Below are 56,762 nucleotides of genomic sequence, written 5' to 3' on the forward strand. Positions count from 1 at the left end.
GGGCTCTCCGACGGGTTCGTGGCGGCGTGCCACGGGGTGCTGGCCCGGCTCGCCCCGGCCGTGCGGGTGATCGACGTGACGCACCTGATCCCACCGGCCGACGTCCGCCGGGGCGCGGCGGTGCTCGCGCAGACGGTGCCGTATCTGCCGTGGGGCGTGCACGTCGCGGTGGTCGACCCGGGTGTCGGCACCACGCGGCGCGGGATCGCGCTCGCCGCGCCCGGCGGGCTGCTCGTGGGGCCGGACAACGGGCTGCTGGTCCCGGCCGCGGAGGCGCTCGGCGGGGTGACCGCCGCGGTGGAGCTGACCAACCCGGACTGGCTCGGCCCGGTCGTGTCCCGCACGTTCCACGGGCGGGACGTGTTCGCGCCGGTGGCCGCCCGGCTGGCGCTCGGCGCGCCGCCCGCCGAGGCGGGACCGGCAGTGGACCCGGGCGCGCTGGTCCGGCTGCCGGAACCGGTGGTACGCGCCGAGCCCGGCGGCCTCAGCGCCGAGGTGCTGACCGTCGACCACTTCGGCAACGTCCAGCTCGCCGCGCCGGGCGCGCTGCTCGACGGCCTGCCGGCCCGGGTGCTGGTGAACGGACACGAGGCGGTGCACGGCCGCACGTTCGGCGACGCCGTACCCGGCGCCCTGGTGGTCTACGTCGACTCGGCCGGCCTGGTGGCCGTGGCGGTCAACACCGGCCGAGCCGCCGACACCCTCCGAGCCACCCCAGGCGACGCAGTCACGATCACCCACCCCTGACCCCGCGATCTTGCAGTCGTGGCCCCGGCATAGGGAACAAATGCCCCCGGCGCAGGGCCGAAACCGCAAGATCGCGGAGGAGAGCGGGGAGGGGCGGGACGGAGGACGGCGTCGTCAGCAGCGGGGGACTGTGCCGCCGTAGATCGAGGACAGGTACGCGTGGCTGACGTAGTTGCCGCCGACCAGGCGGTACCACCTCGTCGTGGTGCGGTACGTTCCGGCGATCTTCTGCCCGGTCACGTAGCACTGCACCGGCACGTGGGCGTACGTGGCAGCCAGCCCTCGGCTCGCGTACGAGGTGCTCGCCCCGGCGCGCAGGTTCAGCGGCCCGGAGCCGACCACGGCCCGCGCCCCGCCACCGGTCCACAGCAGCGTCACGTCCACCCACGCGTTGTCGGTGAGCCGCAGCCCGTCCCAGAACGTCCCGTCGGCCAGGTCCAGTCCGGCCGGGTTGCGCACGGTACGGCCGAACTGGTCCCGCCCGCCGTTGTAGCCGTTCTGGTACGCCGCCTGCGCCTCGGGCAATCCGCGCGGCAGGTCCTTCCAGTTCTCCCGGACCGACGCCGGGTTCCACCAGTCGTCCCGGGTGTTCCACGGGCCGACGTCCCAGACCGGGGCGTACTCGCAGCGGCTGCCGCTCGTGGTGCAGACCTTGACCGTGTAGTCGCCGGTGCCGCGCGGGGACAGGCCGCGCCGGGTGGGCAGCGCCGCGAAGTGGTCCCGGGTCCGCACCGTGTGCCCGTTGGCGGTGATGCCGCCGACCAGGCCGATCCGGGTCGCGTACACCCGGTACTTGAGCGCGGCGGCCGGCTGGACCGCCGTGGTGGCGACCGAGTCGGCGGCGAGCGTCAGCCCGGTGACGGTGGCCTCCGACGCGGAGTCGCTGGTGGTCAGCACCACGCGCGCCTGGACCCGGCTGACCGGCTGGTCGAACACCGCCTCGGTGGCGTCGCGCCACTCGGTCCAGCCGCGGGCACGCCAGCCGCGTACCTGGGCCACCGCCGTACCCCCGTCGCCGGTGCGGGCGGCGAGCTGTGCGCGTACCCGGGTCGCGGGTCGGTCCAGGGCGCGCGGCGCGGAGAGCAGGATGCCCTCGGCGACCGGTCCGGCGACGGCGGCCGGGCGGGTGCGGGCGGTGGGCCGTGGGTCGGCCAGCCGCAGGCGGCCGGACCGCCAGGCGACGTTGACGTCGTCGCCGCCGGCGACGGCGAGGTCGACGGACCAGCGTTCGGAGCCGGGCGCGGCGGCGCGTGCCGGTGCGGCGGTGGGCGGGGGCGCGGCCTGCGCGGGCGTGCCGGGCAGTCCGGCGGCCACGGTGAGCAGGGCGGTCAGGGCGACGACGGTACGACGTCGTAGATGTGCCATCAGCATTCTCCTCAGAACCCCCTGATCGTTGCGTTTCCGCAGATCAAGTGGAACCTCAGTACAAATAGCGACACATGCGAATTCCTTTCGGTAGGGGACAATGGCGGGGTGCCCGAAGGCGACACCGTCTGGAACACCGCGCGCGTCCTGCAACGCGCGCTGGCCGGGGCCCGGCTCACCGGGTCCGACTTCCGCGTGCCACAGCTCGCCACCACCGACCTGACCGGCTGGACGGTGCGCGAGTCGGCGAGCCGGGGCAAGCATCTGCTGCTGCGCCTGACCGGCACCCACGCCGAGCCCTGGACGCTGCACTCGCACCTGCGGATGGACGGCGCCTGGCGGGCGTACGCCCCGGGTGAGCGCTGGACCGCGCGTCCGGCGCACCTGATCCGGGTGGTGCTGCGCTCCCCCGCCGCGGTGGCCGTCGGCTACCACCTGCACGAGCTGACGCTGGTGCCGACCGCCGAGGAGGAGTCGCTCGTCGGCCACCTCGGCCCGGACCTGCTCGGCCCGGACTGGGACGCCGACGAGGCGGTCCGCCGGCTCGCCGCCGACCCGGAGCGCACCATCGGCGAGGCGCTGCTCGACCAGCGCAACCTGGCCGGCGTGGGCAACCTCTACAAGTGCGAGGTGCTGTTCCTGCGCGGCGTGTCGCCGTGGACGCCGGTCGGCGCGGTGCCGGACCTGCCCGGCACCGTCGCGCTGGCCCAGCGGCTGCTGGCGGCCAACCGGGGTCGCTGGACGCAGAGCACCACGGGGGTGCTGCACCGGGGCGGCACGAGTTACGTCTACGGACGCCGGGCGCAGCCCTGCCGCCGCTGCGGGACCGCCATCCGCAAGGAGGAACTGGGCGAACGGGTCACCTACTGGTGTCCGGCCTGCCAGCCCGGCGTGGAACTTCCACGAAACGCCCAAGATCGGCCAAGATAGGGACGATTGGGTACTTCCGCCTCACCCCTGTGACGTCGCATGCTGCGGTGGACCGCTCACGGATCGTCAGCAGCGCGTACGACCGCCACGCCGGGGTGTCGGCCGGCGCGCCCCGACCCGGGGAGAGCCATGGTGCTGTTCCGCAGAGCCCGGCCCGGACGGCCGGACCGGGCCGCAGTCGCCGAGGAGACCGCGTCCGCCGATTCCGCCGTGCGGGGCGTTCCCGCCGCGCGGGCCGGTGACGAGGAGCCCGGCGGCGGCCCGGCCCCGGCGAGCCTGGACCCGGCCGCCGTCCCCCGCCTGTTCGGCCCGGTGCCGAACACCGCCGCCAGCCCGCTGCCCGCGCTCGACCCGGACGGCCGCCCGGTCCCCGGCACCGGCATCCGCAAGTTCGTCGACCCGCTGCCCCTGCCCGGGCAGCCGGCCACCACCGGGCTCGGCGCCCGCCTGCCCGTCGCCGTCCCCGACACCATCACCTGGCCGGGCTGCGACTACTACGAGATCGGCCTCCAGGAGTACGCGCAGCGCCTGCACCGCGACCTGCCGGCCACCCGGCTGCGCGGCTACCGCCAGCTCAACCTGGGCACCGACGCCTCCGGGCACAACACGGTCAGCCCGCCCGGCCGCCCCTGGCACCTCGGCCCGATGATCGTGGCCCGGCGGGGCCGCCCGGTACGGATCAAGTTCATCAACCAGCTCCCCACCGGACGGGCCGGTGAGCTGTTCCTGCCCGTGGACGAGACGGTCGACGGCGCCGGGGCCGGGCCGCTCGACGGTCCCGCGCCCTACCCGCAGAACCGGGCCGTGCCGCACCTGTCCGGCGCGCAGACCGGCTGGATCAGCGCCGGCAACCCGTGGCAGTGGGTGACCCCGGCCGGTGAGATCACGCCGTACCCGGTGGGTGCGGGTCTGACGCCGGTGCCGGACATGCCGCCGCCCGGCGCGGGCGCCACCACGCTGTACTTCCCGAACGAGCAGAGCGCCCGGCTCATGTGGCTGCACGACAACACGCTCGGCCTGTCCCGGCTCACCGTCTACTCCGGGCAGATCGCGCTCTACCTGCTCACCGACCCGGCCGAGGAACGGCTCGTCGACGACGGCGTGCTGCCCGCCGACCAGTTCCCGCTGGTGATCGAGGACAAGACGTTCGTACCCGACGACGCGCAGCTCGCCGCCCAGGACCCCACCTGGGACCGGGACCGCTGGGGCGCCAAGGGCAGCCTCTGGCACCCGCACGTCTACCAGCCGCGGCAGAACCCGTACCGGCTCACCGGCACCAACCCGACCGGGCGCTGGGACTACGGGCCGTGGACCCACGACCCGGACGGCGGCGCCAGCCCGTGGGTCGCCCCGGTGCCGAACCCGCACCACGACCCCGACACCGAACCGGACGAACCGCCGCTGGTCCCGGGCGTGCCGCACCCGTCGGCGGTCCCCGACGCGTACGGCGACACCCCGCTGGTCAACGGCGTGGCCTACCCGTACCTGGAGGTCGCGCCGCGGGCGTACCGGTTCCGGATCCTCAACGCCTGCGCGGACCGGGCGCTCAACCTCCAGCTCTACCGGGCCGCATCCGACGCGCCGATGTGGGCGGCCGACGGCACCCCGGCCGACCCGGACGCCGGTGAGGTGCCCATGGTCGAGGCGGTACGCGCGCCGGGACGGCCCGCGTACTGGCCGGCGGACGGGCGCGACGGCGGCGTGCCCGACCCGGCCGCCGCCGGACCCGAGATGATCCAGATCGGCAACGAGGGGGGCCTGCTCCCCGCCCCGGTGGTGCTGACCAACCGGCCGGTGGACTACCGGTACGACAGGCAGGACCCGACGGTGCTCAACGTGGACGGGCACGCGCTGCTGCTCGCCCCCGGCGAACGGGCCGACGTGGTGGTGGACTTCTCCACAGTGGTTCCGGGCAGCACGCTCATCCTCTACAACGACTGCCCCGCGCCGCTGCCCCGGTTCGACCCGCGCCACGACCACCACACCGGCGCGCCCGACCGGACCGCCGCCGGTGGCCTGCCGCCGACCCGCCCCGGGTACGGCCCGAACACCCGCACCCTGCTCCAGATCCGGGTCACCGGCACCCCGGCCGAGCCGTACGACACGCGGCGGCTCGCCGAGCGGCTACCAGGGGCGTACGCGCGCAGCCAGCCGCCGCCGATCGTGCCGCAACCCGCGTACGACACCGCCATCGGCACCTCCACCCCGCGTCCGACGCTGGTTCCCGCGCGGGCCACCTCGATCACGTTCACCCCGGCGGGCGCCACCGCCCCGGTCACGCTGCCGCTCGCGGTGAAGTCGGTCGGGCAGGTGTTCGAGGCCCGGCACGGCCGCGCGGTGGGACGGCTCGGCGTCGGCCACCCGGTCGCCGGGCCACTCGCCCCGGCCACCCTGCCGCTGGGACCGGCCGACCCCGCCACCGAGGTGCTGCACGCCACCGACCCGGCCGTGGCGGTCGGCGCGCCCGGCGACGGCACGCAGCTCTGGCGGATCGTCGGCGACGCCCCGCGTACCCACCCGGTCCACATCGAGGGCTGCGACGTGCAACTGGTCAACCGGGTCGGCTGGGACGGCACGGTCCGCCCGCCGGACCCGGGCGAGCTGGGCTGGAAGGACACCGTCCGGGTCAACCCCCGGGAGGACGTCGTGGTGGCGCTGCGTCCCGTACCGCCCGCCCTGCCGTTCAAGATCGGCGACAGCGTACGGCTGCTCGACCCGACCCGCCCGGCCGGCGCACGGCTGGACGCCGGCCCGGTCAGCCCGGTGGACGGCCGTCCCGCGGTCGTGGTCAACCAGCTGGTCAACCTGGGCTGGGAGTACCGCTGGCAGACCCGCTCGGCCGGACTGCGCGACCAGGGCATGAGCCGCCCGCTGGTCCTGCGCGTGGCACCCAAGGCGCCGACCGGGCTCACCGCCACCCCGGCGCCCGGCAGCGCCACCGCACTACCCGCCATCGCGCTGACCTGGACGGGCAACGGCAGCCGGCCCGTACCCACCAGCCACCGGCTGCAACGCGCCACCGACAGCACCTTCACCGCCGGGCTGACCGAGATCACGGTGGCCGCCACCGCCACCCGCTACACCGACGCCACAGTCACACCCGGCGTCACCTACCACTACCGGATCCGGGCCGAGAACGCGGTGAGCTGCTCGCCCTGGTCCAACGCCGTACCGGCGGCGGTGCACCTGGCCGCGCCGACCCGGCTGACCGCGGTGCTGCCGCCGACCGCGCCGCTGCGGGTGGCGTTGCGCTGGGCCAACCACTCCTTCGCCACCGGAGTGGACGTGCAGCGGGCCACGAACCCGACGTTCACCAGTGGTCCGGGCACCACGGCCATCGCCGTGGGCGAGGCCCACGTGGACCCGGCCGTCGCGCCGGACACCACGTACTACTACCGGGTACGCACGACGTACCTGGGCGCCGCCTCCCCCTGGTCCACGGTGGCCGCGGTGACCACCCCGGCCCGGCCGGCCGCGCCGACCGGGGTGAACGTCACCGCGAGCGTGTCCGGGCCGGACACCGCGACCGTGACGGTGAGCTGGTCGGCGCCGACGCCGGCCGGGCCGGGTGCCGGGTTCGTCGTGCAGCGCGCCACCGACGCCGCTTTCACCCGCGACCCGGCGACGTTCCACGTAACCGGCCGCGGCTTCACCAACACAGGCCTGGCCCGCGGTGCGACCTACCACTACCGGGTACGCGCCACAAACGTCGTAGGCACCTCCCCCTGGACCCCTACCACCCCCACGACCACCCCCACCTAACCCGCCCCGCCCCCGCCGCCCCCTCCCCCTCGGCGTTGGGCCCCGCCCTCGCCCCGGTGATCAAGGAGTTCGTGTCCTGTAGCGAGTCCGATCCGGACACAAACTCCTTGATCACCGCTGAGAGCGGACAGCGCGGAGAGCGGAGAGCCCGGCGCGGGAGCGGGGCTAGGGGCGCGAGGGGGCAGGATGCCGGACGGAGCGCCACTACGCCGTGCTGGAATCCCGGTGATCATGAGGTTGGCGGCAGGAATGGAGATCAAAAGTGCCGTCAACCTCATGATCGCGCAGGTCGGGCGGGTCGATCCAGGGCGCCCGGGGTCGGTGATCAGGGAGCAGGGCTGGGAGCAGGGCCGGGGAGACGGCGGGAGACAGCGGGGACTGTCAGGGGGCGCGCAGCGGGGTGCGCAGTTCGGCCAGGGCCGAGGCTACGCCGTGCAGCAGGTCGGTGGCCTCGGTCAGGCGCGCGGCGGCCGGGTGCTCGGTGTTCGGGCGCGCGTCCTCGGCCACGTAACCGGCGGCGGCCACCACCAGCCGCTCGTACGCGGCCACCCCGTCCTCCAACTGGGTCACCAGCGTGGCGTGCACCTCGTTCAGCGGGCTCTGCGGGGTCAGCTTCGCCGCGCGTTCCACGCCCGCCACCCGGGTCGCCAGCTCGCGCAGGGAACGGTCGGCCTCGGCCGCCTCCCGGACCGCCGGCTCGGCCAGCCCGGTGAGCCGACCGGCCAGCCCGGCCAGGGTGAGCGCGGCCCGGTCCAGCCGGGCCCACGGTTCGGCCGCGGCGGTGCCGCGCAGCGCGAGGCGGGAACGGACCCGGCGTACCTCGGCCACGACACCCGGGCCGACGGGCAGCCGCTCCACGGCGGCGACCAGCCGGGCGCGGGAACGGGCGGCGGCTTCCGCCGGGTCCAGCGCGGGCGGTGGCGGCACGGCGGCGAGCGCGCGGTGGTCGACCCAGCGCCAGGCGGCCACCGCGATCGCGCTGCCCGCGGCGCCGGCCCAGGCCGCGTCCGCCAGACCGAGTCCGGCGTACGGGGTCAGCACCGCGGCGGCGCCGCCGAGCCCTCCGGCCAGCACGCTCCACCGCCGCGCCGAGTTGCGCAGTCTGCGCAGCCTCCGGAAGTGCCGGGCCCGTTCGTCCGCCATCGTGTCCGCCCCTCCGTCAGCCGGTCGTGGTCTCCCCGGTGCCGCGTTCCCGGCTCATGCTGGCCCGGATCTCGTCGAGCCGGGCGGCGGCGGCCGGGTCGGCCGGCTGCCCCACGGCGGGCGTCTCGGACCGGCTGCCGAGCTGCTCGCCGGCCATGCTCGACCGGATCTGCTCCAGTCTCGCCGATCCGGCCGAGTCGAGCGTGGCCTTCTGGATCTCCAGCATCCGGCCCTCGACCGAGTTGCCGGCCAGTTCGGCCCGGCCCATGGCGGTGGCGTAGCGGCGTTCGATCCGGTCGCGTACCTCGTCCAGCGAGGGGGTGTTGGCGGGCGCGGTGAGCGACGACATCGACTCCAGCGAGCGGGCCACGCTCTCCTGCATCTTGGCCTGCTCCAGCTGGCTGAGCAGCTTGGTGCGCTCGGCCAGCTTCTGCTGGAGGATCATCGAGTTGTTCTCGACCGCCTTGCGGGCCTGTGCGGCCGCGCCGAGCGCCTGGTCGTGCAGTGTCTTGAGGTCTTCCAGCGCCTGCTCGGCGGAGACCAGCTGGGTTGCGAGCATCTGGGCCGTCTGCTCGTAGCGCCCGGCCTCGGCCTCGTCGCCCCGGCCCCGGGCCTGGTCGGCCACTGCGAGCGCCTGCCGCGCGTTGCCCTGGAGCTGTTCCACCTCGGTCATCTGCCGGGACAGCTTCATCTCCAGCTGGCGCTGGTTGCCGATCACCGCGGCCGCCTGCTGCACCAGCGCCTGGTGCTGGCGCTGTGCCTCCTCGACGGCCTGCTGGATCTGCACCTTCGGATCGGCGTGCTCGTCGATCTTCGCGCCGAAGAGCGCCATCAGGTACTTCCAACCCTTGACGAACGGGTTCGCCATCTCCGCCTCGTCCCCTCAGTAGCGTCGCGCCTACATCGTCCCAGCCGGACGCCACTCCGGCACCCGTACGCTCCTGATCAACAGTACGACGCGAACGCCAGCACCGCCCACGCCGCGACGGGCCGGGTCAGGCGGCGCAGACCACATCCCGCTCGGCGGGGCGTACGCGGGTGCTGCGCAGCGTGGCCTTGAGCGGCGAGTCCTGCCGGACCTGGACGGCGACCCCGCCGTCGGAGGTGACCTGGCGGACACCCCTGTTGGTCGCCTTGCGCACGGCGGCCGGCGCCACGGGGCCCGGCTCGTCGGCCACCGGAACCAGCACGCCGGGCATCTGCTCGGCCAGGGCGACGGTGTCGCTCACCTCGCGGAGCAGCTCGGACAGGCGGGCACCGAGCGCGTCGCAGATCGCGGCCAGCAACTCGCTGGAGGGTTCCTTCTGGCCGCGTTCGATCTCGGAGAGGTAGCCGAGGCTGACGTTGGCGGCGGAGGAGACCTCGCGGAGGGTGCGGTGCTGCCCCTGCCTGCGTGCCCGCAGCGCGTCACCGATCACCCGGCGTAGCAGGACCATCGCACCTCCCCCTGAACGGGACCACCATCCCCGGCCGTCCGCGTCGCGCCGGACGCGGCGGACCGCTCCGGCGCCGACGGCGACCGCCGGAGCCTTCCCGCAACCGTACCCGTTGGTCGCCACGACGACATCCCACCCCGCCTCTGAAAATCCGGGCGGATCGGCCGTCCGGCGGCCCCGCCACCGGGCGTGTCGGCGTGGCGGCGGCTCACCGGCGTCCGGCCCCGGCCGGATCGGCGGCATCGGCGTCCTGGGGGAGCTGGATGCGGTCGGCGAGCAGGCGCAGCGCCTCGATCACCGCGGCCGAACGGATGTGGTCGCGACCGCCGTCGAGGTCGAGCCGGCGCACCTGCGTGCCGTCCGGCCCGGCGACCGCCACGTAGACCAGGCCGACCGGCTTGCCGTCCTGCGGCTCCGGCCCGGCCACGCCGGTGGTGGCCAGGCCCCAGTCCGCGCCGCACCGCTCGCGTCCGCCCTCGGCCAGCGCGGCCGCCACGTCCGGGTCGACCGGGCCGCGGTCGGCCAGCAGGTCCTCCGGTACGCCGGCGAGCGTCGCCTTGAGTTCGGTGGCGTAGACCACCATCCCGCCCCGGTAGATCGAGCTGACCCCGGCGATCTCCACGATCGCTGCGGCGAGCAGGCCGCCGGTCAGCGACTCGACGGTGGCCAGTGTCTCGCCGCACTCGTGCAGCCGGTGCACCACGGCGGCCGCCGGGCTGCCGGCGGGCCGGTGGTCTTTCGCGTCGGTGTCCATGCCCGCCCCCATTTCCCGCACCACGCCGGCTTACTCGTCCGCCGCTCGGACCGGCGGCTGCGCCGCCTGGCTCAACGGGCCGGGCGGCGCAGCCGCAACGCCTGGGCGATGTAGTCGAACCCGGTGACCACGGTGACCACCACGGCCGCCCCCATGATCCACGGCCCGATCGCGGCGAGCGCCTCCGGCATCGGCCAGAGGTACCAGGTGATGGCCAGGATCTGCAGCGCGGTCTTGACCTTGCCGCCCCGGCTGGCGGCGATCACCCCGTGCCGGATCACCCAGAAGCGCAGCCCGGTGATGCCCAGCTCGCGGACCAGGATCACCACCGTCACCCACCAGGGCAACCGGTCGTAGAAGGAGAGCAGCACCAGGGCGGCGCCGGTGAGCGCCTTGTCGGCGATCGGGTCGGCGACCTTGCCCAGCGAGGTGACCAGTTCGTACCGGCGGGCGATCCAGCCGTCGACCAGGTCGGTCGCGGAGGCCACCACGAAGATCACGCAGGCGGCCGTACGCCAGCCCGCGTGGCTCATGCCGGAGGCGATCACGGTGGCTGCGAAGACCGGCACCAGCACCAGGCGCGCGCCGGTGAGCACGTTCGCCGCGTTGAGCAGCGGTACGGGGGCAGCCGCCGTCGGCTCCGCTCCCGTCATGTCCCGCATCGCCCCACGTGGCTTCCCCGCTCCGTCCGGGCCCGCCGTCACCGTACCGCGCCGGGCGCCGCCGAGATCATCTCATCCGGTACGGCGACCAGGTCCACGCCCTCGGTCGCCGTCACGGTGGCCCGGACCAGGTCACCGGGGCGCAGCGCGGCCAGATCCACCCCGCCGCCGACGGGCGCGACGAGCGTGGTCGAGCCGTCGACCTCGGGCGCCTGGTGGGCGGCCCGCCCTTCCACCACGCCGTCGGCGGTCGAGTCCACGAGCACCTCCACCGTCGCGCCGAGGCGTTCCTCGGCGCGCTGCGAGCAGAGTTCGTCGGCCAGCGCGCTGAGCTTGTCGTACCGCCGCTTGATCGTGACGGCGGAGACCTTGCCGGTCAGGCCGGCGGCCTCGGTGCCGTCCTCGTCGCTGTAGTCGAACATGCCGATGGCGTCCAGCCGCGCCTCGGTGAGGAACCGGACCAGCTCGGCCACGTCCTGCTTCGTCTCGCCGGGGAAACCGACGATGAAGTTGCTGCGCGCGCCCGCGTCCGGCGCCAGCTCGCGGGCCGACGCCAGCAGCTCCAGGAACCGGTCGGTGGAACCGAAGCGCCGCATCCGGCGCAGCACCGGCTCGCTGGAGTGCTGGAACGACAGGTCGAAGTACGCGGCCACGCCCGGCGTGGTGGCGATCACCTCGACCAGGCCGGGCCGGGTCTCGGCGGGCTGGAGGTAGCTGGCGCGTACCCGCACGATCCCGTCGATCGCGGCGAGCTGCGGCAGCAGCTTCTCCAGCGCGCGCGGGTCGCCCAGGTCCTTGCCGTACGAGGTGGAGTTCTCGCTGACCAGCACCAGCTCCCGGACGCCGGTCTTGGCCAGCCACTCGGCCTCGGCGAGCAGTTCGTCCGGGGTACGCGAGACGAACGCGCCGCGGAACGCCGGGATGGCGCAGAACGCGCACCGCCGGTCGCAGCCGCTGGCGAGCTTCAGCGAGGCCACCGGCCCGGTGTCGAGCCGGTGCCGCAGCACCTGCCGCAGGTGGGCCGGGGTGTGCGCGTCGGTGTCCGGTGCGACCCGGGCCGGCGTGCCGTGCCCGGGCAGCGACACCGCCGCGTCGCGGCGCTTCACCGGGGTCAGCGGCAGCAGTTCCCGCCGGTCGCGGGGGGTGTGCGCGCCGATCGCCTCGCCGGCCAGCACCGAGTCGAGGCGGGCGGCGATGTCCGGGTAGTCGTCGAAGCTGAGCACGGCCTGCGCCTCGGGGAGACTGTCGGCCAGCTCACGCCCGTACCGCTCGGCCATGCACCCGGCGGCGACGACCTTGGCGCCGGTGTCGGCGGCGGCCAGCAGCGTCTGGATCGAGTCCTGCTTGGCCTTCTCGACGAACCCGCAGGTGTTCACCACCACCACGTCGGCGCCCTCGCCGTCGGTGGTGACCTGCCATCCGTCGGCGTGCAGCCGGGCGGCCAGCTCCTCCGAGTCGACCTCGTTGCGGGCGCAGCCGAGGGTCAGCAGGGCGACGCGGCGCCCGTCGGATCGCGGGGTGGAGGAGGAGGCAGACACCATCCGAGGGTACCGGGCCGGTTCCGGAGCGCCGCGCACCCGTCCGGCCGGTTCAGCGGGCGGACACGGCCACCCGGGCCAGCCGGTCGAGGAGGAACACCTCCGTGCCGGCCAGGCCGGTGGAGCAGAAGACCGAGATCTGGTCCGCGCCGGTCCGGCCGGGAACCGCGCCGGCCAGCACCGCGCCCAGGTCGCGCAACCGCCCGGCGTACGGCTCGACGGCGGCGAGCATCGGCGGGACGTACGCGGTGGCCTGCCCGGGTGAGTCGGTGACCAGCAGGTCGGCGGCGTCGAGCAGGTCGGTGCCGAACTCGTGCCGGTCGGTCTGCTTGAAGCCGACCGTGTTGACGTGGGTGCCGGGGGCCAGGTCGGCGGCGTCGAGCACCGGGGTGGTGCTGGTGGTGGCGAGCACCACGACGTCCCGGTCGCGTACCGCGGCGGCGGCCGAGCCGACGGCGCGGGCCGGCACGTCCAGCTCGGCGCGGACCCGCGCGGCGAACGCCTCCCGCCGGGCCGCCGACCGGCTGTACACGGTCACCTCGCGCAGCGGCCGGACCGCCGCCGCGGCCCACACCTGGGTCCACGCCTGCCGGCCGGACCCCACCACGCCGAGGGTGGCGGCGTCGGCGCGGGCCAGGGCGTCCACCGCCACGCCACCGAGTCCTCCGGTACGCCGGGAGCCGAGTTCCTCGCCGACGGCGATGGCGCGCACCGCGCCGGTGGTCGCGTCGTGCAGCACGACGAGCTGACCGCTCTCCGGGTGGCCGAACGTGTCGTACGAGCGGAAGCCGTACCACTGCCCGGTGAGATGCCCGGCGGTGAGCACCATCCGGCCCCCGCCCAGCGGCGCGGACGCCCGGGGCGGGGCGATGAGCCGCCCGGCGTACGCGGCCAGCAGCGCGTCCCGCATGGCCGCGACGGTGAGCGGGGCGTCCACGGCGGCCGCGACGTCGTCGTCGGAGAAGAGCAGGGTCATGGCGTCCATCCTGCAACTTGAAGTTGACGTCAACTCCACCCATGGTGGCGTTTCTCACCACGCCGCCGGTCCGGCCCGCCCGGTGCTACCGTCGGCCACGACGGTCCGTGGGCCGTCCCGGACGAGTGGTGGGCGTACCCGGTCAGGCCAAGACGCCCCGCGTGACCCGACCGTCGCCCGGCCCGCTCCGCGCCGGGCCCGCCCGTCAGAGGTGATACCCATGGCCTGGATCGTGCTGGTGATCTCCGGACTGCTGGAGACCGCGTGGGCGATCGCGCTGGACCGCAGCACCGGCTTCACCCGCCCCCTCCCCTCCGCCGTCTTCGCCGTCACGCTGGTGGCGAGCATGGCCGGTCTGGCGTACGCGCTGCGCGACATCCCGGTCGGCACCGGCTACGCGGTGTGGGTGGGCATCGGCGCGCTCGGTACCGCGCTGGTCGGCATGCTCGCGCTCGGCGAACCGGTCAACCTGCCACGGGTGGCCTGCCTGCTGCTGGTGGTGGCCGGCGTGATCGGGCTGAAGCTGTTCAGCTGATCGGTGCGTCATCCGGTTTGGACGGTGCGGCGCCCGGGGTACCGGATCCTCCGTAGCCACAGCGAGACCACTCACGGAGGAACCCCATGGCCGACATCCACGCCGGCGCCCGTCCGCGCAGCAACGCCGCCCGCATCTGCACGATCGTCGCGTTCGTCTTCGCGGCCCTCGCGCTCTTCGTGTCCCCGCTCATCTTCGGCATTCTCGGGGTCGTCCTCGGCATCGTCGGCGCCGTCCTCGGTGACAAGCCGCTGGGCTGGTACGCCGCCGCTGCGAGCGCGGTCGCCGCGGTGCTCGGCACCGTGCTCTTCGCCGCGCTGCTCAACTGACCCGGAACCGCCGACGGCGGCTCCCACCTGATGGTGGGGGCCGCCGTCGTCGTTGTGGGGCCGCCGTCGTCCGTGGCGAGGGCCGTCAGTCCTCGCCGCCGCGCAGGCCGGCCAGGACCTCCTCCAGCTCGTCCGGCTTGACCAGCACGTCGCGGGCCTTGGAGCCCTCGGACGGGCCGACCACGCCCCGGGTCTCCATCAGGTCCATCAGCCGGCCCGCCTTGGCGAAGCCGACCCGCAGCTTGCGCTGGAGCATCGAGGTCGACCCGAACTGCGAGGTGACCACCAGCTCGACCGCCTGCACGAGCAGGTCCAGGTCGTCGCCGATGTCCTCGTCGATCTTCTTCTTGCTGTCCTGCGCCGGGGCGAGCACGTCCGGGCGGAACTCCGGCTCGCGCTGGTCCTTGCAGAACTTGACCACGTCGGAGATCTCGCGCTCGGTGACCCAGGCGCCCTGGATGCGCTGCGGCTTCGACGCGCCCATCGGCAGGAACAGGCCGTCGCCGCGGCCGAGCAGCTTCTCCGCGCCGGGCTGGTCCAGGATGACCCGGGAGTCGGCGAGCGAGGAGGTGGCGAACGCGAGCCGGGAGGGCACGTTCGCCTTGATCAGGCCGGTGACCACGTCGACCGAGGGCCGCTGGGTGGCGAGGACCAGGTGGATGCCGGCGGCGCGGGCGAGCTGGGTGATCCGGACGATGGAGTCCTCCACGTCACGCGGCGCGACCATCATCAGGTCGGCCAGCTCGTCCACGATCACCAGCAGGTACGGGTACGGCCGCATCTCCCGCTCGCTGCCCGGCGGGGCCTTGATCTCGCCGTTGCGCACCTTGCGGTTGAAGTCGTCGATGTGCCGGACCCCGTTGGCGGCGAGGTCGTCGTAGCGCATGTCCATCTCGCGGACGACCCACTCCAGCGAGTCGGCCGCCTTCTTCGGGTTGGTCACGATCGGCGTGACCAGGTGCGGGATGCCCTCGTAGCCGGTCATCTCGACCCGCTTCGGGTCGATCAGCAGCAGCCGCACCTCGTCCGGCGTGGCCCGGGTCAGGATGGACACCAGCAGCGAGTTGAGGCAGGACGACTTGCCCGCGCCGGTCGCGCCCGCGATCAGGATGTGCGGCATCTTCGCCAGGTTGGCCACCACGTAGCCGCCCTCGATGTCCTTGCCGAGCGCCACCACCATCGGATGGTGGTCGCTGGTCGCCTCACGGGAGCGCAGCACGTCGCCGAGCGACACGTTCTCCGGGTCGGTGTTCGGGATCTCCACGCCGACCGCGCTCTTGCCCGGGATCGGGCTGAGGATGCGGACGTCCGGCGACTTCACCGCGTACGCGATGTTGCGGGAGAGCTGGGTGATCCGCTCGACCTTGACGCCCGGACCCAGCTCCACCTCGTACCGGGTGACTGTCGGGCCGCGGGTGAAGCCGGTGACGGCGGCGTCCACGTCGAACTGCTCGAAGACGCCGGTCAGCGCCGCGATCACCTCGTCGTTGGCCTTGCTCCGGCTCTTCGGCTTGGCGCCGCTGCCGAGCAGGTTCGCCGGCGGCAGCGTGTAGTCGCCGGCCAGCCCGGTGAGCGCGAGCTGCTCGGCGCGGGTGGGCAGCGGCGAGTGCTCCGGCGGCTCGACCGGCTTGCGGTTCGCCGGCACCTTCGGCGGCTTGCGCGGCAGCACCAGCGTCTCCTGGAGGTCGACGCCCGCCAGCTCGTCGTCCGGGTCCAGCGGCTCCAGCGGCGGTGGCATCCGCTTCGCCGGGCGCTTACGGGCCGGTTTCGCCGGCGCCTCGTCCTCGGCGAACTCCTCGTCGACGTCCGGCCCGGCCGGGTCGGCGCGCAGGCCGAGCCGCTCCGGGATCTTGTTGATCGGCGTCGCGGTGACCACCAGCAGGCCGAACACCAGCAGCAGGAGCAGCAGCGGCATGGCCACCCAGGCGGTCACCGCCGACTTCAGCAGGTCGCCCACGCCCGCGCCGATCAGGCCGCCGGCGAAGTCACGCTGGACCTCGTCGACCGGGTTCTGCCCGATGTGCAGCATCGCGGCGGTCGCCAGCATCATCGAGCCCCAGCCGACCAGGCCGCGACCGCGATGCTCGGGATCGGCCGGGCTCCGCATCAGCCGCCACGCGCCGACCATGAACAGCACCGGGAGGATTATCGAGATGGCGCCGATGAACAGCCGTACGGTGTCGGCCAGGTGCCGGCCCACCGGCCCGGCGCCGCCGCCCCAGATGCCCACCGCGCTGAGGATGGCCAGGCCGAACAGGAGCAGCCCGCCGCCGTCGCGGCGGTGCTCCGGATCCAGTTCCCGGGTGGACGCGGCCTGCCGCCCGGCCGCCCGGAACGCCCAGCCCACCGAGTGCGCCAGTCCCATCCAGACCGCGCCCACGGCCCGGCCGACGAACGCGGCAGGGCTCGGCCCGGGGGCCGGGCGCCGCCGCGCCGGTTTCCGCGCCGCCGCCTTCTTCGCCGGTTGCCGGGCGCGGTTGTTCGTGGTGCCACGCGGCGACGCGCCGCGCCGCCGGCTCGCCTGAGAGGTACGGCCCGCCATAGAGTCACGGTAACGGCGGCACCCGGTGGATCGCCGCTTTTCCGGGTCGTGTCCGCGCGTCGCAGCACGGGTCGGACCGTCGTTTGTGTTATTCGCCTCAGAAGGGATGCCCGATGGCGTCGCCGGAGATCGAGGACGGTCCGGACGGTCCGCTGGCCGGACACCCGCAGGAACTGCGCCCGCTGACCGGCGAGCTGATCGCCGCCGTGCTCGGCCACCGGGGGTACGCGGTGGTCGAGGAACCCGACGGCGCGCTGGTGGGCCGCTGGGAGCGGAACCTGATCTGGTTCCACCGCCGTGGCGAGGCCGGTGAGCTGCTCCAGGTACGCACCGTCGTCGCGCACCACTTCGGCATCGAGCGCGTGCCCGAGCTGCACGCCTTCTGCAACACGTGGAACCACGACCGGCTCTGGCCGAAGGCGTACGTGCACGTCGCCGACGACGGGTCGGCACAGGTGTGCGGGGAGGTCACCACCGACCTGGAACGCGGGGTGACGCCGCACCAGCTCGACCGGCTCGTCGACTGTGGCGTGACCACCGGGTGCCAGCTCGCCGCCGCCGTCGACGAGCTGGCCGGCGGGACGCTCCGGTGACCACGGCACGCGACCGGGGGCCGGCCGCCGCGCTCGCCGACGCCCGGGACCGGCCCGACGGCCCGGAGCGCTGCGCCGAGCTGGAGCGGATCGCGTCGCGGGCGGACGCCACCGGTGACCCGCGTACCGCCCTGTCGGCACGGTTCGCGCTGGTCGAGGCGTACCTGCACCGGGGCGAGCGGTGGCGCGCGGTGGAGCCGGTCCGGCGGATGCGGGCCACGCTCGCCCGGCACCCCGGCCTGCTGGACGCCCGCCCCGACGAGCTGACCCGGTTGCGCCGGCACCAGCGGCAGGCGGTGGAGGCGTCGTTCGGCACGCCCCGGGTGGGTCTGGACCAGGCGCGGTCCCTGTTGGACGCGCTCGCCGCCGAGCTGGGTGAGGACGCCGCGCCGGTGGCGGAGCTGCGCTGCCGGCTCGCCGACCACCTCGGCGACGAGCCGGCCGCCCGGCGGGCGTACGAGCGCTGGTCGGCGGCGGACGCCACGGACCCGGTGGGCGGCTGCCCGGGGTGCGCCCCGGCCCGGCGGGCCGACCTGCTGGCCGGCTGGGGCGAACCGGAGGCGGCACTGGCGGCGCTCGCGCCCGCGCTGACCGCCTGGGTCGAGCCGCAGGTCGCGACGGCCGGCAGTGGCAGGTCGCGGGCGGGAACAGACGGCTCCCGAGCGTCGCGGACCGAGCGGGGTGAGCCGCCGGCCGGACCGGCCGGCGGGGACGAGCCGCAGGTGGCGCCGAGCGCGGTGGACTGCACGGACCAGCCGGAACGGGCGCTCGCGGTGGGGCTGCTGCCGTGGCTGCGTACCGGCGCGGTGACGCGGGCGGCCCGGGCGCACGTGCGCGCGTACCGCCGGCACCGCGGCGAGCGGACCGCGTTCCCGCTGCTCGCCGCGCACCTGCGCTTCTGTGCGCTGGGCGGCTACCTGCACCGTGGGCTGGAGATCCTGACCGAACAACTGCCCGAGCTGGACCGCCCGGCCGACGACCTGTCCGCGATGGAGTTCGCCGCGGCGGGCTCGCTGCTGTGCGGCCTGGCCGCCGAGGCCGGGCTGGGCGGGCGGCGCATCCACCGCCCGGGGCACGGTTCCCGGCCCGCCGCCGAGGTGGACGTGGCGACCCTGGGTACGCAGTTGCAGGCGCTGGCGACAGCGCTCGCCGGCAGCTTCGACGCCCGCAACGGCACCGGGCACCAGTCCGGCCGGATCGCCTCCTGGCTGGCCGAGCGGCCGCTCGCCGCACCGGTGTCGCTGGCCGCCGAGAGCGAGTTCGACGAGGAGCCGGACGCCGATGATCCGGCCGAACCCGGGCCGCCCGGACCGGAGGAGCCGGCGCCGCTGGACGCCGCGCTGCTCGCCGCCGCGCTCGACGCCCGGGGCGAGCCGTACACGTCTGAGCCGGACGGCTCGCTCGCCGGGCGGTGGGGCGACGCCACGATCCAGTTCCGCCTGCTCGGCCGGCACGGCGACGTGCTGCACGCCCGGGTGGTGGCGCAGCGGCGGCTGCCGGCCGGTCGGCGCGCCGAGGCGTACGCGTTCTGCAACGCCTGGAACCACGACCGGCTGCTGCCCGCCGCGTACGTGCACGAGCCCGGCGACGGGACGCTTGTGCTGGCCGCGGGCGTCTCCACCGACCTGTCCTGCGGGGTGGCCCCGGCGCAGCTCGCGGTGCTGGTGGCCGCCGCGGTCCGCACCGGCACCGCGTACGCCGAAGCGGTCGCCGCGCTGCCCTGAGCCGCCGACGCGGCGCGGCCCCCGACCACCGGGCGGTGGTGATCGGGGGCCGCGGGTCTGGGTGCGGCGCTCAGCGGGCGGAGAACGCCAGCGTGTACTCGCCGGAGCCGGACAACCCGACGACGCGGTACCGGTAGGCGCCGGCCGAGGTCTGGGCGGTCAGCCGGGCCGTGCCGTCGGCGGTGGCCGCGCGGGCCACGGTGCGGAACGCGCCGCCGGTGAAGCGTTGCAGTTCCAGCACCACGCGGGCGCCGTCCGGCGCGGACAGGCACGCCTCCTGGGTGCCGTCGGGCACCCGGAAGAAGCGCCCGTCCGGCTGGACCTGGGTCCGTCCGGCGGCGATCCGGCCGGTCCGGCTCACCTGGCCGGAGCACTCGGTGTCGCCGGCCGGCGGGGTCGGCTCGGCGGTCGCGGGCGGGGTGGTCTCGCCGCCGCCCGCCGGAGGCTGGGTGGGCGCCGGCTGGTCGCCGGCGGTCACCAGCGTCAGGTTGTTGCGCTGGAGGATCTCGTTGACCGGCTGGAAGAACGTGGTGCCGCCCCGGGTGCAGTCGCCGGAGCCGCCGGAGGTGACGCCCTGCGCCTGGTCGCCGGAGAGCCACGCGCCGCCGGAGTCGCCCGGCTCGGCGCAGACGTTCGTCCGGGTCAGCCCGGTGACCGTCCCCTCCGGGTAGTTGACAGTGGCGTTCTTCGCCTGGATCAGGCCGCACCGGGTGCCGGTGGTGGAGCCGGACCGGCAGATCGAGGCACCGACCGGCGCCTCGGTGGAGCCGTTCACGGCCACCGTGCCGCCGTCGTTGAAGTCGGTCACCACGCCCTGCGGCGTCCAGTCGGCGTTGACCCGCACGAACGCCCAGTCGTCGCCGGGGAACGAGGAGGCGGCGAACGTGCCCTGGGCGACCCGGTTGGATCCGGTGGTGCGGTCCCCCGGCCGGCCGCAGTGCCCGGCGGTGACGAACCCGCCGACGACGGAGAAGCCGACCGAGCAGCGGCCGGCGTTGTTGATCAGGTAGGCGTCGCCGCCCCGCACGTCGAACAGCGGACGGGGGGCCTCGTCGGCGGTCCGCACCCGGACCATGGTGGCCTTCGACCCGGCGGCGGCGGCGAACCGGCGGCCGTCGGCCTCCGCGCCCGGCCGGGCGATCACGACCACCGCGTTGTCGGCCACGTCGACGTACCAGCCGGCGACGTCCGGGCTGGCGTCGGCACCCGCCGCGTCCAGCCGGCTCTTGACCGCGTCCAGCTCGCCGACGCCCCGGGCGACCCGCTTCGGGACCGCGCCCGCCGCGCGTACCCGCGCCTCGCCGGCCGGGTCGGCCACCGCCACGGTGAGCGTGGCACCGTCCTCGCTGAGCCAGCTCCCGCCGTAGCCCGCGCCGAGTTCGCCGCGCAGCCGGGTGACGGTGCCGGCCGCCCACCGCTCGGTCCGCAGCCGCTTCACCGCCTGGTCGCGGGTCAGCGCGAGGTCGCGGCCCATCGCGTCCAGGACCTCCGGGGCGACGCCGTCGGCCGCCGGCGCGGCCCGCCGGGGTTCCTCACCGGCGAACGACGGTACGGTCACCGCCGCCGTCAACCCGGCCGCCGCCACCAGTACGCCGATGGCTGTCATCCGTCTGCGGTCCATCCGCCACGCTCCTCCCGACCGGCGCAGGGGCACGCCGGCCGTCGGGAGGTACGGAGACGGGCGCCGATCGGATGAGTACGGGCGGCATGTTTCGACGCGCCGTGTCGGGGCGTACCCGGAAAGCGACGGCGCCGGCCCACCGCGGACGGTGGACCGGCGCGCGGCGCGGTCGGGTCAGACCTCGACGACGGTCGGGACGATCATGGGCCGACGGCGGTACGCGTCGTTGACCCAGCGGCCCACCGTGCGGCGGACGATCTGCTGGAGCTGGTGCGGGTCGGTGATGCCGTCCGCAGCGGCCCGGTTCAGCGCCTCGGTGACCAGCGGAACCACCGGGTTGAACGCGGCCGGGTCCTCGGAGAAGCCCTTCGCCGAGACGGTCGGCCCGGCGACCACCTTGCCGGTGACCGAGTCGACGACGACTGTCGCGGCGATGAAACCGCCGTCGCCGAGGATCCGGCGCTCGGTGAGCAGCGACTCGCTGACGTCGCCGACGGCGAGACCGTCGACGTAGACGTACCGGCTCTTGACCCGGCCGACCAGGCTGGCGCGGCCCTCGACCAGGTCGACCACGTCGCCGTCCTCGCAGAGCACGACCCGGTCCGGTGCGACGCCGGACTCGATGCCGAGCCGGGCGTGCGCCCGCAGGTGCCGCCACTCGCCGTGCACCGGCATGAGGTTGCTCGGGCGTACGACGTTGAGCAGGTAGAGCAGCTCGCCGGCCGGCGCGTGGCCGGAGACGTGCACCTTGGCGACGTCCTTGTGCACCACCACGGCGCCGGCCCGGGCCAGCCGGTTGATCACCCGGTAGACCGAGGTCTCGTTGCCGGGCACCAGCGACGACGCCAGCACCACAGTGTCGCCGGGCGCGATGGTGATGTGCCGGTGGTCGCCGCTGGCCATCCGGCCCAGCGCGCTCATCGGCTCGCCCTGCGAACCGGTGGACATCAGCACGATCTGCTCGGGCGGCAGGTTCGTGGCCTCCTCGATCCCGACCACCAGGCCGGGCGGGATGTTGAGCAGGCCCAGGTCGCGGGCGATGCCCATGTTGCGGACCATGGACCGGCCGATCAGCGCCACCTTGCGGCCGTGCTCGACGGCCGAGTCGAAGACCTGCTGCACCCGGTGCACGTGCGAGGCGAACGAGGCGACGATGATCCGCCCCTTGGCCTTCGCGAAGATCGAGTCGAGGACCGGGCCGATCTCCCGCTCCGGCGTGACGAACCCGGGGATCTCCGCGTTCGTCGAGTCGGACAGCAGCAGGTCGACGCCCTCGGCGCCGAGCCGGGCGAACCCGGCCAGGTCGGTGATCCGCCCGTCGAGCGGAAGCTGGTCCATCTTGAAGTCGCCGGTGTGCAGCACCAGGCCGGCCGGGGTACGGATGGCCACGGCCAGCGCGTCGGGGATCGAGTGGTTCACCGCGAAGAACTCGCACTCGAACGGGCCCAGCCGTTCCCGGCCGCCCTCCCGCACGGTCAGCGTGTACGGCTGGATCCGCCGCTCGGCCAGCTTCGCCTCGACGAGCGCGAGCGTGAACTGGGAACCGACGAGCGGAATGTCCGGCTTGTGGGCGAGCAGGTACGGCACCGCGCCGATGTGGTCCTCGTGGCCGTGCGTGAGCACGATCGCCTGCACGTCGGCCAGCCGGTCCAGGATCGGGCCGAAGTCGGGCAGGATCAGGTCCACGCCCGGCTGCTCGACGTCGGGGAACAGCACCCCGCAGTCGACGATGAGCAGCTTGCCGTCGTACTCGAAGACGGTCATGTTCCGGCCGATGGCGCCGAGTCCGCCGAGCGGGATGATCCGCAGGCCGCCCTCGGGCAGCGGCGGGGGCAGTTCACCCTCGATGTGCGCCTCGGTCACGCGTCACCTCATTCTGCGACGCCGTCGCGCGGCGTCCGTCGTGTCGTTGATTCATTCGGGCAGGGGCAGGCCCGCCGCGGCGCAGTCGGCGCGCAGCTGGGCCAGTTCGTCACCGGTGGCGTCGACGAGCGGCAGCCGCACCGGACCGGCCGGGCGACCCTGCGCCCCCAGGCCGGCCTTGACCAGGATCGTGCCCTGGGTGCGGAAGATGCCGGTGTAGAGCGGCAGCAACTGCCGGTGCAGGGCGAGCGCCCGGGCGTTGTCGCCCGCCTCGAACGCCTCGATCATCTGCTTGGTCAGCGCGCCGGTGAAGTGGGTGGAGGTGCCGACCACGCCCACCGCGCCGATGGACAGCATCGGCAGGGTGAGCGCGTCCTCGCCGCTGTAGTAGGCCAGGTCGGTGCGGCTGAGCACCTCCGAGGTGGCGAACAGGTCGCCCTTGGCGTCCTTCACCGCGACGATCCGGCCGTGCTCGGCCAGCTTCACCAGCGTCTCGGTGGCGATCGCGACCCCGGACCGGTGCGGGATGTCGTAGAGCATGACCGGCAGACCGGTAGCGTCCGCGACGGTGGTGAAGTGACGCAGCAGCCCGGCCTGCGGCGGCTTGTTGTAGTACGGCGTGACCACCAGCAGGCCGTGCGCGCCGGCCTTCTCGGCCTGCGTGGCCAGCTCGACGGTGTGCCGGGTGTCGTTGGTGCCCACACCGGCGACGATCCGGGCCCGGTCGCCGACCGCCTCGGCCACGGCACGGATCAGCGACTCCTTCTCCGCCTCCGTGGTGGTCGGGGACTCGCCGGTGGTGCCGTTGAGCACCAGCGCGTCGTTGCCCTGCTGGTCGACGAGATATTCGGCCAGCGCGGCGGCGCCGTCGAGGTCCAGGCCGCCGTCCGGCGTGAACGGGGTCACCATGGCCGTCATCACTCGCCCGAACGGGCGCGACGCGCCCCGGCTCGGGGCGGCGGAGTGGTCGTGCGTCATGCTCACAACCTAGCGGACGGCCGCCGGTGGCCCGGCGGCGAAGGGCGACGAGTCACTCGGCGTGCGGCGACGCTGCCACCTCGGTGCCGTCGGGCAGCGTGGAGATCTCGAAGTCGGCGAAGACGTTCGGCGCGACACCCTTGAGCTGGCGCAGGCACTCCACCGCCAGCTCGCGGATCTCCACGTCGGCGTGCTCGGTGGCGCGCATCTTGACGAAGTGCCGCCAGGCCCGGTAGTTGCCGGTCACCACGATCCGTGTCTCGGTGGCGTTCGGCAGCACCGCCCGGGCCGCCTGGCGGGCCTGCTTGCGGCGCAGCGTCGGGTTGGGCTCGTCGGTGAAGCGGGCCTCCAGCCCCTCCAGCAACTCGGTGTACGCCCGCACCGCCGCGTCGGTGGCCTCGACGAACTTCTTGTGCAGCTCCGGGTCGTCGGCGATCACCGACGGCTCGACCATCGCCGCGTCCCGCTCCGGCACGTAGCGCTGGGAGAGCTGCGAGTAGGAGAAGTGCCGGTGCCGGATCAGCTCGTGCGTGAACGAGCGGGAGACGCCGCTGAAGTAGAAGCTCACCGAGCCGTGCTCCAGCACGCTCAGGTGGCCGACCTCCAGGATGTGCGACAGGTAACCGGCGTTGGTGGCGGTGGCCGGGTTCGGCTTCTTCCAGCTCTGGTAGCAGGCCCGGCCGGCGAACTCGGCGAGCGCCTGCCCGCCGTCGGCGTCGGTGGACCAGGGCACCTCTTCGGGCGCCTGGAACTGGGTCCACGCGATCAACTTGACCTGGGGCTGAACCATCTCCGGCATTCCTGCGACTGTAGTGGCCGCGCCGTCGCCGTGGAAATCGGGCACGCAGCCGCAGCCGTCGGCGGTCCGGCCTGCCGCGAGGAGATCTTGGTAGGAAAGCGCCCCTCTGGGGGCCGTTTCGTACCAAGATCTCGCGAGGGCTCGCCTCCGGTCAGACGTAGAGCGAGGTGAAGGGGGCCCAGGGAAGATTTCGGGCCACTGAGAAGACCGCCCAGGCAGCCAGGAACATGCCGACGACCTTGGGGCTGAACTGGATCTCGGGCAGCTTCCAGCCGAACGCCCGGTTGCCGGCCCAGGCCACGAAGAGCCAGGCCAGGAACGGCAGCGCGAAGACGAACAGGAAGTGGTGACGGGCCGCGGCGGGCAGGTCGGCGTGCAGCACGTACCAGAGCGCGCGGGTGCCGCCGCAACCCGGGCAGTCCAGCCCGGTCGTGAGCTTGAGCAGGCAGGTCGGCGCGGCGTCCGGGTCGCTCCGGGTCGGGTCGCTGACCAGCGCGTACGCGACGCCGATGCCGACGCAGCCGAGCGCGGCCAGCGGCACCGCCCAGCGCGGGGCGCGGGCGTGCAGGCGCATCACCGTCCGGGTGAACCGGTCGGCCTCGACCGGCTGGTACGTCGCCGGGTAACCCCCCGGCCACGGCGCTCCGGCGGGAGCGTGCGGACCGGCGTGCGCGTGCGTCTCGGCGTGCGACGGCTGCCCGGCGTACGCGTAAGCGTGCGCCTCGCCCTGCGGCCCGGCCTCCGGCTGCGCGTGCCCGTGCGGGTGCGGCTCGGGGTGCGGGTCGGGCGCGGTGGCAGGCCGGTCAACGCTCGTCACGCGCTCACCGTACACCGGCCACGCCCACCAGCGCGGCGGCCAGCGGCCCCGCCAGGTCGCCCGCGGCGGGCGGGGCGACCGCGTCCAGGCCGAGCCAGCCGGCGAGCCGGTACAGCTCGGCGGCGAGCGCCACGGCGGTCTCCCCCGGGTCCGCGCCCGGCTCGACCCAGGCGGCCGGCACCAGCAGCGCCCCGGCCTTCCGGTCGGCCTTCAGGTCGACGCGGGCGGTGAACCGCTCGCCCTGGCGGAACGGCAGCACGTAGTAGCCGTAGACCCGCTGGGGCGCGGGCACGTAGATCTCGATCCGGTAGGTGAAGCCGAACAGCCGCTCGGTGCGCGCCCGCTCCCAGACCAGCGGGTCGAACGGGCTGACCAGCGTGTTGCCGCGTACCCAGCGGGGCAGGCGGGCGTCGGCGTGCAGGTAGGCGGGGTGCCGCCAGCCCTGCACCGTGACCGGGGTCAGCTCGCCCGCCTCGACCAGCTCGGCCACCGCCCGCCGCGCCCCGGCGACCGGCAGCCGGAAGTAGTCGCGCAGCTCCGGTTCGGCGGCCACGCCGAGGCAGCGGGCGGCGATCGACACGAGCGACCGGTGCGCCTCGGCGTCGCTCGGGGTGGGCGCGTCCAGCACGGCGGCCGGGAGCACCCGCTCGGGCAGGTCGTAGCGGCGGGCGAACGAGTTGGTGCGGTCGGCGGCGGTGACCTCGCCGGCCCAGAACAGGAATTCCAGGGCCCGCTTCACGGCCGACCAGTTCCAGCCCCAGTTGCCGGTCTCCCGTGGCGCGTCGTGCTCGATCTCGGCCGCGGTCAGCGGCCCTCGCGCGGCCACCTCGTCGCGGACCCAGGCGACCAGCTCGGGCTGCTCCTCGGCGATCCGGCGCATCCCGCCCCACGCCTCGTCGCGGGCCTTGGCCATCCGCCAGCGCAACGCCGGGTGCAGCCCCACCGGCACCAGCGACGCCTCGTGCGCCCAGTATTCGAACAGCTCACGCGGGCGGCGGTAGGCGGCGGTGTCCAGCAGCGCGGTCGGGTACGGCCCGAGGCGGCTGTAGAGCGGCAGGTAGTGCGCCCGCTGGAGCACGTTCACCGAGTCCATCTGGATCAGCCCGACCCGGTCGAGCACCCGGCGCAGGTGCCGCCGGGTGGGCACGCCGGTGGGCGCCGGGTCGGCGAAGCCCTGGGCGGCCAGGGCGATCCGGCGGGCCTGGGCGAGGGAGAGCGATTCCGGTACGGCCATCGTCGGCGACCCTAATCCAGCGGTACGACATCACGTGGACGCGCCGGGCCGGGAGCGGCGGCTGGACCGATCGCCCGCCGGGGCATAGAACGGACAGGTGCTCACCATTCGCCGGGAGGAACCGGACGACGCCGAGGCGATCGCCCGGGTGCACGTCCACGGCTGGCAGGCCGGTTACGCCGGGATCATGCCCGAGGAGGTGCTGAGCCGGCTGAACCCGCGCGCCTGGGCGCAGCGCCGCCGCGACCTCGGCACCGCCGACCCGGAACACCCGTTCACCACGCTCGTCGCCGAGGACGGCGGCACGATCGTCGGGTTCACCACGTTCGGGCCGTACCGGAACAACCAGGACCGCGGCGACCTCGACCCGGCGCACGGCGAGTTGCTGGCGATCTACCTGGAGCCGGCGCACTGGGGCTCGGGCGCCGCCCGGACGCTGCTCGCGGCGGCCCGCGACGGCCTGGCCGAGCGGGGCTGGACGGGGTACCGGCTCTGGGTGCTCGCCGACAACGCCCGCGCCCGCCGCTTCTACGAGCGGGCCGGGCACTCACCGGACGGCGAGGAGTCCACCTACGCGGTGCCGCTGTCCGGCGGCCTCGCCCCGATCCTGCTCCGCGAGCTGCGGTACACCGCCGGAAGCTGACCCGGCCGGAGCGTCCCCGTCGCGCCGCTCACCGCCGGCGGGCGTGAGCCGGCGGCGGATCGGCAACCCGAGCAGCAACGCCAGGCTGATCCACACGTACGTGTTGCTGCCGAGGAAACCGTCCACGCCGGTGAAGTCCTTCTCCCAGGACCAGACGATCCGGCTGCACAGCAGCGCGTACCCGATCAACGCGGCGGCCAGCAGCAGACGACGCCGGCGGCTGCGGGCGGGCGCCGCCATGCCGTTGTCGACGAGCAGGATCAGCCCGGGCAGCAGCCAGACCAGGTGGTGCACCCAGGTCACCGGGCTGACCAGGCACATCACGGCGCCGGTGAGGGCCAGGCCGGTGGCCTCGTCGCCGGCGGCCACCGCCGCCCGCGACCGCCACCCCCACACCACGAGCGTCAGGAGTACGAGCACCAGCCAGGCGATCGTGCTCGGGTGCTGCGGGTCGAGCCGGGCCACCACCCCGCGCAGCGACTGGTTGGAGACGAACGCCAGCTCACCGACCCGGTCGGTGTTCCACAGCGCCTCGGTCCAGAACTCCCGGGAGGCGTCCGGGAAGAGACCGGCGGCCACCAGCGTGGCGACGGCGGCCGTGCCGACAGTGGTCAGCGCGGCCCGCCAGCGGCCGGTGACCAGCAGGTAGACGATGAAGATGCCCGGCGTCAGCTTGATCGCGGTGGCCAGGCCGATGCCCACGCCCGCCCAGCGGCTACGCGCCGGCAGCAGCCACAGCAGGTCCATCGCCACCAGGAACAGCAGCAGCATGTTGACCTGGCCGAAGTTGACCGTCTCGCGCATCGGCTCGTACGCGGCGGCCAGGCAGAGCGCGACCGCGAGCGCGAACCAGCGGGTCCAGCCGGACCGGCGGGCCACCGGGTCCAGCAGACGCCAGATCACCACGGCGCTCGCCAGCACCGTCGCGGTCACGCTCACCACGATCGCCGCGCTCCACGGCAGGTACGCCATCGGCAGCATCACCAGCGCGGCGAACGGCGGGTAGGTGAAGCCGTACTGCGTGCCGGGGCGCAGGAAGTCGTAGATCTCGCCGCCGTCACGCGCCCAGTACGTCAGCGCGCCGTAGTAGACCTGGAGGTCGAAGAAGCCGTGCCGCACCGCCGCCACGGAGAGGAACACGGTGACCGCCGCGGCGAGCGCCGCCACGGCGACGACCTGCGTGATCGTCCGCCCGGCACCCTGCGCCACCGTCACCCTCCTCGCCCTGCGTAGGCTCACGTGCCATGGCTGCAGGCTACGTCCGGCCCGCGCGTCCCGAGGACGCCGGCGAGATCGCACGCATCCAGCTCGCGACCTGGCGGGTCGCGTACCGCCGGATCCTGCCACGGCACGTGCTCGACAACCTCGACGAGGCGTACCTCGCGCGGCGGTGGGGCGCGGCGGTGCAGGAGCCGCCCTCGGGCGCGCACCGGGTGCTGGTCGCCGTCGAACAGGCGGCGCAATCCTATCTGGTGGGGTTCGTCGCCTCCGGTCCGGCCGATGCCGACGCGCTCGCCCCCGACGAGCCGGCCGAGGCGCTCGGCTCGGACGTCGCGGCGGTCACGGATCTGCTGGTCGAGCCCCGGTGGGGGCGGCGCGGGCACGGCAGCCGGCTGCTCGCCGCGGCTGTCGACCACTGGCGCGCCGACGGTCTGACCCGGGCGGTGGCGTGGGCGTTCGACGCCGACGCGGCGACCCGGAAGTTCCTCGGCTCGACCGGCTGGGAGCCGGACGGGGCGGCCCGCGCGCTGGACGTGGACGACATGCTGGTCCCCCAGGTCCGCCTCCACGTGGCGGTCCCGGAGACCGCAGAGGAGATTTCCTCAGCCGACCGATGAGTTCCAGCCCCGCCGCCGGTCCACCCTCGCGTGGGTGGGCCGGCGGTCCCGGCACGGGGCAGGACCGCCACCCCACCCCGCCGGTCAGGCGGGGCGGAGTTCGGCTACCAACTCGTCGTCCTCCATGGCGCCGGTGGGGTGGAAACCCAGAGACGTGTAGAGGGCGGCGGCGGGCTTGTTGTCGGGGTGGTAGCTCAGGCGGATCGGCTCGCCCGCCTCGGCGAGCCAGTCCGCGAGCGTCCGTACGGTGGCGCGGCCCAGTCCCCGGCCCTGCTCGGCGGCGTCGATCACCATGCCGCCGATCCAGCGTGAACCGTCGTCGTCCACTCCCCACATGACGTGTCCGACGACCGTCTCGCCGGCGTAGACCGCCAGCGAGTTCCAGACGTCCGAGCGCTCGGTGAGAAGCAGGTAGCGGGCGGCCAGCGCGGCCACGAAGGCACGCTGGTCGTCGTGCGGCGCGACGTCGGCCACCGCCCGCCAGTTGTCGTCGTCCACCGGGCGCAGCGTCACCCGGCGGCCGGTGCGGTCGGAATGTCCGGAATCGATCATGAAAGAAGCCTAGGTCTACGCTGCCGACCAGGCAAAACGGTTTCCGGCGGCGGGCCGGAGAAGCCCGCGCGAGGGTCAGTCGAGCAGGGCGTCCAGGCCGACGGTGAGACCGGGCCGGCGACCCACCTCGCGGACCGCGAGCAGCACGCCGGGCATGAACGACACCCGGTCGTACGAGTCGTGCCGGATGGTGAGCGTCTCACCGGTGGTGCCGAACAGCACCTCCTGGTGGGCGACCAGGCCGGTGGCGCGTACCGCGTGCACGCGTACCCCGTCGATGTCGGCGCCGCGGGCGCCGGCCACCTCGTCGCGGGTGGCGTCCGGCGCGGGCCCCAGGCCGGCGTCGGCGCGGGCCGCGGCGATCAGGCGGGCGGTGTGGGTGGCGGTGCCGCTCGGCGCGTCCAGCTTGCGCGGGTGGTGCTGCTCGACGATCTCGACCGACTCGAAGTACCGGGCGGCGCGCGCCGCGAACTGCATCATCAGCACCGCGCCGATGCCGAAGTTGGGGGCGATCACCACGCCCACGCCGGGCCGGTCGGCGAGCCGGTCCCGCACCTCGGCGAGCCGCTGCTCGGTGAAGCCGGTGGTGCCGACCACCGCGTGCACGCCGTTCTCGACGCACCAGCGCAGGTTGTCCATGACCGCGTCGGGGGTGGTGAAGTCGACGACCACACCGGCACCCGCCTGCGCCACCGCGTCCAGGTCGTCGCCCTGGTCGACGGCAGCGACCAGCTCCAGGTCGGCGGCGGAGTCGACCGCCTTGCAGACCTCCATGCCCATCCGGCCCCGGGCGCCCAGCACACCGACCCGGGCCACCGTGTTCTGCTGCTCAGTCACGGGCCACAACCTATCCCAGCCCGCACGGCGCGGTCCGGCGGACCGCACCGCCGCCCGGCGTCCGGCTGACCGGACCGCCGCTCAGCGGCCGACGGTGAAGCTGCCCTCGTCGAACGGACCGACCACGGCGAGCGACATCGGCCGGCCGAGCAGCTCGGCGGCGAGCGTGTTCACGTCCGCGAGCGTCACCGCGTCCACCCGGGCCAGCAGGTCGTCCACCGGCATCAGGTTGCCGTAGAGCAGCTCGCCCTTGGCGAGCCGGCTCATCCGCGAGCCGGTGTCCTCCAGCCCGAGCACGAACGAGCCCTTGCTCATCCCCTTGCCCCGGGCCAGCTCGGCCTCGGTGATTCCCTCGGCGGCGACCCGCGCCAGCTCCGCGCGGGTCAGGTCCAGCACCTCGTCCACCTTGCCCGGCGCGCAGCCCGCGTAGACGGCGAACACGCCGCTGTCGGCGTACTGGCTGGCGTAGGAGTAGACCGAGTACGCCAGGCCGCGCTGCTCCCGGATCTCCTGGAACAGCCGGCTGGACATGCCGCCGCCGAGCACGTTGTTCAGCACGCCGAGGGCGAACCGCCGGTCGTCGGTGCGGTCGATCCCCGGGCAGCCGAGGATGACGTGCGCCTGCTCGGTCTCCTTCGGCTCGACGAGCGTGGTGGCCGGCTTCGTGCGTACCGTCGGGGTGGCCCGGCGGTGCGGCGCCGGCGACGCCGGGTCGGTGTCCAGCGGGGTGCCGCGCAGCGCCTGCCGGACCAGCTTGACCACGGCGGTGTGGTCGAGGTTCCCGGCGGCGGCGATCACGATCTGCGGCGCCGTGTAGCGGCGGCGGTAGAAGCCCTGGATCTGCCGCCGGGTCATCGGCGTGACGGTCTCCTCGGTGCCGGAGATGAGCCGGCCCAGCGGGTGGTCGCCGTAGACGGCGCGGGCGAACAGGTCGTGCACCTCGTCGCCGGGCTCGTCGTCGTGCATGGCGATCTCTTCGAGGATGACGCCGCGTTCGGTCTCCACGTCGGCGGCGGCCAGCACCGAGTCGGCGACCAGGTCGCACATGACGTCGATGGCGAGCGGCAGGTCCTCGTCCAGCACCCGCGCGTAGTAACAGGTGTATTCCTTCGTGGTGAAGGCGTTGGTCTCGCCGCCCACGGCCTCGATCTGCGCCGAGATCTCCAGCGCGCTGCGCTTGTTGGTGCCCTTGAACAGCAGGTGCTCCAGGAAGTGCGCGGCGCCGGCCTGCGAGCCGGTCTCGTCGCGCGAGCCGACCGCCACCCAGATGCCGAACGACACGCTGCGCATCGCCGGGATCGCCTCGGTGAGCACGCGCAGCCCGCTGGGCAGCACGGTACGGCGGACGGTACCGCCGAGCGGGTCGTCGCTGAGCGTCCGGGTGACCGCGCGGGCCGCCGAACCGGTCGACGCCACCCCCCGTCCCGTCGAGGCGACTGACGAACTCACGAGAACCTGCTCTCCGGATGACGAGGAACGGCGGGACGTACGACGGCTCCAGTTCGCGCAGGCGACCTGGAGCCGTGGGCCGGCCCGGGTGACGCGGACGTCACCCGGGCCGGTCGGTGGATCAGCTGTGCCGGGTCCGGCGGCGCGGACGGGACTCGCCGCCGCCCTCGCCACCCTCGGAGCGGCGCTCGCCACCCTCGGAGCGGCGCTCGCCACGGTCACCCCGGTCACGCGGGCCACGGTCGCCGCCGCGGTCCCGGCCCGACGGACGGTCGCCGCCGCCGGCCCCGCCCTCGGCCGGCGCCTCGGCACCCTCCGGACGGATCTTGTCCAGGTAGATCTTGCCGCGGGCGTCGATGTCCGCGATCTCCACCTCGACCTTGTCGCCGACGTTGAGGAAGTCCTCGACCTTCTCGACCCGCTTGCCGTCGCCCACCTTGGAGATGTGCAGCAGGCCGTCGCGGCCCGGCAGCAGCGAGATGAAGGCGCCGAACGCGGCGGTCTTCACCACGGTGCCGAGGAACCGCTCCCCGACCTTGGGCAGCGTCGGGTTGGCGATCCCGTTGATCCGGTCCACCGCGGCCTGGGCCGCCGGCCCGTTGGTCGCGCCGACGTAGATCGTGCCGTCGTCCTCGATGGAGATCTCGGCGCCGGTCTCGTCCTGGATCGCGTTGATGGTCTGGCCCTTCGGGCCGATCACCATGCCGATCTTGTCGACCGGGATCTTCACAGTGGTCACCCGCGGCGCGTAGTCCGACATCTCGGCCGGCGCCTCGATCGCCCGCTGCATCACGTCGAGGATGGTCTGCCGGGCCTCGTGCGCCTGCTGGAGCGCGGCGGCCAGCACGTCCGACGGGATGCCGTCCAGCTTGGTGTCGAGCTGGAGCGCGGTGACGAAGTCACGGGTGCCGGCGACCTTGAAGTCCATGTCGCCGAACGCGTCCTCGGCGCCGAGGATGTCGGTCAGCGTCACGTACTGGGTCTTGCCGTCGACCTCGTCGGAGATGAGGCCCATGGCGATGCCGGCGACCGGCGCCTTCAGCGGCACACCGGCCGAGAGCAGGCCCAGCGTCGAGGCGCAGACCGAACCCATCGAGGTGGAGCCGTTGGAGCCGAGCGCCTCGGAGACCTGCCGGATGGCGTACGGGAACTCCTCGCGCGAGGGCAGCACCGGGATCAGCGCCCGCTCGGCGAGCGCGCCGTGACCGATCTCGCGCCGCTTCGGCGAGCCGACCCGGCCGGTCTCACCGGTCGAGTACGGCGGGAAGTTGTAGTTGTGCATGTAGCGCTTGCGGTTCTCCGGGGACAGCGTGTCCACCATCTGCTCCATGCGCAGCATGTTCAGCGTGGTGACGCCCAGGATCTGGGTCTCGCCGCGCTCGAACAGCGCCGAGCCGTGCACCCGCGGCAGCACGCCGACCTCGGCGGTCAGCGGGCGGATGTCACGCGGGCCGCGGCCGTCGATGCGGACCTGCTCACGCAGCACCCGGTTGCGGACCTCGGACTTGGTCAGCGAACGGAACGCGGCGGAGAGCTCCTTCTCGCGGCCCTCGAACCGGCCGGTCAGCTCCTCGGCGACCTTGGCCTTGATCCGGTCCAGGGCCTCCTCGCGGTCGGCCTTGCCGGCGATCTTCAGCGCCTCGGCGACGTCGGCGCGGGCCACCTCGGCCACCGCGTCGTACGCGTCGTCCTGGTAGTCCAGGAAGATCGGGAACTCGGCGACCGGCTTGGCGGCCACCTCGGCCAGCTCGCTCTGCGCCCGGCACAGCTCGCGGATGGCCGGCTTGGCGGCCTCCAGACCGCTGGCCACGATCTCCTCGGTCGGCGCCGTGGCGCCGCCCGAGATCAGGGTCACCGCGTTCGGGGTGGCCTCGGCCTCGACCATCATGATCGCGACCTCGCCGTCCGGCAGGGTGCGGCCGGCCACGACCATGTCGAAGGTGGCCCGCTCCAGCTCCTCCAGGGTCGGGAAGGCCACCCACTGGCCGTCGACGTGCGCGACCCGGGTCGCGCCGATCGGGCCGGAGAACGGCAGGCCGGAGAGCTTGGTCGACATCGACGCGGCGTTGATCGCCACCACGTCGTACGGGTGCTGCGGGTCGAGCGCCAGCACGGTCTCGACGACCTGGACCTCGTTGCGCAGGCCCTTGACGAACGACGGGCGCAGCGGCCGGTCGATCAGCCGGCAGGTGAGGATGGCGTCCTCGCTGGGCCGGCCCTCGCGGCGGAAGAACGAGCCGGGGATCCGGCCCGCGGCGTACATCCGCTCCTCGACGTCCACCGTCAGCGGGAAGAAGTCGAACGACTCGCGCGGCTGCTTGCCGGCGGTGGTGGCGGAGAGGACGACCGTCTCGCCGAGCTGGGCGACGACGGAGCCGGCGGCCTGACGGGCCAGGCGGCCGGTGGAGAAGGTGATCTCGCGGGTGCCGAAGGCCCCGTTGTCGATCACCGCGGTGCGGGATTCGGTGCCGAGGTTGGTCTCGGTCATGTGCTGTGGTGCTCCTTCGCGTCGTCGGCCGACGACACGGGAACTGCTCAGGCGGCCGGTCTTCGATCGAAGCGCCCGGGATGGCCGGCGTCGTGCCGGGATTCCCGGGGGCCACTACCGGAGACCGGTGCTGACCGGCTCCCTCTCGGGTGTCGCGCGGCCGGGTTCTTCGGTGGTACTGCAACGGGGGAGCGGCCAGGCGGCCACTCCCCCGTCAGGTCATCGGCGCAGGCCGAGCCGCTCGATGAGCGACCGGTAGCGGTTGATGTCCTTCTTCTGGACGTAGTTGAGCAGCCGGCGGCGCCGGCCGACCAGCAGCAGCAGCCCACGGCGGCTGTGGTGGTCGTGCTTGTGCACCTTCAGGTGCTCGGTGAGCTCCGCGATCCGCTTGGTCAGGACCGCGACCTGCACCTCGGGCGAGCCGGTGTCGCCCTCGGCGGTCGCGTACTCCTGGCGGATCTTGGCCTTGGCTTCCTGGTCGAGCGCCATGTTCTCCCTGTTTCGTGGGTCATTCGATGAGGTCCGGAGCGGTCGTGGTGACCGGTGCAACGGACCGGTTCCTCGCACCCGCGGCGTCGTGCAGGCACGCGAGGCCCCCGTCGGTCAGCCGACGTCTTCGTCAGCCTACCAGCCCTCGGGCCGGACGGCCGGTCAAGGTCGCCCCGCGCGGGTCAGAGCACCGCCCGGCGGGTGCGCTCCACGTCCTCGGCGATCTGGGCCACCAGCGGTTCGATCGCGTCGTATGTCCGCTGCTCACGCAGGTGCGCCACGAAGTCCAGGGCGAGTCGCTCGCCGTACAGGTCGCCGGTGAAGTCCAGCGCGTACGCCTCCACCCGCCGCTCCCGGCCGGAGAACGTCGGGTTGGTGCCGATCGACACGGCCGCCGCCAGCGGTTCGCCGTCGCGGCGTACCAGGCGGGCCGCGTAGACGCCGTCGGCCGGCACCGCCGCGTACCTGTGGGTCAGCAGGTTGGCGGTGGGGTAACCCAGCTCACGTCCGCGCTGGTCGCCGCGGACCACCACGCCCTCGACCCGGTGCGGGCGGCCGAGCGCCGCCGCCGCCGCGCCCACGTCGCCCGCGTCGACGCAGGACCGGATGTACGTGGAGGAGAAGACCGTCCCCGCCTCGGCGACCAGCGGCGCGCCCTCGACCGCGAACCCGAAGGTACGGCCCAGCCGCTCCAGCAGCGGCACGTCACCGGCCGCCCGGTGCCCGAAGCGGAAGTTGTCGCCGACCACCACCAGCGCGGCGTGCAGGTGCGCGACCAGCACGTCGTGCACGAACGCCTCGGGTGGCAGCCGGGAGAACTCGACAGTGAACGGCACCACGCAGAGCACGTCCACGCCGAGCGCCTCGATCAGCTCGGCCTTGCGCGCCGGCTCGGTCAGCACCGCCGGGTGCGAGCCGGGGCGCACCACCTCGGCCGGGTGCGGGTCGAACGTCACCACCACCGACTTGACGCCCAGCTCCCGGGCGCGCGCCACGGCGTGCCCGATGGTGGCCTGGTGCCCCCGGTGCACGCCGTCGAAGACGCCGATGGTGACCACCGAGCGTCCCCAGCCGCCGGGTGCCGCCTCGTACCCCCGCCACCGCTGCATGCCGTTCCTCCCCTGTCCGCCCGCGCGCCGTTCAGGCCGGGGCGAGCACGATCTCCGCGCGGGCCCGACCGTCCCGCTCGCTGACGATAGCGATCAGCCCGCCCGCCGGGTCGAAGACGGCGTACGGCCCGGTGATCCCGGCCGGGGTCAGCGGCCCGCCGTGGGACAGCACCCGGGTCTCGTCGGCGGTGGCGTCCCGGCGCGGGAAGAACCGCGCGGCGGCGGCGTCCAGCGGCAGGTTCACCACGTCCGGCGCGCGCTCCTCGAGCTGGTCGAGCGTGGCCGCCTCGGCCAGCGTGAACCCGCCCACCGCGGTGCGGCGCAGCGCGGTGAGGTGACCGCCGACGCCGAGGGCCGCGCCCGCGTCGCGGGCCAGCGCCCGGATGTACGTCCCGGACGAGCAGGTCACGTCCACGTCCACGTCCACCACGTCCGGGACGTCCCGGCGGATCGCGCGCACGTCCAGCCGCGACACGGTGACCCGCCGGGCGGGCAGTTCGACCGTCTCGCCGTCGCGGACCCGCTTGTACGCCCGCTGTCCGTCGATCTTGATGGCGCTGACCGCGCTCGGCACCTGGTCGATCTCGCCGGTGAGGGCGGCCAGCGCGGCGCGTACCCCGTCGTCGGTGACCGCGCCGGCCGGTGTGGTCGCGACCACCTCGCCCTCGGCGTCGTCCGTGACCGTCGACTGTCCCAGCCGGATCGTCGCGGCGTAGCTCTTGCCGGCGCCGATCACGTACGTGAGCAGCCGGGTCGCCCGGCCGACCCCGATCACCAGGACGCCGGTGGCCATCGGGTCGAGCGTGCCGCCGTGGCCGACGCGGCGGGTACGCGCCAGCCGCCGGATGCGGGCCACGACGTCGTGCGACGTCATGCCGCCGGGCTTGTCGACCACGATCAGACCGTCTGTGCTCACGACCGCCAAGCCTGCCAGACGGCGCCGAGTCCTCCCTGCGGGGGATACCGCCCTGCTTCGGCGGGGTGTCAAGATCGTGCGCCCCCGCCCCGTCCGCCCGGGAAGTCCGATGACCGATCACCGCTCCGCCCCCGACCCCTACGCCGCCGGCCGACCGCCGGAGGACGAGCTGGGACGGGTGCCCGACTGGCTGCGTCAGCCGGCGCCCGAGGTGCCGCCCGGCCGGGCGGACCGCCTGCGGATCGCGCTCGGCGGGCACTCCGGCAAGCTGCTCGGCGGCGTACTCGTGCTGGTGCTGCTCGCGTTCTTCGGGCTCGTCGGCGGCCTCGGCTACCAGGGCTTCCAGCGCTGGCGCGAGATCTCGACGGCATACCCGACGACGAGCCCGCCGAGCGGCGAGCAGGCGGTCAGCTCCGCGTCGCCCCCGCCGGCCGCCGGCCCGTTCGACGGCACCCCCGCGGCCGGCTTCCCCGAGGGTGCGGCGGGGATCGCGCTGCCCCGGGCCAAGCGGACCGGCCCGTTCACCGAGAAGCAGGTGGCCGACGGTCTGGCCAAGGTACGCAAGGCCCTGGTCACCGGCCGGCTGGACCGTACGTTCTTCACGGCGAAGAGCCCGGATCGGCTGGTGCGCCAGTTCGCCCCGGACACCCGCGCCAGCATCCGGAAGGACTTCACGGCCGGCGGCGCCGCCAACTACGCCACCCGGCTCGGGCCCGGCACCCGGTTGACGAACGACCCGCCCCGGGTGCAGGGGCGGATCTCGTACCGCGCGACCCGCGATGCGTACGACATCCGCGTACTGGAGATCACCAGCAACTTCGTCTGGGTCTACGCCGCCCGGAGCACCCGCGCCCCGTCGGTCTCGGACGTCATCCTGGTGCACGACACAGTGATCTGGGAGGTGCCCCTCCCGGCGGACGTCGTCACCGGCTCCCGAGGTCTGTGGATGCGGGACGCGAACTCCTACGTGACGAACGTGGAGTGCGCCGGTCTGAGCAAGGGCCTCCTGGAGCTGGAGATCACGCCGACCTACGGGAACGCCGGCAGCGCCGGGGAAGACCCGGACGCCGTGTACGACCTGGACCGCTCGCTGAAGGTCGCGGACCCGTGCTGAGCCCGAGGGGATCCGAGCGGGACGGCTACCCCGACTGGCTGGACCGGTTGGAGCGGGAGATCCGGCCGAGTCTCGCCGTACGCCTGCGGATCTGGTGCCGGCGGCGCGCCCGCCGGCTGATGGCCGCGCTCGGCGTGGTGCTGCTGCTGGCCGCCGCGGCCGGTGCCGCCGGTTACGGCCACCGGCAGCTCCGGCGTCCGGCAGCCGCGCCGTCCCCCGCGGTCACCGGCGCTCCGGCGACCGCGGGACCGACGGCCTCACCGGACGTCTTCGCCGGAACGCCGGCGGCGGACTGGCCGGCGGGGGCGGCCGGGATCGTGCTGCCACCGGCCCGGCCGACCGGCGGCTTCACCGGCGCCGAGGTGTCCGCCGGGCTGGCCCGGGTCCGCGCCGCCATGCTGACCGCCCGCCTGGACCGCGCGTTCATGACCGGCGGTAGCCCGGCCCCGCTGCTGCGTCACGTCGCGCCGGCTGCCCGGGAGTCGGTGCGGAAGGACTGGTCCACCGAGACGATCGCCACGTACGCGACCCGGCTGGCCCCGGACGCCCGGCTCACCCCGGACCAGCCGCGGACGAAGGGCCGGTTCACCTACCGCGCCGTCCGGCAGGCCGACGGCGTACGGATGCTGGAGGTGACCAGCAACTTCGTCTGGGTCTACGGGTTCCGCGACCTCGGCTCCCGATCCGGCCACTCGGTGGTCGTGCTGCACGACGAGATCGTCTGGCGGCTGCCGCACGCCGACGACGTGGCACGGGCGGACCGGGGGCTCTGGTTGCACCGGATGTCGAGCTACGGGTCGGGCGTGGACTGCGACGCCGTGAAGCTCGGCCTGATCCGCCCCGGCGGCCTGGACCCGGCCGGCATCGGCTCCCCCGAGGACCCCGACGCGCTGTACGACCCGGAGCACCCGATCGAGCTGCCGGTCTCCTGTTGACGAGCGGTCAGCGGACCGCGCCGACCACCGCCCACGCGCCCGAGCGCATCCGCAGCAGCAGGCCGACCAGCCGCAGCACCACGAACAGCGTCAGCCCGGCCCAGATCCCGCCCAGCCCGAGGTCGAACCCGTAGGCCAGCCAGATCGCCGGCAGGAACCCGCCGAACGCACACACGATCGTGAGGTTGCGCAGGTAGCGCACGTCGCCCGCGCCGATCAGCACCCCGTCGAGCGCGAACACCACGCCGCCGATCGGCTGGAGCGCGACGAACCAGGGCCAGGCCGTCATGGCCTGCTCGCGTACCTGCGGATCGGAGCTGAACCACGACGGCACCACGCCGGCGCCGGCGGCGATGAGCACCGCGAAGGCCACGCCGCACAGGCCGCCGAGCAGCGCGACGCGGCGGGCCAGGAACCGCGCGCCGGCTGCGTCGCCGGCGCCGAGCGCGGCGCCGACCAGCGACTGCGCGGCGATGGCCAGCGCGTCGAGCACCAGCGCGGTGAAGAACCACAGTTGTACGGCGATCTGGTGCGCGCCGACCGCGGCGGCGCCGAAGCGGGCCGCGACGGCTGTGGCGGACAGGAAGCTGGCCTGGAACGCGACGCCCCGCACGAGCAGGTCCCGGCTGAGCACGAGCTGCTGCCCGATCATCCGGGGCCGGGGCCGCAGCGAGACCCGCTCGCGCACGAGCGCCGCCGCGAACAGCACCCCGGAGAGCGTCTGCGCGATCGCGTTCGCCACCGCCGAGCCGACCAGGCCGAGCCCGGCCGGATAGACCAGCAGCGGGCAGAGCACCGCGGAGAGCAGGTTCGGGCCGAGCACGAACAGCAGCGGGCGGCGGGTGTCCTGGATGCCGCGCAGCCAGCCGTTGCCGGCGGCGGCGAGGAGCAGGCCGGGCGCGCCGAGCGCCGCGATCCGCAGCCATCCGGCGGCGGCGTCGGCCACCTCGCCGGGGCCGCCGACGAGGGTACGCGCCAACGCGCCGCCGCCGATGCCGATGGCGACCGCCACCAGCACTCCGGTGGCGAGCGCGAGCCAGGACGCCTGGACGCCCTCGGCGACCGCGGCGGCCCGGTCCCCCGCCCCGAACCGGCGGGCCGAGCGGCCCGTGGTGCCGTACGCGACGACGGTGCCGACCCAGGCGGTGAGTGTCATGACCGTGCCGCCGACGGCGAGCGCGGCCAGCGGCACCCGGCCGAGGTGACCGACCACCGCGGTGTCGACCAGGACGTAGAGCGGCTCGGCGGCCAGCACCACGAGGGCGGGCAGCGCGAGCGCGGCGATCCGCCGCGGCGAGGCGGTGACGGCGGGGGCGGCAGTGGTGCTCATCGCCGCCGATCCTGGCACGCCCTCGGTAAGGTCCGCAAGGCAGGGGACTACTTACTAACGTCGGCCAGGAACCGGTCCGTGTCACGGCGCCCGCGCAGGCGGCGCACCGGCAGCCCGGGGGCGTGCTCCGACAGCGCGGCCAGCACCCGGGGCCGGGAGTCGCGGGGGTAACGCCAGACGTAGGGCAGGAAGTCGAGATCGAGCCGCTCCGGGCAGCCCTCGGGCCGGTCGGGGCGGGGCGCGGCGCGATGTGCCCACCGGCGGCGGACGATCCGGACCAGGCAGCGCAGCCGGGAGGTGTCGCAGAGCACCAGCAGGTCGGCGCGGGGCAGCCGCAGGTCGAGCGTGCTCGCGTAGTTGCCGTCCATCACCCAGGCCGGGCGGGCGGCGAGCGCGGCCACCTCGGCGCGGAAGTCAGCCGGGGCGGAGGCGGTCCAGCCGGGGCGCCAGTAGTGCCGGTCGAGGTGGATCAGGGGAAGGTCGAGTCGCCGGGCCAGTTCACCGGCGAGCGTGCTCTTGCCGGCGCCGGAGCTGCCGACCACGAGGATGCGTCGCACCGGGCGACGGTAGCGGCGTGCGGGGCGGCGATGTGCCCCGAGCGGCGGTGACGTCGGCGTCGGGCCGGGGTGTGGTCCGCGGGCCCGGCCGGCGTCACCGCCGGACGGCGTACGTCACTGACGGGTGTCCATCGAGGTCTGCAGCGCGCGGCGCATCTGCTCGCGCGCCTCGTCGGTGGTGGTCTCGGTCTGCGGCTTGCGCTTGCTGGGCATGTGAGGTCCTTCCAGGGTGCGGACCGCCGGGACGTGGCGGTCCTACGGGCGCCCGGCGCTCCGGCTCGGCGCGACGACGGGTCGCGCCGCGACCGGGAGTCGTCGGCGGCTGAGCGCCCGGCAGCGGTCCGGGATCACCGGAGCGGCTCGCCTGGCAGCGGGAGCCCGGGTCGGTCTGACCCTGGAGGGAGGCGAAGCCGGGTGCGGCACCACCGCCCGTGACCAGCGCCGCGAAGCGCCGGTCCCGCACCCAAATTAACGTTCACTTTCCAGATACTGCCCACTGTTCCCGAAATGCGGAAAGATCAATGTCGTCGTCCCGGCCCGGCGAGGGCGGTCAGCGGGCCAGGAAGTGCCAGCCCAGCCACCACCAGAAACCGAACAGCCCGATCCGGCCGACCGGTACCGGGCCCACCTCGTACCGCATCACGAACGCGCAGACGTCGGCCAGCGACGGGATCCGCGACCCCTCCCGGCGCGCGGCCCACTCGACGACGGCGAACAGCACGATCGAGACTCCGAACCCGCCGATCGCCAGTGCCCGCATCATCGGCGCACCAGTCCCCAGAACGCGGACAGCCACGCGAACCAGGCCGCCGAACGGGCCAGGTTGTCCTCCAGCAGCGGATCGGCCAGCCGGGAGAAGGTGGGGAAGTCGTCACCCGCCGCCATCACGAACGTCGCCCCCTCGAAGACCCCGAAGACGGTCACCGGGACCAGCCACCAGAGCGCTACCGACGGCAGCCGGCGCGGCGCCGGACGCCGGGGCACCCGGTTGCTCAGGCCGACCCAGATCAACCCCCCGCCGGTGGTGAGGATGTAGAGGTTCGCGGCGGTCGAGAAGGACGGCATCTGGCCGCCGACCAGAGAGAGGCAGATCAGCACCGGCACGGAGACGACCGGCCGGTCCCAGGCCCGGGGCGCCTCGACGGTGAGCTCACGGGGATGATCCATCACCCGATTGTCCCCAGCGTCACGCACGGCGGAAAGGCTGGCACGCCTCGTAATCCCCGGAAAAGCCGCCGATCAGCTCACACCTCAGATCGCCGCCGCACCTCGGCACGGCAGAAATTCAGGGACAATCCATCTGCTAAGGGGCGACAGCGAGTTCGGCGCGGATCCGGCCGAGCACCTCGTCTAGGGATCCCCGGCCGGTGAAGCCGGCGGCGAACCGGTGCCCGCCGCCGCCGAGCGCCACCGCCACCCGGCTCACGTCGACAGCGCCCTTGCTGCGCAGCGACACCGCCCACTCGGCCTCGCCGGCCTGCTTGACCACACAGCTCACGTCCGCCTCGGCGGTGCAGCGCACCGAGTCGATCAGCGCCTCCAGCACGTACGCGGGCTGGTCGTGGCGGACCAGGTCGTCGCGGGTCGCGTACGTCCAGACGAGACCGTGCCCGGCGGCGGCCGCCGGCTCCAGCGCGGCCCGGCCGAGCACCTCGCCGAAGAGTCGGACGGCGCCGAACGGGCGGGTGTCGAAGATCCGCCGGGAGATGTCGCCGGGCCGGAGGCCGGTGGCGACCAGGCGCGCGGCCGTCTCGTGCACGGCCGGTGTGGTCGCCTCGAAGCGGAACGAGCCGGTGTCGGTGGTCAGCGCGACGTACAGCCCGGTCGCCATCTCCGCGTCCAGCGTCACGCCGAGCCGGTCCAGCAACTCCAGCGCCACCACCGAGGTGGCGGCGGCGTGCGGGTCGACCAGGCTGATCCGCCCGAACCCGCTGTTCGAGGCGTGGTGGTCGAGCACGAGCGACGTGCCCGCCGTGTCCAGCCGGTCGGCCAGGTCACCCAGCCGGGACTCGCTCGCCGCGTCGAAGCAGATCACCAGGTCCGGCGCGGGGTACGCGTCGTCCTGCGGCACCAGCAGGTCCACCCCCGGCATCCACCGGAACGGCTCGGGCACCTCCGGCGGGCCGGGGAAGGTGGCCTGGACATCGCGTACGCCGAGCCGGCGCAGACCCAGCCCGAAGCCGAGCATGCTGCCCAGCGCGTCCCCGTCCGGGTTCACGTGGCAGATCAGCAGCACCCGCGCGTCGGCGGGGAGATCGCGTACCGCCGCGACGGCGGCCGCCCACGCGGTCTCGGTGGGCCTGGCCGCCTCGGTCACCGGCGCTCGCCGGCGCGCGGCTCGTCGTCGTCCTCGTCCTCGGCCGGGGCGCCCTCGGCGTCCTCGTCGTCCTCCTCGACCCGGTACGGCTGGGCGTCGCCCGCGTACGAGGACTTGGCGGCCAGCCGCTGCACCTCGGCGTCGGCGGTACGCGCGGCGGCGAGCAGGTCGTCGATGTGCTTGACCTGGTCCTGCACGTCGTCCAGGACGAAGGTCAGCGTCGGCGAGTGCCGCAGCCCGAGCGCCTTGCCGACGGTGCTGCGCAGCATGCCCTTGGCGCTCTCCAGCGCGGCGGCGGTGCTCGCCTGGGCCGCCGCGTCACCGAGCACCGTGTAGAAGACGGTGGCGTCGCGCAGGTCGGCGGTGATCCGGGCGTCGGTGATCGTGATCATGCCGAGCCGGGGGTCCTTGATCTGGCTGCGCACCACCGACGCGACGAGTTCCCGGATGCGCTCCGCGTGCCGGCGAACCTTGGCCTGATCCGTCATGTCCCCCACCTCCGGGATCACCTTTACCGATGACGGCGCCGGATCGGCGTGCGACCCGGGCCGTCGGCCGGAAACAGCAGGCGCGTGGGCGCCGCCGGGTCCGACCGCCCAACGCTGAAGAACACTACCCGCGCCCGGCCGGGCGTCGCGCGGCACGGCCGGAGTGCCACGCGACGCGCCGTCAGTCGTCCTCGCCGTGCAGACGACGGCGGACCGACAGCAGCTCGGTCTCCGGGCGGGCGGCGACCAGCCGCTCGCAGGAGTCGAGCACCTCGCGGACGTGGGCCGGCTCGGCGGCCACCACCGCCACCCCGATCTCGGCCCGGCCGTGCAGGTCCAGCGCCCCCACCTCGGCGGCGGAGACCTCGAACTTGCGCAGCGCGGCGACGATCGGCCGAACGTAGGACCGCTTGGCCTTCAGGGACCGGGAGTCACCCGGGAGCAACAGGTCGAACAGCGCGGTTCCGGTATACACGGCGAGCAACGGTACGCCGGGCGGCGCACCCCGGCACGCGATTAAGGCGCGACCGCCACCAGCACGTCCCGCTCGATCGCCTGGTCGACCCGGTGTGCGAAGTCACCGAAGCCGGGGCCGCCGAGCACCCGCAGCCCGGCGTCGGCCAGCACCGCCTCCGCCTGCGCCCGCGGCGCCACGTGGGTGTTCCAGGACAGCCCGAGCGCACCGCCCGGGCGCAGCAGCTCCCGCCACACCGGCACGGCGGCGGTGAGCAGCTCCAGCGGGCTGCGGGACAACCCCTGGTCGGTACGGCTGCCGTGCGCCACTCCGTACGGCGCGTCGGTGACGATCACGTCGGCGCAGCGGGGACGCAGCGCCTCCCGGGCCCGGGTGGTGTCGGTGTTCAGCACTGTGACCCGCTGGGTGGCCCCGGCCCGGTGCTCGTCCCGCGACGGCGCCAGCACCGCCTCGAACCGGCGGGCCACGAGCTTGCGGTCCCGGCGCACCGACGTCGAGTCGGTGGTGTGCTTGAGCCGCTTGCGGCGCAGCCAGGTACGCAGAAAGGCCGCGTACGCGTCCACGTCCTTGCTGTCGCGCTCGATGCCGATGCCGTCGTAGCCGTACATCAGCGCCTGGTTGAGCGTGGTGCCCCGGCCGCAGAGCGGGTCCAGCACCACCACCGGCCCGTCCAGCATCCGCGGCGCGACGGCGGAGGCGAGCACCGTGACGTTGAGCAGCAGCCGGGTGAACTGCTCGTTGGTCTTGCCGGCGTACTTGGGGATGGTGATCAGGTCGGAGTCGTACCGGGCCAGCGGGCGCAGCGGCACCGGCCGCAGCAGGTCGTCGCCGACGCGCTCGAACAGCGCGTACGCGGCCGACAGGTTCGCCAGGTGGGCCAGGTCCCGCTCGCCCAGCCCGGGTTCCGCGGTGGTGAACGTCAGGTACTCCACGCCGCCGATCCCGGTCACCTCCGCGCCGGCCGGTACGACGTCGAGCACGCCTGAACCGGCGAACACGGCCAGTTCGGCGCGCGCCAGCCGGGCCGCCGCGTCGGCGTAGACGCGGTTGGCCGAGGGCGCGAGGAGAAGTGCGTACCGGATCACGCCGGAGATTGTCGCAGCCTGCGGAAACGGCGACGGCCGGGGCCCGAAGGCCCCGGCCGCCGGCCGGTCGTACGCGTGGTTCTCAGGCGCGCGGCTTCTCGCGCATCTCGAACGTCTCGATGACGTCGCCGACCTGGACGTTGTTGTAACCGCCCAGCGTCAGACCACACTCGAAGCCCTCGCGGACCTCGGTCGCGTCGTCCTTGAACCGCTTCAGGGAGCTGATCGTGAGGTTGTCCGCCACGACCGCCCCGTCCCGCAGCAGCCGCGCCTTGGCGTTGCGGCGGATGAGGCCGGACCGGACGATACAGCCGGAGATGTTGCCGATCTTGGACGAGCGGAAGACGTCGCGGATCTCCGCGGTGCCCAGCTCGACCTCCTCGTACTCCGGCTTGAGCAGGCCCTTGAGCGCGGCGTCGATCTCCTCGATGGCCTGGTAGATGACGGTGTAGTACCGGATCTCCACGCCCTCGCGGTCGGCCATCTCGCGGACCTTGTTCGAGGCCCGCACGTTGAAGCCGATGATCGTGACCGCCTCGGACGAGGCGCTCGCGAGCATGACGTCGCTCTCGGTGATCGCACCCACGCCCCGGTGGATGATCCGAAGCTGGACCTCCTCCGGGATGTCGAGGTTGAACAGCGCGTCCTCGAGCGCCTCCACGGAACCGGAGACGTCGCCCTTGAGCACCAGGTTGAGCGAGGTCTTCTCGCCCTCCTTGAGCTGCTCCATGAGCGTCTCGAGAGTGGCGCGGCCACGGGAGTTGGCGAACGACGCCGCCCGCCGCCGTGCCTGCCGCTGCTCGGCGATCTGCCGCACGGTGCGGTCGTCCTCGGCGGCCAGGAAGGTGTCACCCGCACCCGGCACCGTGGTCAGACCCAGCACCATGACCGGACGCGCCGGACCGGCCGAATCGACCGGCTTGCCGTTCTCGTCCAGCATGGCCCGCACGCGGCCGTGCGCCCCACCGGCGACGATGGAGTCACCGGCACGCAGGGTGCCCTTCTGCACCAGCACGGTCGCCACCGCACCACGGCCCTTGTCCAGGTGCGCCTCGATCGCGACACCCTGCGCCGGCCCGTCGATCGGAGCGGTCAGCTCCAGCGACGCGTCGGCGGTCAACAGCACGGCCTCGAGCAGTTCCTCGATGCCGATGCCGGGCTTGGCCGCCACGTTGACGAACATGGTGTCGCCGCCGTACTCCTCGGCGACCAGGCCGTACTCGGTCAGCTGCTGGCGGACCTTGTCCGGGTTCGCCTCGGGCTTGTCGACCTTGTTGACCGCGACCACGATCGGCACGTCCGCCGCCTTGGCGTGGTTGAGCGCCTCGATGGTCTGCGGCATGACGCCGTCGTCGGCCGCGACCACCAGGATCACGATGTCCGTGACCTGGGCACCACGGGCACGCATGGCGGTGAACGCCTCGTGACCCGGGGTGTCGATGAACGTCACCGCGCGGTCCTCGCCCTCGTGCGGGACGTGGACCTGGTAGGCGCCGATGTGCTGGGTGATGCCACCCGCCTCGCCGGCCACCACGTTCGCCTTGCGGATCGCGTCGAGCAGCTTGGTCTTACCGTGGTCGACGTGACCCATGACGGTCACCACCGGCGCACGGCTGACCAGGCGGTCCGCCGCGACCTCTGCGTCGAGGTCGATGTTGAACTGCGCGAGCAGCTCGCGGTCCTCGTCCTCCGGGCTGACGATCTGCACGTCGAAGCCGAGGTGCTCACCCAGCAGCTGCAGGGTCTCGTCGGAGCACGACTGGGTCGCCGTCACCATCTCGCCCAGGTTGAACATCTCCTGGACCAGCGAACCCGGGTTGGCGTTGATCTTGTCGGCGAAGTCCGACAGCGAGGCGCCACGGGACAACCGGACGACCTGACCCTGACCGCGGGGCGCACCCGAGGACATGGTCGGGGCCGACAGGTTGTCGAACTCCTGTCTGCGCTGCTTCTTGGACTTGCGACCGCGGGTCGGCCGGCCGCCGGGACGCCCGAAGGCACCCGCCGCGCCACCGCCACGGCCACGACCGCCGCCACCGGGACGGCCACCGCCGCCGACCGGACCACCCGGACGGAAACCACCGCCGGGAGCACCGCCGCCACCACCGGGACCGCCGCGGTAGCCACCGCCACCGCCGCCACCACCGGGACCGCCGCGGTAGCCACCGCCACCGCCGCCGCCACCGGGGCCGCCGCGGTAGCCACCGCCACCGCCGCCGCCGGGACGACCGGCGCCGCCGCCGGGTCCGCCACGACCGCCACCGGGGCCGCCGGGGCGGCCGGTGGTCGGGCGCTGACTCGGCATCGAGGCCGGGCTCGGCCGCGGCGGCATCGACGCCGGGCTGGGCCGCGGCGGCATGCCGGCCGGGCTGGGACGGGGACCGCCCGCACCGGCGGCCGGGGGCCGCTGCTGCTGGCCGCCCTGGATACCGAACGGGTTGTTACCGGCGCCGCGCGCCGGCGGACGACCGCCGGGCCGGGCACCGGGGCCCTGACCCTGACCCGGACCGCCGGGACGACCGGCGGCCGGGGAACCCGGACGCGGCGGCATGGCGTTCGGGCCGGGACGCGGGCCGGGACGGGGGCCGCCCTCGGCCGGAGGCTCCCGGCGTACGGTCTCGCGCTGCTGCTGGCGGGCGGCCTGGGCGGCCTTGACCGCGGCCTCCTGCTCAGCCTTGAGCGCGGCGGCACGCGCTTCGGCGGCCGCCACTTCGATGTCGTGCGCGCTCGCCGGCTTGGCGACCGGAGTCGCCGGCTGCGGCGGGCCGGGGACCGGGCCCTTGGGCTTCGGTCCAGGGGTCGGCGCGGCCGGACGCCGGGGCGGCATCGGCTTGGCCGAGACCCGGGGGGCACCCGGGGTCGGGGTGGGCGTCGGGGTCGGCGCCGGGCCACTGGGCGCGGCAGCCGGCGGGCCGGCTGGCGCCGACGAACCGGCTACGAACGCGCTACGCAGCCGCCGGGCGACGGGCGCCTCGACGGTGCTGGACGCGGACTTCACGAACTCGCCCATTTCCTTGAGCTTGGCGAGAACGGTCTTGCTTTCGACCCCGAGCTCCTTGGCGAGCTCGTGTACGCGGGCCTTTCCTGCCACTGCACTCCTCACTCCGAGGTCGTGCGGGCAGCACCCGCAGCGACCTCACTCGTGCACTTGAAGCCTGGTCATTTCAGGGACTTCATCGTGTGCTCATGTCGGTCGTCCTACCTTGCTAGCGACCCTCGACCGGTCGGGCTTGACCGGTCGTCGGGGGTTGCGCGTCGACGTGCTCCGCAAGCGCACCGTGGTCGGGGACCCCGGTGAGGCGCAGTGCCCGCCCGAAGGCGCGACGTCGCACCGCCTGCGCGAAGCAGGCCGGATCAGGGTGCATGTTCGCTCCCCGACCCGGCAGTCTGCGGGCCGGATCGGGCCGGAGGCTGGTCTGACCAGCCTCGTCACCGATCGCGACGACCCGCAACAACTCGCTGGCCGGCGCTCGTTTCCGGCAGCCCACACAGGTGCGCTCCGGCATCGCGCGTCGTGCCACTGAGTAAGTCTACCCCTAGCCGCCGGAGATCGCGCCGCCCGGCTCCGGTACGTGATCAGCTCCGCCCCGGGCCTGCGGTGCCGCGGTCTCCGCGTCGGACCGGATGTCGATGCGCCAACCGGTCAGGCGGGCCGCGAGGCGGGCGTTCTGCCCTTCCCGGCCGATCGCGAGCGAAAGCTGGAAGTCCGGCACGGTCACCCGGGCGGTACGGGTGGCCAGATCGACCACCTCGACCCGCAGCGCCTTGGCCGGCGACAACGCGTTGCCGACGAACGTCGCCGGGTCGTCCGACCAGTCGATGATGTCGATCTTCTCGCCGTGGAGTTCGCTCATGACGGCGCGGACCCGCTGGCCCATCGGGCCGATGCAGGCGCCCTTGGCGTTGACGCCGGACGTGGTCGAGCGTACGGCGATCTTCGTACGGTGACCTGCCTCACGTGCGATCGCGCCGATCTCCACGGTGCCGTCGGCGATCTCCGGCACCTCCAGCGCGAACAGCCTCTTCACCAGCCCGGGGTGCGACCGGGACAGCGTGATCTGCGGGCCGCGCATGCCCTTGGCGACGTGCACGACCACGCAGCGGATCCGCTCGCCGTGCTCGTACCGCTCGCCGGGGACCTGCTCGGACTGCGGCAGGACACCCTCCAGCTTGCCCAGGTCGACGCTGACGATGCCCTTCTCGCGGCGGGTCTCGTGCGCCTGCACCACGCCGGTGACCAGGTCACCGTCGCGGCCGACGTACTCGCCGAAGTGCACCTCGTCGGTGGCCTCCCGCAGCCGCTGGAGGATCACCTGCTTGGCGGTCATGGCGGCGATCCGCCCGAAGTCGTGCGGGGTGTCGTCCCACTCCCGGGTCACCGTGCCGTCGGCGTCCAGCTCCTGCGCGTAGACCGAGGCGGCCCCGCTCTTGCGGTCGATCTCCACCCGGGCGTGCGGCTCGGCGCCGTCGGTGTGCCGGTAGGCGGTCAGCAGCGCGGTCTCGATCGCCGCGAGGATCGTGTCGAACGGGATCTCCCGCTCGCGCTCCAGGGCGCGCAGCGCCGCGAGGTCGATGTTCACCTCTCCTCGTCCTCCAGATCTTCGTCGTCGTCGGTGTCGTCACCGAAGTCCTCGTCGGCCAGGTCGTCCAGGCGGTTGAACTCCACCTGGACCCGGCCGGGCCCGAGTTCGGCGTACGGGTGTTCGGCGGGGCCGGCGTCGGTCTCCAGCACCACGCGTTCGTCGTCGGCGGCCGTGATCCGGCCGGTGAGCTGGCGGTCCCCCGCGTCACCGCGGACGGTGACCTTGACCAGCCGCCCGGCGTTGCGCCGCCAGTGCCGGGGCAGGGTGAGCGGGCGGTCCACGCCGGGCGAGCTGACCTCCAGCTGGTACTCGCCGGCCACGATGTCGCCGCCGGCCTCCTCGGCCGCGTCCAGCGCCGCCGAGACCGCGCGGGAGACGTCCGCCACGGCGTCCAGGTTGATCCCGCCGTCGGCGTCCACGATCACCCGCACCACGTGCCGCCGGCCGGCGCGGGAGACGGAGAGATCCTCCAGGTCGTAACCGGCCGCCGTGACGACCGGTTCGATCACCTCGCGCAGCCGGTTGCGGCGGGCGGCGAGATCGCCGCGGGGTGCGCCGCTCCGGTCCGTGCCGCGGGGCCCGTCGGCCCGGCGGGGCCGCCCGGCGGGCCCCGTCGACCGGGTGGCACGGCCACGCTGCGTCATTGCGCGCACCTCTCCTGCTGTTGCCACGACCCGCGGGCCGTGTTGTCCTCGGCCGGTGCGGGCGATCGGCCCGCCATACCGGCACGCCACCGGGGCGTCCGCGCCCGGTGGTTGCGCAGAGCGTAACGCTTGTGGCCGTCGACGGACCCGGCGGCGCACCGAGACCCTGCCCCACGAGGCGGCGCGGATGGTGTTGACTCTGTCAGGTGGGGATCGGCAGAACACCATCCGACCAGGTCAGAGCGGGGCATTCCCGGCGCTGGCTGCTGCGCGCCGGCGGGCTCGTGGCGCTCGGCGGCGCGGCAGCGCCGCTGACCGGTTGTGATCTTTTCGACCGCGACAAGGAGCCACCGGCGCCGGACGCGCTGGAGCCGCTGGCCGCCGAGGCGCTCGCGCTGGAGGCCCGCTACCGGGCCGCCGCCACCGCCGCGCCGGCGCTGGCCGAGCGGCTCACCCCGATCGCCGACGCGCACCGGGCGCACGCCGAGGAGCTACGCCGTGTGATCGGCCGTCCGGCGCCGTCCGGCACGCCGGCTGCCGCCGGCTCGGCGAGCGCGCCCGACGCCGTACTCACCGAGCTGCGCCGGGCCGAGCAGGAGGGCCGGACGAACGCGGCCCGGGCGTGCGCGGGGGCCCCGGCCGAGCGGGCCGCCCTGCTCGGCTCGATCGCCGCCGCGCGGGCGACTCACGTGGAGGCGCTCAAATGAACCCGACGACCGGCCCGGCCACCGCCCTCGCCGACGCGCTCGCCGCCGAGTACGCGGCGATCTGGGCGTACGGGGTGATCGGCGTGCACCTGACCGAGGCGGCGCGGACGGCGGCCCGTGCCGCCGAGGCGGCCCACCGGTCCCGCCGCGACGCGCTGCTGCTCCAGCTCGCCGAGGGCTCCGGGCAGGTGCCCGCCGACCGGGCCGGGTACGCGCTGCCCTACCCGGTGACGGACCGGGCGAGCGCGTTGCGCCTGGCGGTGGAGGTCGAGGAGCGGACGGCCGGGCACTGGCGGGCCGCCCTGCCGCACACCACCGGCGCGGACCGGAACACCGCGCTCGCCGCGCTCACCGACTGCGCGTTGCGCGCCACCCGCTGGCGGCGTACGGCGGGCGTGACGCCGGTCACCGTTCCGTTCCCGGGCCGCCCGGCCTGAGCGCGACGCCGGTCACCCGGCGGAACCCTCCGGTTGCGTAGCGCATACCAGGTATGCATACTCGCGGTCATGTCCATCCGTCACGGCCTGCTCGCCCTGCTCGAACGCGGCCAGATGTACGGCTACCAGCTCCGTGCCGCGTTCGAGGAGTCCACCGGGTCGACCTGGCCGTTGAACATCGGACAGGTCTACACGACGCTGGCCCGGCTGGAACGTGACGGCCTGGTCCGCCCGCTGCCGGAGAACGAGAGCGGGCAGCGGCCGTACGAGATCACCGACGCCGGACGCGCGGACCTGGCGCTGTGGTTCGCCACGCCGATCAGCCGCGCCGACCGCCCCCGCGACGAGTTGTCCATCAAACTGGCGCTGGCGCTGACCACCCCCGGCGTCGACGTGCGGTCGGTGGTGCAGACCCAGCGCACCGCCACCATGCGCGCGCTCCAGGAGTTCACCCGGTTGAAGTACACGAGCGACAAGCCGGAGGATCTACCCTGGCGGCTGGTGCTGGACGCGATGATCTTCCAGACCGAGGCCGAGGTGCGGTGGCTCGACCACTGCGAGACGAGCCTGGTCCGACACCGCCCGGCGCCGATCCGGGCGGTCGACCACCCCGAGGCGGTGGACCGGGCCGGCGACGAAGCCCGCCGGTGACCCGGCACGGGAGGCGCTGATGGACCCGATCGACGGGGTGCTGGAACTGCGGGACGTACGCCGGACCCACGGCACCGGCGAGGCCGCCGTGCACGCGCTGCGCGGCGTGAGCCTGACCGTGCGGGCCGGCGAACTCGTGGCGGTGATGGGCCCCTCCGGGTCCGGCAAGTCCACGCTGCTGGCGCTCGCCGGTGGCCTGGACCGGCCCACCGGCGGCGAGGTGGTGGTCGAGGGCGAGACGCTGCGCGGGCTGTCCGCCCGCGAGCTGGCCCGGCTGCGGCGCCGCCGGATCGGGTACGTCTTCCAGGACCTGAACCTGCTCGGCAGCCTGACCGCCGTGGAGAACGTGGCGCTCCCGCTGGAACTGGACGGCACCGGCGTCCGGGCGGCCCGCCACCTGGCGCTGGCCGCGCTGCGCGAGGTCGACCTCGAGGACCTGGCCGACCGTTTCCCGGACCAGATGTCGGGTGGCCAGCAGCAGCGGGTGGCGATCGCCCGGGCACTCGTCGGCGAGCGCCGCCTGGTCCTCGCCGACGAGCCGACCGGCGCGCTGGACTCCCAGACCGGCGAGGCGGTGCTGCACCTGCTGCGCCGCCGGGTGGACGCCGGCGCGGCCGGGGTGCTGGTCACCCACGAGGCCCGGCACGCCGGCTGGGCGGACCGGGTGGTCTTCCTGCGCGACGGGGTGATGGTCGACTCGACCGCCCCGCTGATCGGCGTCGACCACCTGCTCAGCGGCAGCAGCCGGTGACCGGCGGCCGCCTCGCCGCCGTACGCGGATCGTGGCGGACCGCGCTGCGGATCGCCCGCCGGGAGGCCCGGCGATCCCGGCGGCGCACGCTGCTGGTCCTGGTGATGATCGCACTGCCGGTGCTCGGCCTCAGCTTCGCCGCGGTCAGCTACGACATGTCGGATCTGACCCGCGCCGAGCGCATCGAGCGCCAGCTCGGCGGCGCCGACGTCGCGCTGCGCTGGGACAGCCTCACCCCCGTGACGCAGGACGCCTGGGGCGAGTCGGCCTGGCCGGTCCAGGGCGACTGGATCGGCCGGACCCGTCCGGCGACCGCCGAGGAGGTGCGCGCGCTGCTGCCCGAGGGCAGCCGGCTGGCGCGCACCCGCTGGTGGATGACGTTCTCGACGCGGGTGAACCGGCACGTCGAGTCGATCGAGGCGCGCGCCGTCGACCTGACCGACCCGCTCACCCGGCCGCTGGCCCGGGTACGCGACGGCCGGCCGCCGGTACGCCCCGACGAGATCGCGGTCAGCCCGACGGCGCTGCGCCGGCTGGAGACCCGCATCGGCGATCCGGTACGCACCATCGACGGTGCCACGTACCGCGTGGTCGGGGTGGTGGAGTATCCGGACAACCTCCGGGACGTCATCACGCTGCCCGCTGTGACTCCGGACGGCACGGCCGGCAGCGACACCTGGTTGGTGGACCTGCCCGGCCCGCTGGAACCGGGGCTCGCCGACCGGCTGAACGCGCAGGGCGTCCAAATCGTCGCCCGCAGCCCGCTGCCGGGACGGCAGGAGTTCAGCCGCGGCATGTCCGTACCGGACGCCGACGAGGCGGGCGTCGTCGGAGTCGTCGGCGGGCTGGGCCTGCTGGAGGTGGTGCTGCTGGTCGGTCCGGCCTTCGCGGTGAGCGTCCGGCGCCGGCGGCGGGACCTCGCACTCGTCGCGGTGGCCGGTGGCGACGCCTCCCACCTGCGCCGGATCGTGCTCGCCGACGGGGTGGTGCTCGGCGCCGGCGGGGCCGCCCTGGGCATGCTGCTCGGCATCGGGGCGGCGTTCGCCGGCCGGCCGATCGTCGAGCAGTACCTGCTCGGGGAGCGCCTCGGGGCGTACCGGATCTTCCCGGCCGCGCTGGTGGCGATCGCCGCGACGGCGGTGCTCGCCGGGGTGCTCGCGGCGATGGCGCCGGCCTGGACGGCGGCCCGGCAGGACGTGGCGACCGGCCTGGCCGGTCGGCGCGACGCGACCCGGCCACGCCGCCGCTGGCTGCTGGTCGGGGTGGCGCTCACCGTCGCCGGGACCGCGATCGCCGCGTTCGCCGCCGGCCGCACCTCGCAGACCGGAGTGCTGGCCGGCGTCGCGCTTGGCGAACTGGGGCTGGTGTTCTGCACCCCGTCGCTCGTCGGCGTGCTGGGCCGGGCCGGCCGGCTGCTGCCGCTGACCCCCCGGCTCGCGTTGCGTGACGCCAGCCGTAACCGGTCCTCGGCCGCGCCCGCCATCTCGGCGGTGATGGCGGCGGTGGCCGGAAGCGTCGCGCTCGGCGTCTACGTGGCGAGCGACGAGACCCGGTCGCAGGCGCTCTGGCAGCCCGGCCTGCCGCCGGGGAACGTGCTGCTCACCCACTCCGGTGAGACCCCGGCGGACCCGCCGTCGGCCGAGGTCGTCGCCGACCGGGCCCGCGCGATCCTGCCCGGCACCACAGTGGTGTCCGTCGCGACCCCGGGGTGCGTCGGCGACGTCCGCGACAAGAACGACTGCACCGCGTACGCGCTCGTCCCGCCCGAGCAGCGCTGCCCGTACGACGCCGCCGGCCCGGTCCCCGACACGGCCCGGCGGGATCCGCGCTGCGTGAGCCCCTTCCAGGAACCGGTCGACGTCTACCTGCCGGCGCTCGTGGACGACGGCGGCGCGCTGGCCGCGCTCACCGGGGCGCCGGCGGACGAACTGGCCGCCGCGCGGCGGACGCTCGCCGCCGGTGGCGTGGTGGTCACCGACGCCCGGCGGGTGGTGGACGGGCAGGTCCGGGTGGAGGTGAACGACAACTCCGGCGGTCCGCCCACCGGGCGTCTCCTGCCCGCGTACGCGCTGCGCGGCGGTCTCACGGTCGACCGGCTGGTGCTCTCCCCCGCCGCCGCGGACGCGCTCGGCCTGACCGCCGTGCCGATGGGCTACCTGCTGGACACCGCCGGCTCGCCCACCGACCGGCAGATGGAGATGCTGACCGACGAGCTGTTCGACATCGGTCCCATGTCGGCGCAGGTGGCGACCGCCGACCCGCCGTCGGACCAGCGCCCGATGCTGCTCCTGCTCGCGGTGGCCTCCGGCGTGATCACGCTCGGCGCCGCCGCCGTCGCCACCGGCCTCGCCGCAGCCGAGGGCCGCCGGGACCTGTCCACGCTCGCGGCGGTCGGCGCCGATCCCCGGGTACGCCGCCTGCTGTCGCTCTGCCAGGCCGGGGTGATCGCGGTGCTCGGTTCGGCACTGGGCATCGTCGCCGGGCTCGGCTCCGCCGTGGTCGTCCTGGCCTCACTCAACCAGCGGTACGCCGAATCCTGGCCGGTGCAGCCGCCGTACCCGGTGACGGTGCCCGGCGTGACGCTCGCCGTGCTGGTCGTGGTGCCGCTGGTGGCGATGGGCGGCGCGGCGCTGTTCACCCGGTCCCGCCTGCCGATCGAACGCCGGCTCGACTGAGCCGGCCGCCCGGGCCACCTGGTCATGATCGACACCATGTCGCCGGAGTGGCGGCATCGCGGCGGGGTGGATGCCACCACTTCGGGGACATGGAGTCGACCTTGGGGCGGACTGACCGTCCGAGGGGGTGACGGGGCGCGGTGTGGGCGGCACACTTGTCGGATGTCAGCCCTGGGAACCCTCACCCGCCGTCTCGGTCACCAGCGTTGGTTCGGCGCCACCATGCGCCTGCTCGTCCCGGCCGACCGGCTGGTCGGCCGGATGACGAAGGGCCGAGTGGTCGCCTTCGGGCTCGTGCCCACGCTGGTGCTCACCTCCACCGGCCGCCGCTCCGGCAAGCCCCGCAGCAACCCCCTGGTGTACGTCCCGGACGGCGACGCCTACGTGGTGATCGGCTCGAACTGGGGGCAGCAGCACCAGCCGTCCTGGACGTTCAACCTGATGGCTAATCCGGCCGCCGAGGTGGACGTCAAGGGACGCCGGATCCCGGTCACCGCCGAGCAGGTCACCGGCGAGGAACGGGAACGGCTGTTCCAGCGGCTGGTGCAGGAGTGGCCCGCGTACCGCACGTACGTCGAGCGCGCCGGTAACCGCGAGATCCGCGTGTTCCGGCTGGTCCCGAACGCCTGAGCGTCCTCGCCGGCCGCAGCCGCGCACAATCCGACATCCGCGTCGCCGGGGCGGTCCGGCCCGATCTGGCTAGGGTTGCCGCAGGCGACCTGTCGGACGGAGGTGGACCCCCCAACCTGGGCTCTCCTAAGACTCGCCAGTTGGACGGCGGATCGAACCTTGCAGGAGCACAACCCTGGTGACCACCTGACGAGCCAGCAGCAGCCTCGCTAAGAAGATCAGCCCGAAACACCCCTGCGGGGCAGAGCGGCGCACCTAGGGGCAGAGACAGTCACGAACCTAGAAGTTCGCAGCTCAGCGCTTCTGAAACAAGATCGACGCATAGTGTGCGTAGCGCTCCAAGGCCCAATCGAGCTGAGCACAGGAGAACCAGTCTCGGCACTGTAGGCATGCTCCCGCTTGCCATGGCCGGTCCGGTGACGGAGTCCAGTGAACTTCGAGAATGCGATGAGCTTCGAAGACTTCCCGGGCTGTGGAGACTGGCTCATCGATTGGCATGGCGGGCAACCCTCCCCGGCGAAGCACGAATAGACCCCACCTGGGGGGCAGAGTCCATGCGTCGTGCTCCCCCAGGTGGGCTTTCAGCCGGAACCCAGGAGTTTGCCGAAACCAGGGAACCGACTCAGCCAGCAACCTATTCCAACTTGTAGGAGTAGGCAACCCACCACGCTCCGGAGATCATGAAACTTGCTGGAACAGGTTCGGCCGTGATCA

At 74.1% G+C, this 56,762-nt stretch carries 51 protein-coding genes, 1 pseudogene and 1 riboswitch (1 of these 53 only partly in view); of the genes and pseudogenes, 17 read left to right on the forward strand and 35 right to left on the reverse strand.

Features of this window, described 5'->3' with window-relative positions:
- On the forward strand, positions 1-747 hold the 3' portion of the coding sequence (locus tag V6U82_RS03830; protein WP_334459227.1) for an SAM hydrolase/SAM-dependent halogenase family protein. The gene continues 42 nt to the left of window position 1, outside the view; only the last 747 of its 789 coding nucleotides appear in the window; its start codon lies off the left edge, out of view; its stop codon occupies positions 745-747.
- Positions 748-861: 114 nt separating this feature from the next.
- Here the strand turns inward: V6U82_RS03830 and V6U82_RS03835 are convergent, their stop codons facing one another.
- Positions 862-2,112 carry a hypothetical protein gene (locus V6U82_RS03835; protein ID WP_334459228.1) on the reverse strand — a complete coding sequence of 417 codons (1,251 nt, stop codon included), beginning with the start codon at positions 2,110-2,112 and terminating at the stop codon, positions 862-864.
- 108 nt (positions 2,113-2,220) lie between these two features.
- Here V6U82_RS03835 and V6U82_RS03840 point away from each other — a divergent pair, with 108 nt between their 5' ends.
- Together V6U82_RS03840 and V6U82_RS03845 are read left to right on the forward strand one after the other, a co-directional pair.
- The gene (locus tag V6U82_RS03840) at positions 2,221-3,042 is read left to right on the forward strand and encodes a DNA-formamidopyrimidine glycosylase family protein (protein ID WP_334459229.1); all 822 of its coding nucleotides are present in this window, start codon (positions 2,221-2,223) and stop codon (positions 3,040-3,042) included.
- Positions 3,043-3,081: 39 nt separating this feature from the next.
- The gene (locus V6U82_RS03845) at positions 3,082-6,804 is read left to right on the forward strand and encodes a fibronectin type III domain-containing protein (RefSeq protein WP_442933419.1); all 3,723 of its coding nucleotides are present in this window, start codon (positions 3,082-3,084) and stop codon (positions 6,802-6,804) included.
- 381 nt (positions 6,805-7,185) lie between these two features.
- Here the strand turns inward: V6U82_RS03845 and pspM are convergent, their stop codons facing one another.
- The 7 genes from pspM to V6U82_RS03880 form a co-directional block, all read right to left on the reverse strand.
- Complete coding sequence (gene pspM, locus V6U82_RS03850; RefSeq protein WP_120571087.1) at positions 7,186-7,947, reverse strand: phage shock envelope stress response protein PspM; 762 nt, start codon at positions 7,945-7,947, stop codon at positions 7,186-7,188.
- Positions 7,948-7,963: 16 nt separating this feature from the next.
- Complete coding sequence (locus tag V6U82_RS03855) at positions 7,964-8,815, reverse strand: PspA/IM30 family protein (RefSeq protein ID WP_013284702.1); 852 nt, start codon at positions 8,813-8,815, stop codon at positions 7,964-7,966.
- Positions 8,816-8,942: 127 nt separating this feature from the next.
- Positions 8,943-9,383, reverse strand: coding sequence for a helix-turn-helix domain-containing protein (locus V6U82_RS03860; protein WP_091329610.1), 441 nt, complete (start codon positions 9,381-9,383; stop codon positions 8,943-8,945).
- Positions 9,384-9,591: 208 nt separating this feature from the next.
- On the reverse strand, positions 9,592-10,149 hold the full coding sequence (locus V6U82_RS03865) for a CinA family protein (RefSeq protein ID WP_334459657.1): 558 nt from the start codon (positions 10,147-10,149) through the stop codon (positions 9,592-9,594).
- 59 nt (positions 10,150-10,208) lie between these two features.
- Complete coding sequence (gene pgsA / locus V6U82_RS03870; protein WP_334459236.1) at positions 10,209-10,790, reverse strand: CDP-diacylglycerol--glycerol-3-phosphate 3-phosphatidyltransferase; 582 nt, start codon at positions 10,788-10,790, stop codon at positions 10,209-10,211.
- A 47-nt stretch (positions 10,791-10,837) separates the two neighbouring features.
- Positions 10,838-12,340: a 30S ribosomal protein S12 methylthiotransferase RimO gene (gene rimO / locus V6U82_RS03875; RefSeq protein ID WP_334459237.1), complete on the reverse strand. Its 1,503-nt coding sequence runs from the start codon at positions 12,338-12,340 to the stop codon at positions 10,838-10,840.
- Positions 12,341-12,389: 49 nt separating this feature from the next.
- Positions 12,390-13,313 carry an ornithine cyclodeaminase family protein gene (locus V6U82_RS03880; protein WP_334459238.1) on the reverse strand — a complete coding sequence of 308 codons (924 nt, stop codon included), beginning with the start codon at positions 13,311-13,313 and terminating at the stop codon, positions 12,390-12,392.
- Between the two features lie 96 nt (positions 13,314-13,409).
- Positions 13,410-13,475: riboswitch (guanidine-III (ykkC-III) riboswitch) on the forward strand.
- Positions 13,476-13,533: 58 nt separating this feature from the next.
- Here V6U82_RS03880 and V6U82_RS03885 point away from each other — a divergent pair.
- Both V6U82_RS03885 and V6U82_RS03890 read left to right on the forward strand, forming a co-directional pair.
- A complete protein-coding gene (locus tag V6U82_RS03885) occupies positions 13,534-13,848 on the forward strand; it encodes a DMT family transporter (protein ID WP_334459239.1) in 315 nt (104 codons plus the stop codon).
- 86 nt (positions 13,849-13,934) lie between these two features.
- Entirely contained in the window at positions 13,935-14,177 is a 243-nt protein-coding gene (locus V6U82_RS03890) for a hypothetical protein (protein ID WP_334459240.1), read from the forward strand.
- Positions 14,178-14,262: 85 nt separating this feature from the next.
- On the opposite strand, the gene V6U82_RS03895 is transcribed toward V6U82_RS03890, so the two are convergent.
- Entirely contained in the window at positions 14,263-16,719 is a 2,457-nt protein-coding gene (locus V6U82_RS03895) for an FtsK/SpoIIIE family DNA translocase (RefSeq protein WP_334459241.1), read from the reverse strand.
- Between the two features lie 113 nt (positions 16,720-16,832).
- Here V6U82_RS03895 and V6U82_RS03900 point away from each other — a divergent pair, with 113 nt between their 5' ends.
- Positions 16,833-17,312, forward strand: a complete 480-nt coding sequence (locus V6U82_RS03900; RefSeq protein ID WP_128138565.1) for a YbjN domain-containing protein — start codon at positions 16,833-16,835, stop codon at positions 17,310-17,312.
- Entirely contained in the window at positions 17,309-19,036 is a 1,728-nt protein-coding gene (locus tag V6U82_RS03905) for a YbjN domain-containing protein (protein WP_334459244.1), read from the forward strand. Before V6U82_RS03900 ends, V6U82_RS03905 begins: the two co-directional genes overlap by 4 nt.
- Before the next feature lie 70 nt (positions 19,037-19,106).
- On the opposite strand, the gene V6U82_RS03910 is transcribed toward V6U82_RS03905, so the two are convergent.
- From V6U82_RS03910 to V6U82_RS03935, 6 genes are all read right to left on the reverse strand, one after another.
- Positions 19,107-20,657 (reverse strand): S1 family peptidase, encoded by a 1,551-nt coding sequence (locus tag V6U82_RS03910; protein WP_334459246.1) that lies wholly within the window; start codon positions 20,655-20,657, stop codon positions 19,107-19,109.
- Positions 20,658-20,831: 174 nt separating this feature from the next.
- Complete coding sequence (locus tag V6U82_RS03915) at positions 20,832-22,520, reverse strand: ribonuclease J (RefSeq protein ID WP_120571099.1); 1,689 nt, start codon at positions 22,518-22,520, stop codon at positions 20,832-20,834.
- Positions 22,521-22,571: 51 nt separating this feature from the next.
- Complete coding sequence (gene dapA, locus V6U82_RS03920; RefSeq protein ID WP_334459247.1) at positions 22,572-23,498, reverse strand: 4-hydroxy-tetrahydrodipicolinate synthase; 927 nt, start codon at positions 23,496-23,498, stop codon at positions 22,572-22,574.
- A gap of 52 nt (positions 23,499-23,550) precedes the next feature.
- Positions 23,551-24,288, reverse strand: coding sequence for an FAD-dependent thymidylate synthase (gene thyX / locus V6U82_RS03925; protein ID WP_128138493.1), 738 nt, complete (start codon positions 24,286-24,288; stop codon positions 23,551-23,553).
- Positions 24,289-24,448: 160 nt separating this feature from the next.
- On the reverse strand, positions 24,449-25,114 hold the full coding sequence (locus V6U82_RS03930; protein ID WP_334459248.1) for a DUF2752 domain-containing protein: 666 nt from the start codon (positions 25,112-25,114) through the stop codon (positions 24,449-24,451).
- A gap of 4 nt (positions 25,115-25,118) precedes the next feature.
- On the reverse strand, positions 25,119-26,348 hold the full coding sequence (locus tag V6U82_RS03935; protein WP_334459250.1) for a winged helix-turn-helix domain-containing protein: 1,230 nt from the start codon (positions 26,346-26,348) through the stop codon (positions 25,119-25,121).
- A 97-nt stretch (positions 26,349-26,445) separates the two neighbouring features.
- Between V6U82_RS03935 and V6U82_RS03940 the strand changes: the two genes are divergently transcribed.
- Positions 26,446-26,991: a GNAT family N-acetyltransferase gene (locus V6U82_RS03940; RefSeq protein WP_114919695.1), complete on the forward strand. Its 546-nt coding sequence runs from the start codon at positions 26,446-26,448 to the stop codon at positions 26,989-26,991.
- On the opposite strand, the gene V6U82_RS03945 is transcribed toward V6U82_RS03940, so the two are convergent.
- Positions 26,896-28,200: a glycosyltransferase family 87 protein gene (locus V6U82_RS03945; RefSeq protein ID WP_334459252.1), complete on the reverse strand. Its 1,305-nt coding sequence runs from the start codon at positions 28,198-28,200 to the stop codon at positions 26,896-26,898. The genes V6U82_RS03940 and V6U82_RS03945 overlap by 96 nt on opposite strands.
- Before the next feature lie 35 nt (positions 28,201-28,235).
- On the opposite strand from V6U82_RS03945, the gene V6U82_RS03950 reads away from it, so the two are divergent.
- Positions 28,236-28,829, forward strand: coding sequence for a GNAT family N-acetyltransferase (locus V6U82_RS03950; protein WP_128138567.1), 594 nt, complete (start codon positions 28,236-28,238; stop codon positions 28,827-28,829).
- An 84-nt stretch (positions 28,830-28,913) separates the two neighbouring features.
- Here V6U82_RS03950 and V6U82_RS03955 read toward each other — a convergent pair whose 3' ends face one another.
- The 7 genes from V6U82_RS03955 to truB form a co-directional block, all read right to left on the reverse strand.
- Positions 28,914-29,381, reverse strand: a complete 468-nt coding sequence (locus tag V6U82_RS03955) for a GNAT family N-acetyltransferase (protein WP_128138566.1) — start codon at positions 29,379-29,381, stop codon at positions 28,914-28,916.
- 75 nt (positions 29,382-29,456) lie between these two features.
- Positions 29,457-30,218, reverse strand: coding sequence for a 4-hydroxy-tetrahydrodipicolinate reductase (gene dapB, locus V6U82_RS03960; protein ID WP_334459255.1), 762 nt, complete (start codon positions 30,216-30,218; stop codon positions 29,457-29,459).
- Positions 30,219-30,299: 81 nt separating this feature from the next.
- Complete coding sequence (locus V6U82_RS03965) at positions 30,300-31,667, reverse strand: M16 family metallopeptidase (RefSeq protein ID WP_114919690.1); 1,368 nt, start codon at positions 31,665-31,667, stop codon at positions 30,300-30,302.
- 121 nt (positions 31,668-31,788) lie between these two features.
- Positions 31,789-34,155 carry a polyribonucleotide nucleotidyltransferase gene (locus tag V6U82_RS03970; protein ID WP_334459257.1) on the reverse strand — a complete coding sequence of 789 codons (2,367 nt, stop codon included), beginning with the start codon at positions 34,153-34,155 and terminating at the stop codon, positions 31,789-31,791.
- A 219-nt stretch (positions 34,156-34,374) separates the two neighbouring features.
- Entirely contained in the window at positions 34,375-34,644 is a 270-nt protein-coding gene (gene rpsO / locus V6U82_RS03975) for a 30S ribosomal protein S15 (protein WP_013284678.1), read from the reverse strand.
- 182 nt (positions 34,645-34,826) lie between these two features.
- A complete protein-coding gene (locus V6U82_RS03980; RefSeq protein ID WP_018785906.1) occupies positions 34,827-35,753 on the reverse strand; it encodes a bifunctional riboflavin kinase/FAD synthetase in 927 nt (308 codons plus the stop codon).
- A 31-nt stretch (positions 35,754-35,784) separates the two neighbouring features.
- A complete protein-coding gene (gene truB, locus V6U82_RS03985; RefSeq protein WP_128137571.1) occupies positions 35,785-36,669 on the reverse strand; it encodes a tRNA pseudouridine(55) synthase TruB in 885 nt (294 codons plus the stop codon).
- Positions 36,670-36,778: 109 nt separating this feature from the next.
- Between truB and V6U82_RS03990 the strand changes: the two genes are divergently transcribed.
- Together V6U82_RS03990 and V6U82_RS03995 are read left to right on the forward strand one after the other, a co-directional pair.
- The gene (locus tag V6U82_RS03990; protein WP_114919688.1) at positions 36,779-37,783 is read left to right on the forward strand and encodes a hypothetical protein; all 1,005 of its coding nucleotides are present in this window, start codon (positions 36,779-36,781) and stop codon (positions 37,781-37,783) included.
- Positions 37,777-38,718 (forward strand): hypothetical protein, encoded by a 942-nt coding sequence (locus tag V6U82_RS03995; protein ID WP_114919687.1) that lies wholly within the window; start codon positions 37,777-37,779, stop codon positions 38,716-38,718. The genes V6U82_RS03990 and V6U82_RS03995 overlap by 7 nt, the downstream gene beginning before the upstream one ends.
- A 7-nt stretch (positions 38,719-38,725) precedes the next feature.
- Here V6U82_RS03995 and V6U82_RS04000 read toward each other — a convergent pair whose 3' ends face one another.
- The 12 genes and pseudogenes from V6U82_RS04000 to rimP all read right to left on the reverse strand — a co-directional run bounded on the left by V6U82_RS04000 (position 38,726) and on the right by rimP (position 50,197).
- Complete coding sequence (locus tag V6U82_RS04000) at positions 38,726-40,048, reverse strand: MATE family efflux transporter (RefSeq protein WP_318332949.1); 1,323 nt, start codon at positions 40,046-40,048, stop codon at positions 38,726-38,728.
- A gap of 47 nt (positions 40,049-40,095) precedes the next feature.
- On the reverse strand, positions 40,096-40,605 hold the full coding sequence (locus V6U82_RS04005) for an adenylate kinase (protein ID WP_240322302.1): 510 nt from the start codon (positions 40,603-40,605) through the stop codon (positions 40,096-40,098).
- 550 nt (positions 40,606-41,155) lie between these two features.
- The gene (locus tag V6U82_RS04010; protein ID WP_175438725.1) at positions 41,156-41,365 is read right to left on the reverse strand and encodes a DUF6186 family protein; all 210 of its coding nucleotides are present in this window, start codon (positions 41,363-41,365) and stop codon (positions 41,156-41,158) included.
- Complete coding sequence (locus V6U82_RS04015) at positions 41,365-41,772, reverse strand: hypothetical protein (protein WP_145822828.1); 408 nt, start codon at positions 41,770-41,772, stop codon at positions 41,365-41,367. The genes V6U82_RS04010 and V6U82_RS04015 overlap by 1 nt, the downstream gene beginning before the upstream one ends.
- Before the next feature lie 136 nt (positions 41,773-41,908).
- Positions 41,909-42,922, reverse strand: coding sequence for a DHH family phosphoesterase (locus tag V6U82_RS04020; RefSeq protein ID WP_334459265.1), 1,014 nt, complete (start codon positions 42,920-42,922; stop codon positions 41,909-41,911).
- Positions 42,919-43,410: a 30S ribosome-binding factor RbfA gene (gene rbfA / locus V6U82_RS04025; RefSeq protein ID WP_128138058.1), complete on the reverse strand. Its 492-nt coding sequence runs from the start codon at positions 43,408-43,410 to the stop codon at positions 42,919-42,921. Before rbfA ends, V6U82_RS04020 begins: the two co-directional genes overlap by 4 nt.
- A gap of 181 nt (positions 43,411-43,591) precedes the next feature.
- Positions 43,592-43,885 carry a DUF503 domain-containing protein gene (locus V6U82_RS04030; protein WP_043325814.1) on the reverse strand — a complete coding sequence of 98 codons (294 nt, stop codon included), beginning with the start codon at positions 43,883-43,885 and terminating at the stop codon, positions 43,592-43,594.
- Positions 43,886-43,926: 41 nt separating this feature from the next.
- The gene (locus V6U82_RS04035; protein ID WP_334459266.1) at positions 43,927-44,970 is read right to left on the reverse strand and encodes a TRM11 family SAM-dependent methyltransferase; all 1,044 of its coding nucleotides are present in this window, start codon (positions 44,968-44,970) and stop codon (positions 43,927-43,929) included.
- An 82-nt stretch (positions 44,971-45,052) separates the two neighbouring features.
- The gene (infB, locus tag V6U82_RS04040; protein ID WP_334553861.1) at positions 45,053-48,061 is read right to left on the reverse strand and encodes a translation initiation factor IF-2; all 3,009 of its coding nucleotides are present in this window, start codon (positions 48,059-48,061) and stop codon (positions 45,053-45,055) included.
- Positions 48,062-48,154: 93 nt separating this feature from the next.
- Positions 48,155-48,491, reverse strand: a pseudogene (locus V6U82_RS04050) (YlxR family protein).
- Between the two features lie 15 nt (positions 48,492-48,506).
- Positions 48,507-49,550 (reverse strand): transcription termination factor NusA, encoded by a 1,044-nt coding sequence (gene nusA / locus V6U82_RS04055; protein WP_334459268.1) that lies wholly within the window; start codon positions 49,548-49,550, stop codon positions 48,507-48,509.
- Complete coding sequence (gene rimP / locus V6U82_RS04060) at positions 49,547-50,197, reverse strand: ribosome maturation factor RimP (protein WP_120571118.1); 651 nt, start codon at positions 50,195-50,197, stop codon at positions 49,547-49,549. Before rimP ends, nusA begins: the two co-directional genes overlap by 4 nt.
- 263 nt (positions 50,198-50,460) lie before the next feature.
- On the opposite strand from rimP, the gene V6U82_RS04065 reads away from it, so the two are divergent.
- From V6U82_RS04065 to V6U82_RS04090, 6 genes are all read left to right on the forward strand, one after another.
- On the forward strand, positions 50,461-50,904 hold the full coding sequence (locus V6U82_RS04065; protein WP_334459664.1) for a hypothetical protein: 444 nt from the start codon (positions 50,461-50,463) through the stop codon (positions 50,902-50,904).
- Positions 50,901-51,341 carry a ferritin-like domain-containing protein gene (locus tag V6U82_RS04070; RefSeq protein ID WP_334459269.1) on the forward strand — a complete coding sequence of 147 codons (441 nt, stop codon included), beginning with the start codon at positions 50,901-50,903 and terminating at the stop codon, positions 51,339-51,341. The genes V6U82_RS04065 and V6U82_RS04070 overlap by 4 nt, the downstream gene beginning before the upstream one ends.
- A gap of 69 nt (positions 51,342-51,410) precedes the next feature.
- Positions 51,411-51,992: a PadR family transcriptional regulator gene (locus V6U82_RS04075; protein WP_013284661.1), complete on the forward strand. Its 582-nt coding sequence runs from the start codon at positions 51,411-51,413 to the stop codon at positions 51,990-51,992.
- Positions 51,993-52,011: 19 nt separating this feature from the next.
- Positions 52,012-52,743, forward strand: a complete 732-nt coding sequence (locus tag V6U82_RS04080; RefSeq protein ID WP_128139145.1) for an ABC transporter ATP-binding protein — start codon at positions 52,012-52,014, stop codon at positions 52,741-52,743.
- A complete protein-coding gene (locus V6U82_RS04085; protein WP_334459271.1) occupies positions 52,740-55,418 on the forward strand; it encodes an FtsX-like permease family protein in 2,679 nt (892 codons plus the stop codon). Before V6U82_RS04080 ends, V6U82_RS04085 begins: the two co-directional genes overlap by 4 nt.
- A 162-nt stretch (positions 55,419-55,580) precedes the next feature.
- Positions 55,581-56,048 carry a nitroreductase family deazaflavin-dependent oxidoreductase gene (locus V6U82_RS04090; protein WP_043325828.1) on the forward strand — a complete coding sequence of 156 codons (468 nt, stop codon included), beginning with the start codon at positions 55,581-55,583 and terminating at the stop codon, positions 56,046-56,048.
- Positions 56,049-56,762: the final 714 nt, after the last annotated feature.

Origin of the sequence: Micromonospora sp. CPCC 205554, from assembly GCF_036902745.1 — a bacterium.
Classification (GTDB): Bacteria; Actinomycetota; Actinomycetes; order Mycobacteriales; family Micromonosporaceae; genus Micromonospora; species Micromonospora tulbaghiae.

Excerpts from the sequence above, each read along its gene's own strand:
- V6U82_RS03885 (WP_334459239.1), top strand. The coding sequence starts at position 13,534 with ATGGCCTGGATCGTGCTGGTGATCTCCGGACTGCTGGAGACCGCGTGG.
- V6U82_RS04000 (WP_318332949.1), bottom strand. The coding sequence starts at position 40,048 with ATGAGCACCACTGCCGCCCCCGCCGTCACCGCCTCGCCGCGGCGGATC.
- V6U82_RS03890 (WP_334459240.1), top strand. The coding sequence starts at position 13,935 with ATGGCCGACATCCACGCCGGCGCCCGTCCGCGCAGCAACGCCGCCCGC.
- V6U82_RS03835 (WP_334459228.1), bottom strand. The coding sequence starts at position 2,112 with ATGGCACATCTACGACGTCGTACCGTCGTCGCCCTGACCGCCCTGCTC.
- V6U82_RS03860 (WP_091329610.1), bottom strand. The coding sequence starts at position 9,383 with ATGGTCCTGCTACGCCGGGTGATCGGTGACGCGCTGCGGGCACGCAGG.
- rimP (WP_120571118.1), bottom strand. The coding sequence starts at position 50,197 with ATGACGCAGCGTGGCCGTGCCACCCGGTCGACGGGGCCCGCCGGGCGG.
- V6U82_RS03910 (WP_334459246.1), bottom strand. The coding sequence starts at position 20,657 with ATGGACCGCAGACGGATGACAGCCATCGGCGTACTGGTGGCGGCGGCC.
- rbfA (WP_128138058.1), bottom strand. The coding sequence starts at position 43,410 with ATGACGGATCAGGCCAAGGTTCGCCGGCACGCGGAGCGCATCCGGGAA.
- V6U82_RS04075 (WP_013284661.1), top strand. The coding sequence starts at position 51,411 with ATGTCCATCCGTCACGGCCTGCTCGCCCTGCTCGAACGCGGCCAGATG.
- V6U82_RS03855 (WP_013284702.1), bottom strand. The coding sequence starts at position 8,815 with ATGGCGAACCCGTTCGTCAAGGGTTGGAAGTACCTGATGGCGCTCTTC.
- V6U82_RS03990 (WP_114919688.1), top strand. The coding sequence starts at position 36,779 with ATGACCGATCACCGCTCCGCCCCCGACCCCTACGCCGCCGGCCGACCG.
- V6U82_RS03865 (WP_334459657.1), bottom strand. The coding sequence starts at position 10,149 with ATGGGGGCGGGCATGGACACCGACGCGAAAGACCACCGGCCCGCCGGC.
- rimO (WP_334459237.1), bottom strand. The coding sequence starts at position 12,340 with ATGGTGTCTGCCTCCTCCTCCACCCCGCGATCCGACGGGCGCCGCGTC.
- V6U82_RS03845 (WP_442933419.1), top strand. The coding sequence starts at position 3,082 with ATGCTGCGGTGGACCGCTCACGGATCGTCAGCAGCGCGTACGACCGCC.
- V6U82_RS04010 (WP_175438725.1), bottom strand. The coding sequence starts at position 41,365 with ATGCGGGCACTGGCGATCGGCGGGTTCGGAGTCTCGATCGTGCTGTTC.
- V6U82_RS03900 (WP_128138565.1), top strand. The coding sequence starts at position 16,833 with ATGGCGTCGCCGGAGATCGAGGACGGTCCGGACGGTCCGCTGGCCGGA.
- thyX (WP_128138493.1), bottom strand. The coding sequence starts at position 24,288 with ATGGTTCAGCCCCAGGTCAAGTTGATCGCGTGGACCCAGTTCCAGGCG.
- V6U82_RS04070 (WP_334459269.1), top strand. The coding sequence starts at position 50,901 with ATGAACCCGACGACCGGCCCGGCCACCGCCCTCGCCGACGCGCTCGCC.
- V6U82_RS04080 (WP_128139145.1), top strand. The coding sequence starts at position 52,012 with ATGGACCCGATCGACGGGGTGCTGGAACTGCGGGACGTACGCCGGACC.
- V6U82_RS03895 (WP_334459241.1), bottom strand. The coding sequence starts at position 16,719 with ATGGCGGGCCGTACCTCTCAGGCGAGCCGGCGGCGCGGCGCGTCGCCG.
- V6U82_RS04090 (WP_043325828.1), top strand. The coding sequence starts at position 55,581 with ATGTCAGCCCTGGGAACCCTCACCCGCCGTCTCGGTCACCAGCGTTGG.
- pspM (WP_120571087.1), bottom strand. The coding sequence starts at position 7,947 with ATGGCGGACGAACGGGCCCGGCACTTCCGGAGGCTGCGCAGACTGCGC.
- rpsO (WP_013284678.1), bottom strand. The coding sequence starts at position 34,644 with ATGGCGCTCGACCAGGAAGCCAAGGCCAAGATCCGCCAGGAGTACGCG.
- V6U82_RS03980 (WP_018785906.1), bottom strand. The coding sequence starts at position 35,753 with ATGCAGCGGTGGCGGGGGTACGAGGCGGCACCCGGCGGCTGGGGACGC.
- V6U82_RS03880 (WP_334459238.1), bottom strand. The coding sequence starts at position 13,313 with ATGACCCTGCTCTTCTCCGACGACGACGTCGCGGCCGCCGTGGACGCC.
- V6U82_RS03970 (WP_334459257.1), bottom strand. The coding sequence starts at position 34,155 with ATGACCGAGACCAACCTCGGCACCGAATCCCGCACCGCGGTGATCGAC.
- dapA (WP_334459247.1), bottom strand. The coding sequence starts at position 23,498 with ATGACGCACGACCACTCCGCCGCCCCGAGCCGGGGCGCGTCGCGCCCG.
- V6U82_RS03955 (WP_128138566.1), bottom strand. The coding sequence starts at position 29,381 with ATGATCGATTCCGGACATTCCGACCGCACCGGCCGCCGGGTGACGCTG.
- V6U82_RS04015 (WP_145822828.1), bottom strand. The coding sequence starts at position 41,772 with ATGGATCATCCCCGTGAGCTCACCGTCGAGGCGCCCCGGGCCTGGGAC.
- V6U82_RS03935 (WP_334459250.1), bottom strand. The coding sequence starts at position 26,348 with ATGGCCGTACCGGAATCGCTCTCCCTCGCCCAGGCCCGCCGGATCGCC.
- pgsA (WP_334459236.1), bottom strand. The coding sequence starts at position 10,790 with ATGACGGGAGCGGAGCCGACGGCGGCTGCCCCCGTACCGCTGCTCAAC.
- V6U82_RS03950 (WP_128138567.1), top strand. The coding sequence starts at position 28,236 with ATGGCTGCAGGCTACGTCCGGCCCGCGCGTCCCGAGGACGCCGGCGAG.